Source organism: Flavobacterium sp. WG21 (assembly GCF_000335775.1).
In the GTDB taxonomy this organism is placed as follows: domain Bacteria; phylum Bacteroidota; class Bacteroidia; order Flavobacteriales; family Flavobacteriaceae; genus Flavobacterium; species Flavobacterium tructae.
This window is the reverse complement of record NZ_AMYW01000003.1, coordinates 230,685-272,492: the sequence shown is the minus strand read 5'-3', so window position 1 is coordinate 272,492 and position 41,808 is coordinate 230,685. Positions and strand designations below refer to the sequence as shown.

General features: G+C 38.8%; 24 protein-coding genes and 1 pseudogene (1 of these 25 cut by a window edge). 19 read left to right on the top strand and 6 right to left on the bottom strand.

Translation table 11 applies throughout. The features are described from left to right. Nucleotides 1-122: 122 nt before the first annotated feature. Together C245_RS0104305 and C245_RS0104300 are read right to left on the bottom strand one after the other, a co-directional pair. Nucleotides 123-1,490: an amidohydrolase gene (locus tag C245_RS0104305; RefSeq protein WP_017495350.1), complete on the bottom strand. Its 1,368-nt coding sequence runs from the start codon at nt 1,488-1,490 to the stop codon at nt 123-125. Between the two features lie 96 nt (nt 1,491-1,586). Next, on the bottom strand, nt 1,587-2,459 hold the full coding sequence (locus C245_RS0104300; RefSeq protein WP_157495775.1) for an AraC family transcriptional regulator: 873 nt from the start codon (nt 2,457-2,459) through the stop codon (nt 1,587-1,589). Nucleotides 2,460-2,864: 405 nt separating this feature from the next. Between C245_RS0104300 and C245_RS0104295 the strand changes: the two genes are divergently transcribed. The 15 genes from C245_RS0104295 to C245_RS0104220 all read left to right on the top strand — a co-directional run bounded on the left by C245_RS0104295 (nt 2,865) and on the right by C245_RS0104220 (nt 32,090). Further along, nucleotides 2,865-4,067: a glycoside hydrolase family 88 protein gene (locus tag C245_RS0104295; RefSeq protein WP_017495348.1), complete on the top strand. Its 1,203-nt coding sequence runs from the start codon at nt 2,865-2,867 to the stop codon at nt 4,065-4,067. A 266-nt stretch (nt 4,068-4,333) separates the two neighbouring features. Beyond that, nucleotides 4,334-7,117, top strand: coding sequence for a polysaccharide lyase family 8 super-sandwich domain-containing protein (locus C245_RS0104290; protein WP_017495347.1), 2,784 nt, complete (start codon nt 4,334-4,336; stop codon nt 7,115-7,117). A gap of 38 nt (nt 7,118-7,155) precedes the next feature. After that, entirely contained in the window at nt 7,156-9,138 is a 1,983-nt protein-coding gene (gene hepC, locus C245_RS0104285) for a heparin-sulfate lyase HepC (protein WP_017495346.1), read from the top strand. A gap of 1,131 nt (nt 9,139-10,269) precedes the next feature. Beyond that, complete coding sequence (locus C245_RS0104275) at nt 10,270-13,422, top strand: TonB-dependent receptor (protein WP_026109861.1); 3,153 nt, start codon at nt 10,270-10,272, stop codon at nt 13,420-13,422. A 16-nt stretch (nt 13,423-13,438) separates the two neighbouring features. Continuing rightward, nucleotides 13,439-15,325, top strand: coding sequence for a RagB/SusD family nutrient uptake outer membrane protein (locus C245_RS0104270; protein WP_017495343.1), 1,887 nt, complete (start codon nt 13,439-13,441; stop codon nt 15,323-15,325). 188 nt (nt 15,326-15,513) lie between these two features. Further along, entirely contained in the window at nt 15,514-16,479 is a 966-nt protein-coding gene (locus tag C245_RS0104265) for an ROK family protein (protein WP_017495342.1), read from the top strand. Between the two features lie 341 nt (nt 16,480-16,820). Next, nucleotides 16,821-18,200 carry a sulfatase gene (locus C245_RS0104260; protein WP_017495341.1) on the top strand — a complete coding sequence of 460 codons (1,380 nt, stop codon included), beginning with the start codon at nt 16,821-16,823 and terminating at the stop codon, nt 18,198-18,200. A gap of 22 nt (nt 18,201-18,222) precedes the next feature. Then, on the top strand, nt 18,223-20,907 hold the full coding sequence (locus C245_RS0104255) for a DUF4962 domain-containing protein (RefSeq protein WP_035746161.1): 2,685 nt from the start codon (nt 18,223-18,225) through the stop codon (nt 20,905-20,907). Between the two features lie 92 nt (nt 20,908-20,999). Further along, nucleotides 21,000-25,043 carry a two-component regulator propeller domain-containing protein gene (locus C245_RS0104250; RefSeq protein WP_017495339.1) on the top strand — a complete coding sequence of 1,348 codons (4,044 nt, stop codon included), beginning with the start codon at nt 21,000-21,002 and terminating at the stop codon, nt 25,041-25,043. 253 nt (nt 25,044-25,296) lie between these two features. Then, entirely contained in the window at nt 25,297-26,427 is a 1,131-nt protein-coding gene (locus tag C245_RS0104245) for a DUF4861 family protein (protein ID WP_198288038.1), read from the top strand. Nucleotides 26,428-26,657: 230 nt separating this feature from the next. Beyond that, the gene (locus C245_RS0104240; protein WP_017495337.1) at nt 26,658-27,452 is read left to right on the top strand and encodes a gluconate 5-dehydrogenase; all 795 of its coding nucleotides are present in this window, start codon (nt 26,658-26,660) and stop codon (nt 27,450-27,452) included. A gap of 46 nt (nt 27,453-27,498) precedes the next feature. Beyond that, complete coding sequence (nagB, locus tag C245_RS0104235; protein ID WP_017495336.1) at nt 27,499-29,427, top strand: glucosamine-6-phosphate deaminase; 1,929 nt, start codon at nt 27,499-27,501, stop codon at nt 29,425-29,427. A 385-nt stretch (nt 29,428-29,812) separates the two neighbouring features. Next, nucleotides 29,813-30,691, top strand: coding sequence for an AraC family transcriptional regulator (locus C245_RS0104230; protein ID WP_017495335.1), 879 nt, complete (start codon nt 29,813-29,815; stop codon nt 30,689-30,691). Nucleotides 30,692-30,762: 71 nt separating this feature from the next. Continuing rightward, nucleotides 30,763-31,590, top strand: a complete 828-nt coding sequence (locus tag C245_RS0104225) for an SDR family oxidoreductase (RefSeq protein WP_017495334.1) — start codon at nt 30,763-30,765, stop codon at nt 31,588-31,590. A 116-nt stretch (nt 31,591-31,706) separates the two neighbouring features. Then, nucleotides 31,707-32,090 carry a DUF5367 family protein gene (locus C245_RS0104220; RefSeq protein WP_157495774.1) on the top strand — a complete coding sequence of 128 codons (384 nt, stop codon included), beginning with the start codon at nt 31,707-31,709 and terminating at the stop codon, nt 32,088-32,090. An 80-nt stretch (nt 32,091-32,170) separates the two neighbouring features. On the opposite strand, the pseudogene C245_RS22670 reads toward C245_RS0104220, so the two are convergent. From C245_RS22670 to C245_RS0104205, 3 genes and pseudogenes are all read right to left on the bottom strand, one after another. Continuing rightward, a pseudogene (locus C245_RS22670) lies at nt 32,171-33,342 on the bottom strand (MFS transporter). A 119-nt stretch (nt 33,343-33,461) separates the two neighbouring features. Next, on the bottom strand, nt 33,462-33,689 hold the full coding sequence (locus C245_RS0104210) for a hypothetical protein (protein WP_017495332.1): 228 nt from the start codon (nt 33,687-33,689) through the stop codon (nt 33,462-33,464). Nucleotides 33,690-33,695: 6 nt separating this feature from the next. Continuing rightward, nucleotides 33,696-34,292, bottom strand: a complete 597-nt coding sequence (locus C245_RS0104205; RefSeq protein ID WP_017495331.1) for a TetR/AcrR family transcriptional regulator — start codon at nt 34,290-34,292, stop codon at nt 33,696-33,698. Nucleotides 34,293-34,668: 376 nt separating this feature from the next. On the opposite strand from C245_RS0104205, the gene nagA reads away from it, so the two are divergent. The 3 genes from nagA to C245_RS0104190 all read left to right on the top strand — a co-directional run bounded on the left by nagA (nt 34,669) and on the right by C245_RS0104190 (nt 38,357). Then, a complete protein-coding gene (nagA, locus tag C245_RS0104200) occupies nt 34,669-35,808 on the top strand; it encodes an N-acetylglucosamine-6-phosphate deacetylase (RefSeq protein ID WP_017495330.1) in 1,140 nt (379 codons plus the stop codon). Nucleotides 35,809-36,093: 285 nt separating this feature from the next. Next, nucleotides 36,094-37,332: a hypothetical protein gene (locus C245_RS0104195; protein WP_017495329.1), complete on the top strand. Its 1,239-nt coding sequence runs from the start codon at nt 36,094-36,096 to the stop codon at nt 37,330-37,332. A 14-nt stretch (nt 37,333-37,346) separates the two neighbouring features. After that, nucleotides 37,347-38,357 (top strand): hypothetical protein, encoded by a 1,011-nt coding sequence (locus tag C245_RS0104190; protein ID WP_232424322.1) that lies wholly within the window; start codon nt 37,347-37,349, stop codon nt 38,355-38,357. A gap of 324 nt (nt 38,358-38,681) precedes the next feature. Here C245_RS0104190 and C245_RS0104185 read toward each other — a convergent pair whose 3' ends face one another. Next, nucleotides 38,682-40,136 carry a glycosyltransferase family 2 protein gene (locus C245_RS0104185; protein WP_017495327.1) on the bottom strand — a complete coding sequence of 485 codons (1,455 nt, stop codon included), beginning with the start codon at nt 40,134-40,136 and terminating at the stop codon, nt 38,682-38,684. Nucleotides 40,137-40,803: 667 nt separating this feature from the next. On the opposite strand from C245_RS0104185, the gene C245_RS0104180 reads away from it, so the two are divergent. Beyond that, nucleotides 40,804-41,808 carry the 5' portion of a virulence RhuM family protein gene (locus C245_RS0104180; protein ID WP_017495326.1) on the top strand. Its footprint extends 3 nt past the window's final position, so 1,005 of the gene's 1,008 nt are visible here — the first part of the coding sequence; the start codon lies at nt 40,804-40,806; its stop codon lies beyond the right edge, outside the window.

Sequence of the window (41,808 nt, the reverse complement as noted above, 5' to 3'; positions counted from 1 at the left end):
GTACTGATTGTTTTTTGTTTGTAATTCAGATTAAATATAAAATCCAAACCATTATTCTTTTGCAGGCAACTGTATCTCTTCTGGTCAGCTTATTGACGGTAAGAAATACGTTTTCATTTTTTTTACAAGCCGGTCATTTGCCCTGCTATCATTTTACCTTTAAAAAACACGCCTTCTCTTTTTGGCAAACGAGCTACCGCTTCGGCAGAACAGCTTGCTTTTACCAAAATAAAATGCGCATCATCCCCCGCTGCCGGCCATACGCGTACACCTGCATCGTTAAGCGGCAACACCTCGTTTGTGGTGGCGATATGCAAAGCACGGCTCAAATTGTACTCGTCTGTCCAGCCATAAAGCTGTGCACATAATTTTGCTTTTTCCAACATATCGCAGGTTCCAAAAGGCATCCAGTGGTCGACAATACTGTCGGTACCCGTCATTAGTTTCACACCATACTTCTTTAAAGTAGGAATGGGCATGATGGTTTTTCCGATCGGCACTGTCGAAATAACTCCTATTCCAAGTGCTCCCATTTTTTCGGCAATTCCCTCTAAATCTTTCGGATCCATTCTGGCCAATGCAAAACCATGGCTGATATAAGTTTTTCCCTGTAATTGTTTGTTCTCTTCGTTTTTTTTAATGATGTATTCTATAGCCGATTTTCCTGAAGGTGGCGATTCGTGCAAATGAATATCGATTCCTTTATTGTGGTCTATTGCAATCTGGAACATACTGTCAAGTGATTTCTCCATATTTCCATCAACCGTTGTAGGGTCAAGACCGCCAATAAAATCTACTCCCATTTTTGCAGCTTCTCTCAGTAAAGGTTCTGATTGTGAATATAAGATTCCGTGCTGCGGAAAAGCCACAATCTCCCATCCAAAACTGTCTTTATTATTCTCTAAAGCCTTCAACAAATGCTCCAGACTTTTTAATCCGCTCACGGGGTCAATATTACATTGACAACGGGCAAAATAACTCCCCTGACTTTTCATCAACTGAATAGCCTGCTCTGCTTTGTATTGAGAATCTACAAGCAAATCCGGAATAATTTTCTGTTCCAGTGTAATCATGTCTTTTACCGTAAATCCTTTTCTGGGAGCAGCATTCCATTTTCCGCCGTAAAAAGTTTTATCAATATGGATGTGCATGTCACGCAATCCCGGAAGCATCAAAAGACCTTTGGCATCTACTTTTTTTAGTTTCCCATCAGGCTTGTCAGTTGTAATATTTTTAATCTTCCCATCTGAAATATGTACATTGTACAAATTGGTTTTGGTGGCAATTACTTCTTTTTTTTCATTGTACTCAAAACCGTCTTCCAGTCTTACATTGGTTAAAATATATTCTTTAGCAGAGGCTATACTATTTTCGGGCTCTTCCGGAGAATGTGCCATTGCAGTACTGCCTATTCCGGAAAACAATGCGGCTCCAGTTGCTGCGGCTCCCATTCTTAGAAATTGCTTTCGGTTTATTTTGTTGTCGCTCATCGGTTAATAGTGTGAAATATTTTTGAGAAACTGATTCTCAGGAAATAATGGTGAACTGCAAAATTCACTTAATTTTTTAAAACCGGAGCAGGAATATTAATGATAAGAATGGTACAGATTATAATTTTCCTTAAAATCTGTCGGTGTTATTCCGATATACTTTTTAAACACTTTGGCAAAATAGCCATTATCGCTAAATCCCAACTGATAAGCAATCTCTTTTACGGATAAGTCAGTACTAATCAACAATCGTTTGGCTTCCAGAATGGTTCTTTCTTTTATAACATCGCCAGCCGATTTGTTCAGGAATTTTTGGGAGAGAATATTCAGATAATTAGAGGTCACATTCAACTCTCCGGCATAAAAATTCACGGAGAATTGGGTTGTAAAGTGATCTTCAATCAGTGTCTTGAACTTTTTTATAATTTTTTCTGATTTGGCCGCAACATCATGATCCGGAAATTGCGAAACGTATTCTTTTTGCAACAATTTAAACAGCAAGTGCAATCTCAACAGCACTATTTCTTTGGTCAATAGATCGTCTTTAACTAAATCTGATTCTATTTCCTCCAACTGGCTTTTAACATTCTGAAATCCATTCTTATCCAGGGAAAGGCAGAAGGGTGAACTCTGTCCGAAAAAAGGCAGCTGCGACAAATTAGAAAAAACGGTCATGATCGCGGGTGAAATCATCAGCTGGAAACCATTCGTATTGACATCAAGTGACCAATTATGCACCTGTCCGGCTCCCACAAAATGAATCTGATAATCTTCTACTCTCGTTTGTTTAAAATCTACACTATGAAATCCGGAACCGTTCTCTACGAAAAAAACAAGGTAGAAATCGTGTTTATGAGGCTGCTCGAATTCGTTACGCCCTTTTACACTATGCCGAAACAGGGTGATACCAAACGTTTGCTCGCCAAGTATATTTAAAACAGACAAAGTGGGTATCGCATTTTTGCTCAAAGGAATTGATCGTGTTGGTTTACTATTTTCAAAATTATGCAATTAATCGATAGGTAAACTGTTGTGTTTATTTTTTTTCACGCAGATTCAGGAGATTGGTCAACCCGTTTGCTATCCCTCGGGTTAGCAGATTTTTGCTAATCATTTTAATCCATTAATCTGTGGCTAATACTTCAACACCTACTAAACCTATTTTTTATGGCTTTGATAAAATTCAAAATCACATTTTACTCAGCCCCCTAAACCGAGCAGCTCAAAACCTTCATTAATTCTGTAAAAAACAGACTCTTTACACAAATTTGAAAGTTTTATGATAAAAACTGAAAGACGATTTTGAATCTCAAATCTAACTTCGCTCTATCAAAGCATTAGAACAAACAGATTATAAATCTAAAAGAGTAAACAATGAAAAAAAACCTAGGCTTATTAGTAGCAGTCTTTGCTATTACCATAAACTCCTTTGCCAATCTCAAACCTGAAGATCCTTCCTTGATTTGGTTTAAAAAAACAACCGAAACCATTCGCTTCCAGCTAAACAAAGCGGCACAGACTTACAAACCGGGGAAAAATCCGCGTTCTGTAAATCCTGACGGAACGGTAAGATTGGCCGGTTTAACAGACTGGACTACCGGTTTTTTTCCGGGAAGTTTGTGGTATGGCTATGAACTCACCGGGGATAAAGCTCTGGCGGAAGAGGCTAAAAAGTTTACGCTTGCTTTAGATTCTATACGAAATATAAAAAACACTCATGATGTAGGTTTTATGCTGTACTGTTCTTATGGAAATGCTTACAGAATTACGGGAGACAAAACTTATCTTCCGGCACTGGCTGACGGAGCAGCAAATCTTTATGCCCGATTTAGTCCAACAGTTGGAGCTATTCGTTCCTGGGATTTTGAGTGGTTGCATTATCCGGTGATTATCGATAATATGATGAACCTTGAATATTTGTATTGGAGTGCCAGCGCCTTTAACAAACCTGAATATGCCACCGCTGCCAATACGCACGCGCTGACCACTATAAAAAACCATTTTAGAAAAGATTTCAGTTCCTACCATTTGGTTGATTATGATCCGAAAACAGGCAAAGTATTACGTAAAGGAACGCATCAGGGAGTTACTGACGATTCGGCCTGGGCACGAGGTCAGGCTTGGGGATTGTATGGATATACGATGTGTTATGCTAATACCAAAAACCCGAAATTTTTACAACAGGCCGAAAATATTGCTGCCTTCCTAATGAATCATCCTCGTATGCCAAAAGACAAAATACCGGTTTGGGATTTTGATGTGCACAACGCCATGGACACTGCTGAACTTGCTCCCAGAGATGCTTCGGCAGCAGCTGTAATCGCTTCAGCATTGCTTGATTTGAGTACTCAGGTTAAGGATGGAAAAAAATATGCCAACTATGCCGAAGCCATTTTAAAATCTTTATCGTCTGATGCTTATCTCGCAAAACCGGGTGAAAACAATTATTTTTTACTGAAACACAGCGTGGGCGCCTTTTTATACAATTCAGAAATTGATACACCACTTGACTATGCCGATTATTATTATCTCGAAGCTTTGAAAAGATACGCATCGCTTAAAAAAATAGAAATTTAAAAGTAGACCGTTCGTGCAAAAATCTGTCTGCGAAAGGAAATAAAACAGGAAGTTCTTTACTTTAGAAATTACAAAAAAATACTCCACCGAACAATTAACAGTTTGCCGAAAAACAGTTCTGGCGGTATTTCCTTAAAATAATTTCTGATAAAAATAACTTCATTACAAGCCCGCAAAACCTCCGATTCTAACCGTTGGAAGTCTTGCGGGTTAGTTGCTAAGAATACAATAAATTACTAACCACTAATCTATTAATAACCACTCTTATGCACAAAAAATTACTTTTATCCGTCGGGCTAATAGCCTTTGTTTTTAACTTTTCGTACGCTCAGCTGAGTGTTGTAAACGAGATTGCCGTCAAATATCGAAACTGGCTCACAGGGGAGAATCTTGATTATTCTAAAACAGAAGTCAACGAAAGATACAGCCGTTTTCTGAGCAATGGTATAGCCGCCAAAAACCTCTCGGCATACGACTTTGCCAATCCTGGTCCGGCATGGAATTTTACCATCAGTGCCGATCAGACTGCGTATCAGGTTCTGGTCGAGCAAAAACTAATCCGCTTAGTCTTTTTGTACCAATTAAAAGGGTCAGCTGCCAGTCCTAATCCCGATTATCACAGTCCTGCACTGCGAGATTCTATTTTGACCCTTTTCAACTATATGAAAGCTAAAGGCATCAGCAGTACTACTAATTTTGCTTATCTCTCCATTCCTGCCACCGAAGAAGTGATTACCAGTGGTCATGGGATATGTTTGCGCTCCTCAGGATATGCAACTTCCGTTTTTTTGATGAAAGACGAATTAGTTGCTGCCGGAGAATTTACACATCATCTCGGAGCACTGAAAAGCTTAACGGCTTTTATTTCTTCGGATTATCCTAATTTCAATTTCACCAATCCCGGTTTCAATTCTGACGTTATCCGTTCTTCCATTCAGCAGCGATTTTGTTATGTACTCGCTCAGGACGATGCTTCAACTACAAAAGTGACCGATATGGATTTCCTGAAACAATTTATCGACAATGCTCTCAAAATAAGCAACGGCTGGAACGATTGTATTAAGCCTGATTTTATTACCTATCATCACAGAGGTGCTTATTCGAATTCCTACGGAGTAGAAGCGCTGCAACAATCTTCGATTATGAATATGATGTTGAAAAACACCTCCTATGAATTAAATGCCGAAGCACAAAGCAACTTAAAAAATGCCATTTTAAACTACAGCAAATTCAGTAAAGGTTTTGAAATGCCTTTAGGACTCGCCGGAAGATTCTTCACCAACACTGATGCGCTAAACGACTTACGACCTGCACTGGCATTTTTATATGTAGCCGATCCTGTAGCCAATCTGGAAGCGGGGCGAGAATTTGTCCGCCTTTGGAACCTTTCTGCAACCGCTAATACAAATTTACTGAGACAAAATGCCTTATCGATCACACTAGTTCATACACCTGGTAGTTTAATGGATCTACTGCAAACTTTAAATGCAGGACTTAGTCCGCTTCCTGAAATAACCCAAGGACAATTTAATTTTCCTTTTGCCGGATTGAGCGTTCACAAATACAATGGCTTTCAGGCAAGCATAAAAGGAACCAGTAAACACATCTGGCATTTCGAGGATTCAGCCACAGAAAATGTTTTTGGCAGATACACCTCTGCAGGTGCTATGGATTTACTGACCACCGGTACTCCTGTAACCCGGGTTTCAAACGGTTATTCCGAAAATGGCTGGGATTGGTCGCATCTTCCCGGAACAACAGTTGCTTATCTTCCTCTAAACATCCTTGAAACGGGGACTATGAGGGAGATGAACGGAAAATCATTTCTGGCAGTTGGTTCTTTAGACCATAATGGTGTTTTTGGTATGGACTATAAAGATTATAATTCGGCTACCGGAATGACGGCTTTGAAGTCTAATTTTTTCTTCAAAAATATGATTCTTTGTCTGGGTTCTAATATCCGGGATACCAACGGAACCTACCCTATTCATACCACTTTGTTTCAAACAGCACTGGCCAATACAACAACAGCAACTTATGTGAACGGTACGGCCACTACAGGCAATACTTATACACTTACCCAAACTGGAGCCTTCTGGGCGACAGATGCTTTAGGCAATGGCTACGTGGTTCCCGGAAATTCAAGTAATACTGATGCAATAACCGTTAACCGATTGGAACAAAACTCCCGCAACAACAGCAATACCGCTACTACTTCGGGTAATTTTACTAGTGCCTATATCAATCATGGTACTGCCCCGGTTTCAGCCAAATTTCAATATGCGGTCGTATTGCAAGGCGGACAGACCGCTACACAACAACTGGCTGCTAATTTTACTTCTTACTTTAAAATTTACCATCAAAACAGTCAGGCGCACATTGTACAATACCTGCCGGATGCCCTATTTGGTTATGTTATTTTTACTCCAAATACTGTATTTACTTATGATGTAGTGGTAAGTGTAAACAAACCGGCGGCTGTGATGACGCAAAAAACAGACAACGGAAACCGATTAAAAGTCAGTCTCACCAATCCAAACTTAGGGCTTTTGGCTTCCAATGAAACCTACACTTGGAGCCAGATTAGCAGTCAAAACTCCATTTTAAACAGAGTGGCACAAACAGATCCTGTAAAATTAACGTTGGCGGGTCAGTGGGAATTGGCCGCACCAGCTTCAAATATAACCACCTCTATCAATGGCGCTAATACAGAAGTTACTTTTGCTACCATTAACGGACTTACAATTCAAACCGAACTCGTAAAATCATCCACATTGGGTATTCATGATCCGACGGGGCAAGCTTCTAAAGATTTAGCAGTAATTGTTGCTCCCAACCCTTCCCAAACTGATTTTAAAATCAATGTTACAGGTGAAGCCGGAGAGACTATTTTTGTAAATGTGTTCGACACTTTAGGAAAACGTGTCAACACCCTAAAATCAGACTATGGGCAAACTATCGTTCTGGGCAGTGACTGGACTCCCGGAATATACTTTGCCGAAATACGTCAAGGCAAACAAAAGAAAACCGTCAAATTAATAAAACAATAAACAATCAACTAAATTTTAAAAAACAATAACTACTACTAATGAAAAACCTTAAAAAAACAATAACCTTACTCCTCCTATTTACCACCGCTTATTTTACTCATGCGCAGGAAAAACAACTGACAAAAGAAAGTTTTGATGTTGTCAACCTTAACTATCCGGGTTTAGAGAATGTAAATCAGCTGTTTACTTCCGGTAAATATGACGAAGCTGCCAGAGCGTTGCTCAATTATTACCGCGAGCGAAGAAAAATCAAAAACCCTGATTTTAATGTGGGCGATGAAACCCGATTTAGAGGAAAAGATATCGGAAAAACCAATCAGTTAAAAGCTGACAATGCTTTGTTGCATCAGTTTCAGCCTCATAAAGGCTATGGTTATTTTGATTACGGAACCGATATTAACTGGGATTATTGGCCTGTAAAAGACAATGAAGTACGCTGGCAGCTGCATCGTGTAACCTGGTGGCAACCTATGGGAATGGCCTACAGAAGCAGCGGCGATGAAAAATATGCCAAAGAATGGGTTTCCCAGTTTCGTGATTGGGAGAGAAAAAATGTTTTAGGGCGTTCGAAAGAAAATGACCAATTTGCCTGGCGTCCGTTAGAAGTATCAGAGCGTATACAGAGCCTTCCGGGAACCTTCAACCTGTTTGTAGTTTCATCGAATTTTACACCCGCTTTTTTGATGGAATTCTTAAACAGTTTTTCGAAACAGACGGCTTATATTCCTAAGAATTATAGTAAAGAAGGCAATCATTTATTGTTTGAAGCACAACGTATCCTGAGTGCAGGAGCCTTTTTCCCGGAACTCAAAGCAGCAGAAGAATGGCGTAAAAGCGGCATCGAAATACTCAATCGCGAAATAAAATTACAAGTACTCCCTGACGGTGTACAATGGGAGCTTTCACCAATTTATCATGTTGCCTGTATCGAAATCTTTTTAAAAGCCTACAACTCGGCTAAAATGGCGGGTGTAGCAAAAGAATTTCCGGAAACCTATTCCAAAACAATCGAAAAAATGATGGTCGCAACAGCCAATATCTCGTTTCCCGATTACAGTACACCGATGTTTGGCGACTCCTGGACTTTTGATAAAAATGGCAGAATAAAACAATTTCTAAACTGGTCAAAAATGTTTCCTGAAAACGGGCTCTTGAAATATTTAGGTACGGCTGGTGCCGAAGGACAATTGCCCAATTATGAATCCCATGGCTTATCAGACGGCGGTTTTTACGCTTTTAGAAACGGATGGAACGATAAATCAACCGTCATGATTGTTAAAGCGGGTCCTCCGGCCGAATTCCATGCACAGCCGGACAACGGTACGTTTGAACTTTGGGTAAAAGGACGCAATTTTACACCAGATACAGGTTGCTACATTTACAGTGGTGATGCTGAGGTAACCAAAATGAGAAATTGGTACCGTCAAACCAGAGTACACAGCACGTTGACACTTGACAATCAGAACATGATCATTACCAAAGCCAAAGAAAACAAATGGAGTACCTCTAAAAACTTAGATCAATTAACCTATACCAATCCTAGTTATACTGACTTAAACCACCAGCGTACCATTCTTTTTATAGATCAGAAGTACTTTTTAATTCTTGATAAAGCAATTGGGAAAGCTACCGGAAACTTAGGAGTTCACTTTCAATTAAAAGAAGACAGCAAACCCGTTTTCAATAAAATGAACAATAGCGTTACAACCACTTACGAAGACGGCAACAATCTTTTGATACAATCTTTAAATACCGATAAAGTGACATTAAATGAAGAAGACGGCAAAGTTTCCTATCAGTACGCCAAAGAAATTGCACGCCCTGCTTTTGTTTTTGAAAAGCCGAAAACTACTGCTGCAGCACAAAGTTTTATTACGGTAGTTTATCCATATGATGGAACTAAAGCTCCGGAGATCAGTATTAAGATGAATAAGGCTAATGATTTCGAAAAAGGAATTATTGATATGAGTTTACAAATTGATGGTAAAAAAAGTGAGGTAAAAACAAATCTGAATGATTAAGCTTTTCTAATTCCTTTCAAAATATTATGTATTGTAAAGGCGTCTAAATTTTAGGCGCCTTTTTTTTGGGACCTACTAATTACCGGATAATTCCTTCTTCCCCACTTTTTTATCTGTTTTTTCATTCCTATTTCATCCGTCATAATCTGCCACCCCGATGGGGTTCTAACCTATAAGACATTGTTTTTTTTATAAATATGAAATCCCTCTGGGACTTTATCTTAAATGCACCTCCATTAATCTAACCAGAAAAAAACAGTTCCACAGAAGTAAAATATTTATAACAATTTTATAATCGCACGATAGGTAAAGCTCCAGAGGAGCAAAATATTTATAACGTTTAATAACCACGCGACCATAAAGCTCCAGCGGAGCGGCATCTATTTCACAAACAAATAAAGCTTCCGATTAAATTCCCCATCAATTTCTAAATAACGATGAATCTATCGTCCAATTCCTATTCAAAAAATAAATGCTCACAATACTTTTATCAGTTTTATCTGAAAAAGAGAAAGCAAACTACTTTACTTCCCTCCTATATTCTGTAAAAATTACATCGTTTTCGTTAATCTGTTATTGCCTTTAATTTAACTTTTGCCCAACACAAATGATCAAGGAACAGTGCAGTAAAAACAACACTTTTATACTGAAAACAGAACCTCAAAAATGCCATAAAACCCTGATTACACAAGGATTTTAAAGAGTTTTAAAAGCACAATTAATCAAAATCAATAGCAATTTGGACATTTTCAAAACTGTCCTCTATAGTCGATTTATATATTTGTTTTTATTAAATCAAAAAAAACATGACCAATTCCAAAAAAATGAACCAGCAACTACAGAATCCATTTTTAATTGTCAGGCGGAAAATTCCTCTGCGAATTTCCTCAGTTAATAAATTGTTATAATTTTCGTCCATTAAGAATAATGAAGCGATTGGTTAAACAATAGTGTCAAACGGCAGTCGATCTCAAACTTATTACAACAGTAATTCGGAATTTCGGTCAAGCAATAAGAAGAAGATAAATGATTCAGAAGAGTGATTTCTCATTTTGCAGCAAGACCAGATATCAACTTATACAACATCAATTTAGGAAGTAAGGTTACCCTTATTCCGATTTAAAAAAAATTATGAAAAGGACTCTATTTTTATTTTTGCTGCTTACCGCCTGCAAAGTGATGTATGGGCAGGATATTATCACCGTCAAAGGTGTGGTAACCGATGCTCAGAATATGCCTATGCCGGGAGCAACTGTTTCTGAAAAAGGAACCAAAAATACCACTGTTACTGCTATGGACGGTGATTATCAAATTAAGGTAAAATCAAATGCTATTTTAGTTTTTTCGTTCATCGGAACTAAAACTAAAGAAGAACCTGTTAAAAACAGAACGCTTATCAATACTAAATTACTCGATGACGCCAATAATCTGGATGAGGTTGTTGTAGTAGGGTACGGAACCAAAGCGAGAAAAGATCTTACGGGAGCTATCTCTTCCGTTAAGGGACAGGAACTCGCTAAAATTCCGGTTCAAAATGTGGCACAGGCATTACAAGGCCGTATTGCCGGTATGCAGGTGACCATGTCTGACGGTACACCTGGATCTGAACCTTCCCTTAGAATTAGAGGCGGAACTTCGATTACCCAAAGTAACGAACCTTTGTATGTCGTTGACGGTGTAGCCCAAACCGGAGGATTAAGCTTTTTAGATCCGATGGATATTGAATCTATCGACGTTTTAAAAGATGCCTCTTCGACTTCTATCTATGGTGCACAAGGGGCCAACGGAGTAGTTTTAGTGACAACCAAAAAAGCAAAGGGAGGAAAACTCACTTTAAGTTATGATACTTATGCCGGGATTAAGACTATCGCCAAAACAATTCCGGTGATGAATCCTTACCAATACACCCAATTACTTTATGAATCAGCAACTGATGATGCCAGAATGCAGAAGTTTGTGAGTGCTTTTGGAACTTATGATCAGCTTGAAGGCCTTTACAAAGACAGACCAGGTATCAACTGGCAGGATGAGGTTTTTGGAAATGCTGTGGAAAGTCAATACCACAAGCTAAGCATCAGCGGTGGTGAAAATGATACCAAATACAATGCTTTCTACTCGGTGAATAACGATCAGGGAATTATGCTGGGAAGCGAATCGGTAAAAAATATCGCAAAACTAAACGTAACCAATTCCATCAGTAAAAAGGTTACGGTTACCGCAATTGTAAATTACTCCAGTCAAAAAGTAACCGGATTATCAACAAACGATGGTGGAAATGCACGTTTGAGCATGCTGCAAAATTTATTGCAATACCGACCTACCATCGGAAAAACAGGATCTGATGAAGATCTTAAAACCTTAACCGTAGATCCGTTGGACAATCAGGATTCTCCAACCTTCCAGAGTCCTTTGATTACCATCGACAGTCAAAAAAGAGAGGCCATTACCAGAGCCATCAACATGAGTTTACAGCTGCAATACTACATAACGCCAAGCTTAATCTATCGCGGATTAATCAGTTATACCGACAACAGCATGAAGAGCAAATATTTTAACGATTCCAGAGGTATACAAGCCATCAGAAGCGGTGGTGCCAATGGCGGGGTGACGCACAATATTGGCACCCGATTAAATTACAATAACGTTCTAACGTATAGTAAGACTTTTAATAAAAAACATAAATTTGATGCCTCTCTCGGACAAGAGTACATTTACAATTATGCAGAAGGAATTACGGCTTCGGCAACCGCTTTTCCTGACGTTAATCTGGGGTGGGATAAATTGCAACTGGGTACCATTGCCGGAATTCCGACAACCTACGCAGAAGATGACAAAATATTATCTTTTTTTGGAAGAGCCAACTACTCGTACAAAAACAAGTACTTGCTGACTGCCACTTTAAGAGCAGACGGGTCTTCTAAATTCGGGACAGAAAACCAATGGGGCTACTTCCCTTCTGTTTCGGCTGCCTGGAGAATTATCGAAGAACCTTTTATGGATAAATTACCTGCGTTTTCAGACTTAAAACTTCGTTTGAGTTATGGTGAAGCCGGAAATAACAGAATTGCCAATTATGCCGCTTTGGGTATTTTTAATTCAGGATCATATCCTTTGAACAATCAGATGAATATCACGGCATTTCAGAACAATCTTCCAAATCCCTTTTTAAAATGGGAGGCTACAAAATCGACGAATATTGGTTTTGACATTGGTTTTTTCAAACAAAGAATCGCGCTTACCACAGAATTATACGAAAACCGTTCTAAGGATTTACTGTACAACACCCGTGTACCTGCAAGTTCAGGTTTCAAAAAACAATTTCAAAACATCGGAGCTACCTCCAATCGCGGTATAGAATTTACACTGAACACGGTAAACGTAAAAACCAATAGTTTTAACTGGAGCACAACTTTCAACATTGCTTTTAACAAAACTAAAGTACTAAGTTTGAGTGAAGGCGAAAATTCGTTGATCACCAACAGTTATACCGATCGGAACGACTACATTTTGCAGGTTGGAAAACCGGTGGGCGTCATGTACGGTTATGTAAGAGACGGATTGTATCAGGTAAACGATTTTGATTATAATACCACAACTAGTACCTACACCCTTAAACCGGGGGTAGTAAGCGACAATATCGTTGCACAGCCTGGCTTTATCAAATTTAAAGACATCAGTGGTCCTAATGGTACACCGGATGGCGTAATTAATGATTTAGACCGAACTGCCATTGGAGATGCCAATCCTAAATATACAGGAGGTCTTAACAATACCTTTAGCTACAAAGGAATTGATTTGAGTGTATTCCTTGATTTTACGGTAGGAAATGATATCTATAATGCCAACGTTCTAAACAACTCAAGACTTAATCTCGACAATTTAAACACCGTAGCGATCTATGCTGACAGATGGACAACCATTAACGCAGCAGGGCAACGTGTTACCGATCCCGCCGAACTGACTGCCCTTAACGCTGGCAAAACGAATCCGGCCTTTAACGGAAACACTACCGGACGTTTGTACAGCGATATTATTGAGGACGGTTCGTTTTTAAGAATCAACAATATTAGTCTGGGGTACACCTTGCCAAAAGAATGGCTTAAAAAATCTAAAATCTCAAATTTGAGAATTTATTTTACGGCTTACAATCTGTACGTATTCACCAAATATTCAGGCTATGATCCTGAAGTAAGCGTACTCAACAATGCCATAACCCGCGGAGTCGATTTTAGTGCTTACCCTAGAAGTAAATCGTTTATCACAGGATTAAATATTTCGCTATAATTTAAAGTTTACAAAGATGAAAAACAATATATTTTCCCGCAAAACACTTATAGCAGCCGGTATTGCCTGCCTCTTATTACCGCTTAATTCCTGCGACAAAGAACTGGAAGTTACCCCCTATTCTTATTTCACCACTGCTAACTTTTTCTCTGATGCAAACGAAGCCAATATGGCCATCCTTGGCGTTTATGAATCCATGTCGTCAATGGACAGTTATGGCTGGAACATTTCCTTAGTTTTTGATGCCGATACCGATATTGAACAAATGACCGGAATTGGTGCCGACGACTGGAGAACCATAGCACACTATCAGGGAATTTCTCAAACGAATATGTTTTACACCACTTGGAGTAAATTGTACGAAGGAATAGACAGAGCCAATGTAGTGATCGAAAGAATTCCGCAAATGGAGCTCTTTTCAAACGGCAACACAGCCCAAAAAGAACAGCTGAACCGCTACCTTGGCGAAGCAAAATTCCTCCGCGGTTTTTATTATTCCGAACTTGTACGTTTATGGGGAGACGTGCCTTTTAAAACAAAAAGTTCTCAATCCGGCGATAATCTGAAAGGAGCACTTGTAGACCGTCAGGAAATTTATACCCAGATCATCAAAGACATGACCGAAGCCTCACTTCTCCTTCCGGAACAGCTGCCTACAGACGAACGTATCAACAAATGGGGAGCCAAAGCCATGCTGGCCAGAGTAGCCCTTTTTGCCGGAGGATACTCTTTAGGTGCAGACGGAACGATGAAACGTCCTTCAAACTACAAAGACTATTACAAACTGGCACAGCAACAGATTAACGATGTTATAGCTCAAAATCCGTATAAGCTAAACCCATCTTATGCTAAAGTATTTAAAAACCAGTGTCAGCATGTATTAGAACCTACCGAGAATATTTTTCAGGTTGCTTTCTACAATCCGTCAGGAAACATAGGAAATGCCTCCTGGGTAGGAAACTTCAACGGTCCGGCAACAGCAGCTGGTTTCTATCCATCCAACATTTCGAGATGTTTAGTTCCAAAACCATTTTACAATAGTTTTAATGCGGCCGATCAGCGCAGGGATTTTTCGATTGCCACCTACTCCATCAACAATTTGGGAAACAAACTTCCGCTTTTAACCACCAATCAGGACGAAAGATGGACGGTTGGTAAATGGAGCAGAGAATACCAGACCAATGCAACCGCAGAACGTGTTTACACACACATCAATTGGGTCATCATGCGTTATTCCGATTTGCTTTTGATGCGTGCTGAGGTAGAAAATGAACTAAACGAGGGCCCTAATACTATTGCTTACGACGCCATCAATCAGGTTCGTAAAAGAGCCTTTGGTGCTGACATACAGGGAAGCCGAATTGCGGTTGACATAAAAACAAAAGGAACCGGATATACCAATGCAGCCAATGTTTTAATACAAATCACAGGTGGCGGCGGTACTGATGCGGCGGCGGCAGTAATCACCCTTTCGGCCGGAGGAATCAATACCATTGGAATGCTGCGTTCCGGCGATGGTTATACCTCTGTTCCTACCGTAACCATTACCAGTACAGACGGGAAAGGTACCGGAGCAACCGCAACCGCAAGACTCTTGACCAAACCCACTACAGCCGAAATGAGTTTAGCAACCGGTCTGAACAAAGACAATTTCCTAAAAGCCGTTCAGCAGGAAAGAGCCTGGGAACTTTCGGGCGAAGGAATGCGAAGAGCCGACTTGATCCGATGGGGAATCTTAGGAGATAAACTGATCGAAACAAGTACCGCGGTCAAACAAATCCGATCGACTTATTTCTTCCCGGCAATTACCAATTTTGTGGCCGGAAAACATGAATTGTACCCTTATCCACAAAATGAAACAGACGTAAACAAAAACATCACACGTCAGAATCCAAAGTACTAGGCAAATAGTATTTAAAAATCATGCACACCCCACTAAATGATGAGGTTTATTTTGAAAAACTCAAATTATTAAAAATAAATGATGCAACATTATTTAGAAATGAATAAGTTTATAACCGTTAATGCAGGACTTTGTTCTGCATTAATTGTTTGTAACAGAAAAGAAAACTACTAAAAATAAAGAACAATATGGTTACCAAAAATGATACACAACTGTCAAAATCCTACGCAATTGGGATCGACATTGGTGGTACTTCACTGAAATGTGGTGTTGTGAATGAACTCGGAGAAATTTTATTTTCGTTTATAGTATCCTTAAAAGAAGCCCGTACCGAAAAAGAGATCATCCGCTTAATGGTCGATGCCATCACACAATGTACCGATCAGTTAAAAGAACCCATTGTGGGTATCGGAATTGGTTTTCCGGGTCTGATTGAAAATGATGTGATCATTGGCGGCGGTGTAAACTTACCCGGTTTTGACCAATTGCCCTTAGGAAAAATTCTAAAGGATCTAACTGGACATCATGTGGTAATTGATAATGATGCCAACTTAATGGGGCTTGCCGAATTGATTTACGGAGCAGCCAAAGACAGTACCGATGCTGTTTTTCTAACGATTGGTACAGGCATTGGCGGTGCCATTATGATTAATAAAGGCTTGTATAGCGGTTTCAAAAATCGCGGTGGCGAACTGGGCCATACCGTAATTCAGCAAAATGGTATCGCCTGTAATTGCGGTGGACGAGGCTGCCTGGAAACCTACGCTTCCGTAACCGCTTTAATCAAGTACTATCAGTCACAAAATCCTGCCGTAGATGAAAATATTGACGGCAAAACCATCATCGATAAATACCTTGCCGGAGAAAATCATGCGATAAAAACCATGGAGCATCATTTTGATTACCTGGCTGCCGGAATTGTTAATTTTGTCAACATCTTCAGTCCGGAAAAAGTAATTATTGGAGGTGGTATCAGCGAAGCTGGTCAGTTTTATATTGACGAACTAACCCAAAGAGTTAAAACCTTTGCTATTCCGGTTGCCTTTGCGCATACCAGCATCGTAGCAGCAGATTTAGGCAACAAAGCCGGATTACTGGGAGCCTGTGCCAATGCTTTCCAGAAATTTAAAGATTTGAAATACAGCACGAACTAAAAGAATATGCTCGCGAAGTCGCAAAATCGCAAAGATCTTAGTAGATTGTCTAAACGCACTGCATAAAAAACTTTGCGGCTTTGCGTCTCTGCGAGCAAATCCACACCAACAACTCATCACTTTAATCCATTTAATCCGTGGCAAAAAACTCTGCAGCTTCGCCTCTCTGCGAGCAAATATTTTTAAGAATCACCTCACTAATTGCCCATTATTAAAGGTTTTAACTAAAATTAATAGCATTTTGAACAAATTCAAAACCCAAATTAAAGCCTGATGATTAACTTCGTTTTTGCATTTAAGAATTTAAAAGGCAAAACGTAATCTATTAAAATCAGGCCGATATGATATTTCAAAAAGTCATAGGATTTGTTTGTTTGTTGGGAATACTGGCTATTCCTTTTTCCGGCAATGCCCAAACCGCTGCACGCCCCAATATCCTGATCATCATGACCGATCAGCAAACTGCCGATGCGATGAGTATTGCAGGAAACAAAGATCTTCATACCCCAGCAATGGACAAGCTCGCGCAAAATGGAATCCGTTTTACCAAAGCCTATTGTGCTCAGCCTTTATGTACTCCGTCACGCACCGCCCTCATGAGTGGAAAAATGCCTTTTGAAACCGGCTTCGTAGGCAACGCTCCCGAAAAAGACGGTCAATGGCCTGACGATTTACTAATGATGGGGAAAATTTTCCAAAACGGAGGATACAAAACCGGCTATGTTGGCAAATGGCACCTTCCGGTTCCCACTGCCAAGAAAAGTCAGCATGGTTTTGAGTATATCGAAAACACCAGTTTTCAGGATTACAACGATGCGGCGACACCTTCCTTTTGTGCTCGTTTCATTAAGGAAAATAAAAACACCCCATTTCTTTTGGTGGCCTCCTTTTTAAATCCCCATGACATTTGCGAGTGGGCTCGTCATGAAGATCTGAAAATGGATGTATTAGAAAAAGTACCACCGGTCGATCAGTGTCCGCAATTGCCCGCCAATTGGAAAATCCCCCAGTACGAACCTGAAATTGTCCGTGATCAGCAAAAAGTAAGTTTCAGAACCTACCCTTCTGTAAACTGGACTGCAGATCAATGGCGTCAATACCGCTGGGCCTACAATCGCTTAGTTGAAAAAGTAGACGGTTACATCGAAATGGTACTCGCCTCTTTGAAAAAATACAACATCGAAAAAAACACCATTATCATTTTTACAGCAGATCATGGTGACGGATATGCAGGCCACAGTTGGAACCAAAAACAGATACTATATGAAGAATCCGCCAAAATACCTTTTATCATTTCGAAAATAGGCGAATGGAAACCCCGTACCGACGATCTTCTGGTTTGCAATGGTACCGACATTATCCCGACCATTTGTGGCTTCACCGGAATACAAAAACCAACTTATTTGAAAGGAATTGACCTCAGTAAAAGAATAACCAATCCATCAGAAAACCTGCGGGATACTCTGGTTATCGAAACCGATTTTGCCGATAACGAAGAACTTTTAAACATTAGCGGACGCGCTGTAATTACTCAAAATCTCAAATACATCGTTTACAACAAAGGCGATTTAAAAGAACAGCTTTTCGATCTCAGCACAGATCCGGGAGAAATCACCAATCTGGCAGTAAACAAGGCCTATAAAAAAGAACTAATTGCCATGCGCCGTTATTTAAAAAAATGGTGCAGCGCAAATGGAGATTCTTTTCAATCCGGATTATAAACTTGCCTAAAGAAAAAATAATATGATTCAGAAAAAAATAGTCACATTAGCGACATCCCTTATCATGTTGCCTGTTTTCAGTCAACAATCCCAGGCAACTATAAAACTCACCGCCGAAAAATTACATTCAAGAGTACGTGAATGGCCTTATCCTGTAAACGGAATAACGGTACCTACCAATGCTCCTGCCCTGCTTTGGCCGGGGACCAATGGAAAAAGAATGGTAACCCCAATGGAAAGCGGAAGTGATATTCCGGAAGATCCAAATATTGGCAATGTACGCTACAAAGTGATGCTCGCAAGCGATAAAAACTTCACCAAAAACCCGTTCACCAGTACCGAACAACGTTGGGCGGTCTATCCGTTACATCAGGCCTTAAAAGCCGGAAAATGGTATTGGAAATACGGTTATGCCTTAAAAGGCAGCAATCAATGGACCTGGTCGCCTGTTTACGATTTTGTGATTGATGCCAAATATGCTGCGCAAAAGGTAGCTCCTCCCATTAGCGAAGTCCTTAAACGAAATGAAGGTGCACATCCTCTTTTATGGGATATGAACCGCATAGGCGAGGCTTTTTACCGCAACAATCTGAACAATCCGGAAGCCAAAAAATTTATTGCTTTCGCAGAAAAACTAATGCTGGCACCTCTTCCAACAGAAAAACCGCAAAGAGTCATTGATACCACAGGCAAAAATCCGTTAGAAAAGAAAATTATTATCGAACGAATGTATCATGGTTTTGGAGATGCTGTTGGAAACCCGGTTCGCAATTTATGCATCGCCTATCAGCTCACCAAAGACAAACGTTTTATTTTGGATGCCAAACGCAGAGCTTTAAACCTTGCCAACATGAATCCTGACGGCCTGGCAACAGGAGATGATTTTACAAGTGGTGCCGTACTAGAAGCCCTGGGCTGGTTCTACGATAGCGGTTATGATTTTTTAACGCCGCAGGAAAAAGAAACCTTAAAAAACATCATCACGATCAGAGCCAAAAGAGTTTACGACCATTTGCCCAATCGTTTTGAGCTGCATGTAAGCGACAATCACGTTTGGCAAATCACCTTGCGTAACCTTGCCATCGCAACTGTAGCGGTAATAAACGATGTACCCGAAGCCAAAGAATGGCTCACCTATATGTACGAAGTCTGGTCGGCACGTTTTCCGGTCTTGGGCACTACTGATGGTGGCTGGCATGAAGGAAACGGCTATTTCAGAGTCAACTTTAAATCGATTATTTACCTGTCTCAAATGTTTGGTGACTTTAGCGGGGTCGATTATTTTAAATTACCATGGATGCAAAATCTTCCGTACTACATGCTATACACCCATCCAAACGGTGCGGCAAGTACTGCCATTGGCGACATGTGGGAAAACATTCCGTACATCGTAAAAGGCGAAGCCTGGTTTGCCGATGCTTTGACCTACCGTATGAATGATCCTTATCTGAACTGGTATGTTGGTGAAATCAAAAGAGACTATCCGGCCTATTATCACGGTACCGATGATTTTTTATTCTTTAGATTATTAAACTACAAACCCGATAGAAACTTACCTGTAACCTCGCCCGAAAAACTCCCTAAAACTCGAAAATTTGCCGATGTGGGCGTTGTAGCCATGCACGAAGATCTGACCAAAGCCAATACAACCCTGAGCAGTTATTTGTTCAGCAGTCCGTTTGGTTCTTCGGGACACGGTCACGCTTCGCAAAATGCTTTTACGATTAATTATAAAGGGAAAGTTCTCTTTGGCGGAACAGGATATTACAGTAATTTCAGCGACAAACACAATCTTTTAGATTACAGATCTTCTAAAGCATACAACACCATTTTAGCCGACAGTCTGAACCAAAAAATTGGAGAAGAAGGTTACGGATGGATTCCGAGAGCGATTTCCGGTCAACGCATCCAATACGCTTTAGGAGATGCCAGCAATGCTTATGGCGACATTAAAAGTGATTTCTGGCTCAACAGATTCAAACAAATTAATGTAGTACCGAATAAAGCAAACGGTTACGGAGAATCTGGTGTGACCTTGTACCGCAGACATATGCTGCAGCTTGAAGGCGGGTATATTGTTTTATACGACGAACTGGAAGCTAAAACTCCGGTAAAATGGACTACTCAGTTTCATTGTCCGTATTATACCATTGAAGGGCAAAATTCGGCGAATGCCAAACAGCAAAACTTCATCGTAAAAACCGATTTAGGAAATGTAAACACCAGTGTTTTTGCTAATAGTCCACTAAAAATGGCTGTACACCATCAATTTTACGAAGCGGCTGTCAACTGGAATAAAGTAACCAACGACGAAGGTCAAATCAAAGATTTTAAAGACCAATGGCATGCCGGAATCACTTCTGAAGCCAGACAAAAATTCAGATATTTAACCATCATACAAATAAAAGACGGCAAAACAGAAATTATAAAAACGCTATCAAACAATAGCTTCTTGTCGCATTTTCAGATTGGCGACTGGGACATACAAGTACAATTAGACGGCGAAAAACCGGCTGCTTTACAAGTTACCGGAAAAACTGCAAAATCATTATTTAGTTATGGAAGTTTACCCATTACATTTGAAGGTAAAACTTTTTCACCAAAAATTGCGGGAAGTTCTGTATTGCTTGAAATGAACGGTACTGAGCTAAACAAACAGGAAGCTGTTGACGAATTACCGGATGTAGCCAAGTACGACAAAAATTAAAAACAAAAGGACGTTTGCTTTTTCTTTAAATTTAGAGTTAAATTACCGATAACCTATTAAACACAAACCAAACCATTAAAATTGAAACTTTCATGAAGAAAACGATTGCCCTAGCTGTGCTTTTCTATCTTATCCTTTTTGCCGTTAAAAGTCAGGCTCAGGTACAGGATCGATACTTCCGTACGATTTCGGTTGATAAAGGCTTGTCGCAAAGTTCCGTTTTTGCTATTGAACAGGATACTCTGGGGTTTATCTGGATAGGAACTCAGGACGGACTAAATCGTTATGACAGTAAAGGTTTTAAAGTGTATCGTCCCGTAAAGAATGTCAAAAACAGTTTGCAATCGTACTACATCCGAAGTCTGTTTACCGATCATAAAGGGCAATTATGGGTGGGCGGTAATCAGGGAATTAGTGTTTACAATTACAGTACCGACAGCTTCACCAATTACAAGCTTCCGCGAACTATTGGCGAATGGTACATCTCGTCGATCACGGAAGACCCTGCACATAGAATTTGGGCGACCTCGATTACCGGAGAAGTTTTTGTGCTGAACCCTGAAGAACAGAATTTTTCATCCATCCGATTTAATGCTTCTTCGCACGAAATCAAAAAAATTGCCTACATCGGCGTTTGGCAAAAACAAATAATTCTGGGAACAGATGTTGGTCTGTTTAAACTAAATCCCAACTCACATCAGCTTACAAAAATTAATTTAGGCACTAAAAAGCCGTATATCAATGCGGTTTATATCGATGGTAAAAAGCTGTGGGTGGCCACCGAAGGAGCAGGTCTAATTTGCTACAATGACGAAAATGGTCAGACCTCTTCTCTGCTCCACACCGCCGGAACCAAGAGTATTGCAGATAATAACATCAGATGTATTGGAAAAGATACCGAAGGAAATATCTGGCTCGGCACTTTTAAAGGACTCACCATTTTTAATCCTAAAACCAACTCTTTCAGTAATTATTACCATCAAATAGCACAGCCTTACACCATCAGTCAAAACTCTGTTCGCTGTTTCTTTAAAGACAAGCAAAACGGAATCTGGCTGGGAACGTATTACGGAGGCATAAATTACTATCATAAAAACGATATTAAATTCAACTTATTAAGCCAAAACTCCGGAAAACCTTCTTTGAATGATGAGGTAATTGGCGCAATCAAACAAGATTCAAAAGGCAACTTCTGGATTGGAAGCAATGACAAAGGCTTGAATTATTGGAACAAAAATGCCAATACTATCAGCTATTTTTCGAACAGTGAGAACAACGCCAACAGCTTAAGTTCGAACAATATCAAAGCCATAGAATTTGATGCTAACGGGAATGTATTAATTGGTACCCACAACGGCGGATTAAATGTACTCAACCCGAATACCGGTTTTGCACAACGTTTTCGCCATGACGAAAACAATCCCAACTCGATCGCAGGAGATTTGGTTTACAGCTTATTGAAAGACTCTAAGGGGCGTATCTGGGTAGGTACACGATCGGGATTGGACCAGTTTCATCCGGAAACCAAATCGTTTACACACCTTCATTTAGACAAAGCCGGAAAACGTCTGGCATCAGATGATATTACTTTTCTTTTTGAAGACAGCAAACACCGAATCTGGATTGGAACGACTAATGGTGTCACGCTTTTTTATCCGGACACTAATCTGTTTGCCACTATCGGTCGAGGCAAATTAAGCGATGATATCATAAATTGCATAACCGAAGATCCAAAACACCGAATCTGGATTGGTACCCGTGAAGGATTACGGTTGTACGATGAAACTCAGGAATCCTTCAAAAATAGTAAAGCCCGAAAAGATTTTGTTAAAGAAAACATTTACGGTATCCTTCCGGACGACGAAGGAAATTTATGGATTTCGACCAACAGCGGCTTAATCAAATTTAATCCCGACAAAGGTTCTGTACAGACTTTTGACGAAAGCGATGGTCTGCAGAACAAACAATTTAACGATTATGCCTTTTGCAAAGCCAAAGATGGTATGCTGCTTTTCGGCGGAATCAAAGGACTTTCCTATTTCTATCCTACGATTGTAAAGCAGCAGCCGCTTCCTTTAAAATTAAGTTTTACCGCTTTAGAAGTATTAAACAAAACGGTTGCTGCCGGAGATGATACCGACATACTCGAAGGACATATTGACCAAACCGATGAATTAGAAATTGGACCTGAATACAAACAGTTCAGCATCTTCTTTAATACGTTTAATTATATTTCTTCCAATCGAACTTATTACTACTACAAACTGGAAGGAATCGACAAAGACTGGCAGCGAACAGATGAGCTTAAAGTAAGTTACAGCAACTTATCTGCAGGAAACTACAACTTCCAGATCAAAGCCGTTGGACCAAACGGAGAAATGAGTGCTGTTCGAAACTTAAAAGTTATTATACTTCCGCCCTGGTATAAAACCATCTGGTTTTCTTTGCTATTGCTCACCATCATTGGTACGGCAGCCTATATTGGTTTTAAAATTATAAAAGAAAGAATAAAAGCCGTTCAGCAATTAAAATTGGAACGCATCGATAAAGAACGTGTAAACTATATCAATCAGGTTAAAATGGATTTCTTTACCAATGTTTCTCATGAACTAAGAACTCCTTTAACCCTGATCTTAGCACCCCTCGAAGAACTTTTAAAAATGCCGTTTACCGATAAAGTTTCCAAAAAGAAACATGAATTAATGTTTATCAATGCCAAAAGACTCTATAATTTGGTCGATCAACTTTTTGAGTTTCGAAAAACCGAAATGGGCACGCGACAATTAAAAGTAGGCAAAGGCGATATTGTAAGTTTCACGCAGGAGATTTTTGAGTCTTTCAAACCGCTTTCAGAGAAAAACAGCATTCACTATACCTATCATTCTGAAGAGCCACAATTGTCATTTTATTTTGACAAAGATGCTATGGAAAAAATCCTCTTCAATCTTTTATCCAATGCTTTTAAATATACTAAAACCGGGCAAAGTATTGCTGTCACACTAGTACAGAAAAAAGATACGGTACAAATAAAAGTCGCTGACACGGGAGTCGGAATTAGTACGGAAGATTTATCAAAAGTTTTCGACCGTTTCTATCAGGTAAACAATCGCGAAATGAATTTGGGTTCCGGTGTTGGTTTGGCCTTTACCAAACGTCTGGTCGAATTGCATCATGGTGATATTACTGCCGAAAGTAAAATGCAGGAAGGAAGCAGTTTTACTGTTACCATTCCTATTTCGGATGCGATTTACCAAAACGATCAGCATGTGGAAGAATCTGCTTATGACCTCGCAATCCTGTCCGACAACGATCTTGAAAATGAAGATGCTTTACTGCCGGAAGAAAATGAAATCATCGAAAAAAATCAACCTGTTAAGCTTTTAATCGTCGACGACAACAAAGAGATTTTAGATTATCTACAGGATTATTTCAGTAAAATATACGAAGTCACCGTAGCTCATAACGGACAAATGGCATTGGAACTTCTGGAAATCCAGCCTTATGATCTGATCATCAGCGACGTGATGATGCCCGAACTGGATGGTTTACACTTTTGCAAACGCGTCAAACAAAACATTAATACTTCGCACATTCCGTTGATGCTTTTAACAGCAAGAACCGAAACCAGCCAGCAGATAAAAGGACTCGAAATGGGTGCCGATGATTATATTACCAAACCATTTTCGACACCTTTACTGGCAGCGAAAATCACCAATCTGTTGCGCTCCCGCAAAAGACTGAAAGAATATTATGCAGTCGGAAAAGAAATGGTTCCGGAAAATATTGCTTTTAATACACTGGATGAGGAGTTTCTAAAACAGGCCATTCGCATCGTTGAAGATCATTTGGCCAATTCTGAATTTTCAGTAGATCAGTTTAGCAGAGAAATTGGCATGAGCCGATCGAATCTGTATTTAAAATTAAAAGCCATTACCGGAGAATCGGCTATGGATTTTATCAAACGAATCCGATTTAAAAAAGCGGTCGAATTGATGCAGAGCAAACGCTATACGATTGCACAAATCACTTATATGTGCGGATTCAACTCTCCTTCTTATTTTTCTACAGCCTTTAAGCAGCATTATGGCTGTATGCCAAGTGAGTATTTAGCAAAAATCGACGATACAAAAGAATAATTCAAACTACACAAACTACTATACCATGCAAAAAACAATCTTTATAAAATTCTGATACTATTGTGTTAGACATCAGCTAAAACAAGGTTTTTAAAAAAGCCTCAAAACAATCCCGGATTTCAGTTTTGAAAATCAGAATCCTGTCCAGATGAAACAGTCATTTTGGAACAGGAAGGCTCGAACTATGCCTTAACGGAACTGTTTTATTGAAAAAAATAACATCCATATAACGTTTAAAATTAAAATGCCCTTTATGAAAATAATGAAACTCCTTTTTATACTGACTTTCATTTTGCCGATCACTACAATTGCGCAAACAAAAGCAACAGTAACCGTTCACAATAATTCGATCATAGATCGTAAAGAAACGGTTGTAGCCATCCCCTGGAAATCGGTACTTTCCTCCTGTCCGCAAATTGACACAGCTAACTTTGTCGTATTGAACACCCTCACCAAAAAGCAAATTCCGTTTCAGTTAGAACATCGCGGAAATATTGCCGTTCAAAATCTACTGGTACAAATTGATGTAAAAGCAAAAGCAATTCTGAATCTTTCCATTCAAAAAGGAAAACCAGAACCTTTTGCTGTCAAAACCTATGCTCGTTATGTACCGGAACGTCTGGACGATTTTGCCTGGGAAAATGATAAAATTGCCTTCCGAGCCTATGGAAAGGCTCTTGAAAAAACTGAAGGTGACGCTTACGGTTATGATGTTTGGGTAAAACGAACCGATAAACTCGTCCTAAACGATCGCTACAAACGCAACGACTATCATATCGATCATGGCGACGGATTGGATTATTATCACGTAGGACACACTTTAGGTGCAGGAAATATGGCTCCGTACGTAAAAGATACCATTCGATATTCGGGCAATTACCACCAATGGAAAATTTTAGACAATGGACCTCTCCGCACCACTTTTCAACTGACATATGACCTCTGGAATGCCGGTGGAATACCCGTCAAAGCCACAAAAATCATTTCTATAGATGCCGGTTCACAGCTCAACCGAATGGAGAATATTTACACATTTGATGATAAAAATCCACTGCCAGTAGTTGTTGGAATTATTAGACGGGAAAAAGCCGGTGTTCTTTCTTTAAACGAACAGCAAGGCATAATGGGGTATTGGGAACCCGCTTTTGATAAAGATGGTACTACGGGAGTTGGTTCCATATTAACAACTCCGGCAAATGCCATGTGGGTAAACAAAGAACAATTACTCACCAAAACCACTGTCAGAAATAATGAACCTCTTGTCTACTATACTGGCGCAGCCTGGGACAAGGCTGGAAAAATTACTTCGGCCAGACAATGGTTCAATTACCTCGATCATTTTAATGAAGAGCTTAAAAATCCATTAACAGTCAGTGTAAAATAGCAGTAAAACGAAATCATAATTCATAGCGCGCATCTTTTATAGCCACAGATTCGAATGATTTTATGGATTAACTCCTCTAATCGGCAAATCTGTGGCAGAATCAAAATATTAAATCCCTTTAATCGGTGTAATCTGTGGCAGATATTTTAAAGTGATGAATGTGTTAAAAATAAAGGCCTTCAACGAAATAAAAACAAATTAAAATTACTAATAACCAAAAACAAACAAAAATGTCAATTAACTTATTTGATTTAACCGGAAAAACAGCACTCATTACAGGAGGCGTTCATGGTTTAGGAATGGCAATGGCCAAAGGACTGGGACATGCAGGAGCAAAAATTGTAGTAAACGATCATTCCTCACAACAAGCAGTTGATAATGCGATTGCTGAATACAAATCAGAAGGAATTGAGGCCTTCGGATACTTGTTTGATGTAACAGACGAAGCTGCCGTAATTGCGGCCATCAGCAAAATTGAGGCCAAAGTAGGCCCTATCGATATTTTAATCAACAATGCCGGAATTATCAAAAGAACTCCAATCATAGAAATGGAAGTTGCAGACTTTGAAGCGGTAGTAAAAGTAGATCTGACCGGTCCTTTTATTGTTTCAAAAAATGTGGCAAAAGGTATGATCACACGCGGAGGAGGAAAAATCATCAACATGTGTTCAATGATGAGCGAACTGGGAAGAGACTCTGTAAGCGCTTACGCTTCTGCAAAAGGCGGACTAAAAATGCTGACCAAAAATATGGCCACCGAATGGGCTAAATTTAATATTCAGACCAACGGAATTGGTCCTGGCTATTTTGCCACAAGTCAAACAGCACCTATCAGAGTAAACGGACATCCATTTAATGAATTTATTATGGGAAGAACTCCCGCAGGTCGTTGGGGAGATCCGGACGATTTACAGGGAGCCGCCATCTTTTTAAGTTCAAAAGCAAGTGACTTTGTAAACGGTCATATCGTGTATGTTGACGGTGGAATATTGGCAACAATAGGAAAACCTTCAAACGAAGACTAATACTTTCCTTTTGGATACTATCTTAAAAGGTCAAAACTAAACTAAAATGATAAAAAGTAACATTGATAAAGCAACGGGTTTCGAAAAGCGATTTGAAAACATCGATACAGTTGTTTTCGAAAATTCAACCGAAGCCTCTAAAGCAGTCGCTCAGCAAATTGCAGCACTTATTCAATCCAAACAAAAAAACAACGAATCTTGTGTATTAGGCTTGGCAACCGGCTCTTCTCCAAAAGGATTGTATACCGAACTGGTTCGTTTGCACAAAGAAGAAGGCTTAAGTTTCAAAAACGTAATTACTTTCAATCTCGACGAATACTATCCGATGGAACCGGATTCTGTTAACAGTTATGTTCGATTTATGAAAGAATTGTTATTGGATCAAATAGACATCTTACCCGAAAACTACCACATTCCCAACGGACAACTATCCAAAGAAGAAATCGCGGATTACTGTCACGAGTATGAAGCTAAAATCGAAGCTTTGGGCGGAATCGATCTGCAAATTCTTGGAATCGGCGGAAACGGTCATATTGGATTTAACGAATCGGGATCGCTACAAAACTCAAAAACGCGTTTAGTGGCTTTAGATCACATTACCAGAGTAGCAGCCAGCGGAGATTTTTCCGGTCTTAGCAATACACCAAGGACCGCCATTACACTTGGAGTTAAAAAAATAATGGAAGCTAAGCAGGTCATTCTAATGGCCTGGGGAGAAGGAAAATCCAATATCATAAAAAAATCGGTTGAAGGAGAAGTGACCAATCAAATTCCCGCTTCGTTTTTACAGGAACACAACCAGGTTGTTTTTGTACTGGACAAAGAAGCATCCTCAAAACTAACGCGTATCAACAGACCCTGGCTGGTTGAAAAAATCATCTGGACCGATAAACTGATTCGAAAAGCGGTTTTAGGACTGGCACTCGATTTAAAGAAACCAATTTTGATGCTTACCGATGCCGACTATATTGAAAACGGGATGAGCGATTTACTGGCCGATTCAGGTCCGGCATACGACATTAACATCAGGATTTTCAATAAACTTCAAAATACTATCACGGGTTGGCCCGGAGGTAAACCAAATGCTGACGATACAAATCGCCCGGAAAGAGCAGAACCAGTCCGAAAAAAAGTATTGCTTTTTAGTCCGCATCCTGACGATGATATTATCAGTATGGGCGGAACTTTTATGCGTTTGCAGGAACAGGGACACGAGGTACATGTGGCCTATCAAACTTCCGGAAATATTGCCGTTGCCGACGATGAAGCCCTGAGATTTGCCAAATTTGTCTGTGATTACAATGACAAATTTAAAATACAAAGTATCGAAGCTGAAACCATCTGCAAAAAAGCGGAACACTTTTTAAAAAACAAAAAAGCCAGTGAAATTGATATTCCGGAAGTTCGCTATTTAAAAGGATTGATCCGAAAAGGAGAAGCACGTGCTACCAGTCAATTTGTAGGTTTACCGGAAGAACAGATTCATTTTATGGAACTTCCTTTTTACGAAACTGGAGCCATTGAAAAAAAGCCTTTGGGCAGTGAGGATATCCAACTGACCATGGATTTAATCGAAAAAATCAAACCGCATCAAATCTATGCAGCAGGAGATTTAGCCGATCCGCACGGAACGCACAAAGTATGTCTGGATGCGATCTTTGAAGCTGTAAAAACACTAAAGCCAAAACCTTTTATGAACGATTGCTGGGTGTGGCTCTACCGAGGTGCCTGGCAGGAATGGGGAATCGATGAGGTTGAAATGGCCGTACCAATGAGTCCCGATCAGGTATTGGCAAAACGTCACGGAATTTTCAAACATCAGTCGCAAAAAGACGGTGTTGTTTTTCAGGGTACCGATACCAGAGAATTTTGGCAAAGAGCCGAAGACCGAAACAGCGAAACAGCCCAATTGTACAATCAGTTAGGTTTGTCACGTTACGCCGCAATGGAAGCCTTTGTACGCTGGGAATTTTAGCTTACTAATTCAAATCATACCTTTATTTTGTTCAAAAATGGATCGATTATAAAATCGTCCATTTAAAAAGAAGCCTTCTCAGATTATTTTGAGAAGGTTTTTTGATTTTTCAGAAATACGGATCCTTTTAATAGGTACCATTCCTACGGAATTCAAACATTCGGAACCAATTTATTATTTGGATGGATTAAAATCCATCCCTACAATATTGGTCGAGCCAATGGCTCTCGCCCTAAAGTTCCGGAGGAACGAACGATATTGTAACAACGGATTTTAATCCGTTGAATAAAATGATATCACAACAATTGAATTCCGTAGGAATGGCACATATTAAAAATAATTGGTAACTTTTCAGACAATTTCGAGTCAAACCTATTAAAAACCAATGACAACAGACATTATAGAATTAAATGATTTTATTGTTTTAATTGAACAATCGAATACCTCTAAGACTTTCATACAGCAATGTGAAATCGACGGAGATGCTGTTGGCTTTGCCTTTTATGGTTCCGGAAATGTTGAACTGGAAATCAAACACAACAATCAGACTAAATATCTGACCAATACAACCGGACTCGCCATTTGTTTTTTTGGCAATCAAAAGGTAGAGTTCTCTCATAAAATAGAACCAGATAAACCGCTACAGTCCATCAGCATCTTCACCAAACCAAAACATTTACATTCTCTGCCTCAGGCCGAGAAAGAAATTTTTGAAAATTACCTTCCTGAATTATTAAATCCGCAGGAACATTTTGTGCAAGGACCTTCCTTTTATATGACTTTAGAGATGCAGGTCGCGGTTCAAAAGATTTTCAATACCACCTACACCGGCAATACGAGATTACTGTTTTTAAGAAGCCAGGTCAACGAACTTTTGGCTCACTTTTATGCGTTGCTCGCAACAGGTACCAAAATTGATCTTTCGGAAATTGATAAAAACAAACTTTTCAAAGCAAAAGAAATTGTAACCAACAGCTATTCAAAACCACCATCGATCACACAATTATCGCAAATGGTAGGCTTGAACAGTAACAAACTAAAAAAGAATTTTAAAGAACTTTTTGGCATTCCTGTTTTCAAATTCGTTCAGGAAGAAAGACTGCACAAGGCTTACGAATTGTTGCGTGACAACGAAAAAACAGTTCAGGAATCGGCCTGGGAGGTGGGTTATGACAGTCTGAGTTCGTTTTCGAATACCTTTCATAAAAAATTTGGTATGCGTCCAAATGAAGTTCGGCAGCAATTCTTTTCAAACAAATCATAATTCTTTTACGACAAATGAATCCGTTTTAATCTAAACACCTTTGTATCAGTAATCCTTTAAAAAATACTGATATGAAAAATACAAAAATTTTAGTTCTGGGTTCCAATGGAAAAACAGGACGCAGAGTAGCCGAAAGATTAGAACAAATTGAAGGTATTGAAGTTCGTTTGGGTTCCCGAAATGAAAAACTACCTTTCGATTGGGAAAAACAGGAAACCTGGCCCACTGTTCTACAGGGAATCGATACAGTTTATATTACTTTTCAACCCGACCTGGCCATTCCTTCAGCGGTAAAAACGATTCAGAATTTTACTGGTCTTGCCACAAAATTGGGAGTACAGAAGATGGTTTTACTTTCGGGAAGAGGCGAAAAAGAAGCACAGCTTTGCGAGGAAATCGTTAAATCGGCTGCCAAAAACTGGACCATTATTCGTGCCAGCTGGTTCAATCAGAACTTTAGCGAAAGTTTCTTTTTAGATCCGATATTAGCCGGAATAGTGGCCTTACCAAGAGCAGAAGCACTGGAACCTTTTACCGATGCTGATGATATTGCCGACGTGGTTACTGCCGCTCTTTTAGAAGACAAACACAACGGACAAACTTATGAATTAACCGGTCCAAGGTTATTGACGTTCCAACAAGCCGTAAATGAAATTGCCGAAGCCAGTGGTCGAAATATTACCTTTAAGGGACTATCGTTAGAAGAATACAATCAGCTTTTGCAGGAATATCAGGTTCCGGAAGATCATATTTGGCTCATCAACTATCTTTTTGAACAGGTTTTAGACGGTAGAAATTCCAGTATTACCTCGGATATAGAAAACATTTTGGGCAGAAAAGCAAAGGATTTTTCCGTCTACGCGAAAGAGACTGCCAAGACCGAAATCTGGAACTCCTAAAACTAATACCGATTGTATATTCAATATAGTCCAATTGCATTGTACTATTTTCATATTACATCGGTATTATATCGGAAAACATTGGACTAAAATATAAATAAAATTGATATAAGATTATGAAATATAGCAGAGGAATACTTTCCGGTTGTATCGTTTGGTTGTGCGTCAGTATTTCCTTTTATCTTTTGGGGAATATTGCTCTTCTAAAAAATTTCTTTTGGATACAAGCATTAATCGTTATGGTACTTATTGTTTTTTATGCCATCGTTGCCGCAAAATTCTATTATCAGAAAAAATACAACATCAATGGTTTTGCACTTGGCGTATTAATGTCGGGAACAGCATTATTTTTGGACGTTTTGATAACCGTTCCTTTTGTTGAAATTCCCGAAGGACGAAGTTATGAGAGCTTTTTCACCAGTCCAATTTTATGGACACTGGCTGTTATAAACACTTTTTCCGTTTACTGGTATTGGCATAGAAAGATAAAAACCTCCTAATCAACAATTTTCATAAAAAGATAAAAAAAGAAAGCTTGTCGTTAACAGACAAGCTTTCTTATGATTTGAAATCTAAAAAATTAAACTTCTACCATTTCCGGAACCGGAGTAAGAGCAGCTGTATCTTTTGATTTCACCAGTTTATTGACTCTCCAAATCAAAAATATGGTCGAAAGTGTAATTACCGCAATTACATATCCTAAAATATCATAGTTTTCAAGAGGTGATGTTTTTGTTTTCTGATGAACAATAAACCCGGCACAAACCGCGGCAATTCCACCTGCAATTTGCTGCAAAGAAGAAGAGATCGACATATAAGCACCACGATCTTCCAATCCGGGAATAGCTGTGTTTAATGTTGTAGCGGGGATCATTCGACTCATAATACCCATAAACATAATCATAGTAAGCACTACGATTTGCCAAAGAGGTACCGGACCAAGGTTGGTGTAAATGATAATCATAATAACCGAAAGTATAGATCCGGCCGCAAACAGTTTGAACTTACTGACTTTATCACTCAACTTACCCACCAAAGGCATGATGAAAAGTACCGAAAGTCCGGTAAAGAAAAAGACCATTGGCAATTCGAGCTGACTGATGTGAATATTGTTGACTAAAAAGGCACTTCCAAAGGGCTGTAGCATAAAACCTCCAACCGAAAGAAAAGCAATAGACATAAAACCAACCTGATATTGTTTGTTACTCAGGGTATGCCACAGATGTAAAAAAGGACTTTTGTCTGATTGTACTTCTAAATGTTTGGTGATCGGTTTCATCTGAGTGATAATGGCAATAAGTATCAATACGGCCAGAACTGCAATCATAATAAAAGCCGAATGCCATCCCCAGTGATTGGCAAAATACAAGCCTACCGGAATTCCTAAAATCTGACTGGAAGCAAATGCCATTTGAATAAATCCCATCACACGTCCGCGTTGGTGAATCACGAACAAATCCGTTACAATCGCCAGGGAAACAGATCCTATTACCCCTCCAAAAAGTCCGGTCACAATCCTTGCCAAAAGCAGCATTACATAACTGGTTGAAAGTGCGCAGAAAACGGTACCTATAATAAATCCGATGTAAAAAAAATTAAAAGTTTTTTTCGGTCAAACTTATCTGCAAAACCTGCAGCGAGCAATCCTGAAGCTCCAGCACTAAAGGCGTAGGCAGAAACGGTAAAACCAAAATTTGCCGGTGTCATGTTCAGGGTTTTCATTAAAATATCTCCTAAGGGAGAAATAACCATAAAATCGAGTATCACGGTGAACTGCAAAAGCGCTAATATCGCAATAATGATTTTTTGATGTGTCGAGAAAGCCGGGCTTTCTGTAGTGTTTTTTTTCATTCTTTATAAAATGTATTAGTTTAGTCTAACTCTTGACATTCATGGCCAAAGGATGTGACCATATCAATAATAATTTCAGGATGTAATGTTTCTGAAACAACTCTGAGAACGCAATCAACATCTTCGCAGTCAATGCTCCATTGCTGAATGTCTGAATGAGTGTCAAGTTTTTGACGGATGGGACAATTAGGGTCTTTGTCACCAATGTTTGTTTTAAAAATATGTATTGTACTTAAATTTGTTTCCATAACTTTTCATGGTTTTAGTCCTTTTACAGTGGCCTGAAAGGCTTCTTTCATAATTTCCTTAGTAAGTGTAAAGGGCTTTCCTCCCATACTCTTACCTTCAGTATGTAAGTTCAATAAAGTGTACAAAGGCCCGTAGGCAACACTCCAAAAAGCCTCAAATGTCATAGGAATCAACTCGTTATTGCGCAAGCCGTTTTCTATAAACGTTTTCATAATCCTTCTAAAATCTGCAAACTCCTGAATAGAATCCAGAATGATCTCTGAATGAGGGGAATGTTTGACAATTTCAAAAAATGCAACTTCCTTGGGATATTTCATGGTAAAGTTGGCGCGGTTTTCCCACTGTTTCCATAAACCTTCCTCAAATGACATTTCGGGCGAAAAATTCTTCACGGTGCTGGTAAAAAACTTCAGCGCGATAATGGCACCTATTTTTTGAATTAAATCATCTTTGTCTTTGTAATAGATGTAAAGCGTGCCAACAGAAATAGAACAGGCCTTCGCCAGCTTGTTCATACTAAAACCCTGAAATCCTTCCTGAACAATCTGATCAATTGCCATTTCGATTACTAATTTTTCTTTGTCGACATCTCTTGCTCTCATACTGATTATTTTAGCACAAATATAGTATAATAAATGAATGAACATTCTTTTATTTAAAATTATTTTTGTGAACTGAAAAAATAATGACCTCACAAACAAAATTATACGGATTTCTACAGGACAAAACAATAGCATTTTAGCTCCCCGAAGCTTTAGTTTGTTCAAGTTTACCAGTCCTACTCTACGGTACTATTGGAATTTATTATGAAAAATGCAGAAAGTTCAATTTATCAAATGTACTTTGTACGTTTTAGCTTAAATTGGTTGACCAATAGCGCCCAGTACATTTACATCTGCAAACACAGAGGTCATTATCTTTTAAATGCAAATAACACTTATTCTGTTATTTCCACTAAACTAATAAATACACTAAAAAATGAAACAAGCCATTATCAATGCCACTGTACACACGGGTGACGAAATTATTACCAACGGAGTAATCATCATTGAAAACGGAATCATCCTTTCTGTTCAAAAAGAAACTCCAAATGATATCGAAACGATTGATTTAAAAGGCAAACATATTGCTCCCGGATTTATTGATATTCAAATCAACGGAGGCGAAAAATTGTATTTCAGTCAAACCCCTACCGAGGAAACCATTCAGGACATTTATGATACAAGTCTTCAATACGGTACGACTCATATACTTCCGTGTTTGATTTCTTCTTCAAGAGAAACTATCATAAACGGAATTGAAGCGGTACGAAGTTACATGAAAAAATACCCCAACGGTGTAATAGGAATGCATCTGGAAGGCCCTTTTCTGAATCCGCTAAAACGTGGCGCACATCCTATTGATCAGGTTCGTAAGCCTACTAATGAGGAACTTGAAGAAATTATCCGATTAGGAAAAGATGTGATTAAAGTAATCACCATTGCCCCGGAATGTTTTACCGAGCAACAACTCAACATGTTGATTGAAAGCGGCATTGTAATTTCAATCGGACATTCGACTGTAACGTACCAACAAGCACAGGTTTATTTTTCAAAAGGCATTAAACTTGTTACTCATTTATTCAATGCAATGACACAATTCGGACATCGCGAACCCGGTTTGGTTGGTGCCTCTTTAGAAAATGAAAATGTATATGCCCCAGTTATTTTAGACGGTGCACATTGTGATTATGCTGCTGCGAAATTAGCCTACAGATTAAAACAGGATAAGTTCTTTTTGATTAGTGATGCCACTTTCCTGGGGCGAAAAATTGCCAGTTTTAAATGGAATCATTTCGATGCATACCTTGAAGACGGCTTTTACCGAAACAGTGAAGGTAGTCTGGCCGGAGCGACAATCTCGATGCTGGAAGCCGTTCAGAATGCTTACAATCATCTGGGAGTTTCAGCAGACGAAGCCATTCAAATGGCCACTTCGCGCGTAGCTGCTGCAATAGGTCTGGAAAATCAAATTGGAAAAATAAAGCCGGGGTTTCCTGCAAGTTTTGTTCAGTTCAATGATAATTTATCTGAAATAAAAACCTTAAATTTTTCGAAAACACCGTTATTTATTTCATAGAATAAGGAAAGAAAAATAGATTTTACAGTAATTTTTTGACTTTCCTTAAACTCGATTTCTTATGGAGTATAGTAGCGTTTTTAACTTGTATTATTATGAAACAACCCGGAAAAAATAAATCAGAATAATCAATCATTCCCTAAACAGCACCAATTGTTACCCTCCTGAAACTAAATGTGAATAAGTTTTTTAACTTTGCCCAAAATTGCCCCAAAAACAAAACTTAAAAATTGATTTAAACAACAACAATTTTTTATATAAACCCAAATTTAACCTACTAATCCTATGAGAAAACCCATTTCTTATTTTTTACCTTTTGTCTTTTTCGCAGGCATATTATTCGGATGCAGCGATGATGATTCAAAAGGTGACAGCTACAAAGCCAATTATTTGCCCGCCATTGATGCGACAGCTTTACCTCAAGAAAACCGACCAATGACGATGTTTGAAGACAATGAAAATTCTTCAAAAATGTATGACAACAAAAACCGCTGGTTTCGCGTTAATCAGCCCATGCAAATTATTCAAAAAGGCAAAGATTCTGTACAAATTTCTCTTTATTCTCCAGTTGGACTTAAAGATGTAAAAGTGTATGCAAAATTACCTAACTATGACAAGCGATTTTTGCTTTTTGAATTTACATCAGTCCCTGCTTTTCACCGTTCGGCACATCAAATTCCATTAGTAAATGGAACTCATGACTATCAACTTGAAGGTGGTAAGGCTGTTACTATTGATAAAATTGATGGTTTCTCTTCGGGAGCAATCGAATTTTCGGTAGAATCAACTGATCCTTTATTTGCGATGTTCAAAAGAATCAAATCAAATCGACTCGTACAATTCAGCACCCAATATCACCTTAATAATCCTGCTGATGATCCTAATAAATTTTTACCAATGAATCCTGTTTTGGCTAAAGAAGCGATCACTATGATTATTAACTATTCCTATGCTATAAGTCATCCTTTGTATTATGATACTTTTATGAATTTTGACCGTTATAAAAAAGAACAGGCAACAGCAGCCGGAGCAGGTATAAACGGTGCTTTAAACTGGCACGGAAATGCTGAAGACAAAGATGGGGTTTACGATTATCTTAGCAAAGCCCAAATTGAACAAGCCTATAACACTTATATCGATAGCCGGACTCTGAATATGGCGATGGTAGGAGGTGGTTCTGCCTGGGGAGGTGGAGCTTTAGCCTCACAATGGGAATCTGGTTATGTGACCGGACATTGGGTTGGTGATATGTCAGTTTGGACCCACGAATACTCTCACCACTCCGGCTACAGTCACAGTAGTAACTTATGCAACAGTGGCGAAGGCGGTGGTCAACAAGGAATGTTTACTGATTTCTATAAATACCTCATCTCTTTGAATGATCTTCCTTTTACAGATCCTGATGTATTAAAAGGATATACAAAAACAAGCTATCTAAGTCAATCTTATAAAAAGCCTGTTTTCAAAATTGATCCTAAAAACCCATTTTTAGTAAAATATAAAGGAGAAGGAAAATGGAAATAACCTACAAAACTATCATGAACAAAATATCTTTTTTATTCATCCTACTCTGTCTTTTTACAGCTTGTAGCGATGATTCTTCAAACGGCAGTGAACCAACAAAATACGATTATTACTTTCCAACGGAAGAAGCTTCCATCACAGCGGCTCAAATTGGTGCAGGAACGGGAACTTTAGATCCTAAAGGAATTACGGTTGCCAACAATAAATTATACGTTTGTAATGGCGATGTACTGGAAGTTTTTGATGCTGTTTCGATGGCTTATATCAAAACGATCTCGGCTTATACTAAAGGAGCCACTACAATTCCGTTTACCAAACTTACTTCAGTTTGTGTAGATAGCGGACGTCTTTATATCGGGAGTGTCGATTCCAGACTATTTGTACTGGATGAGATTACAAATGCCGGAATCAATACAGTTGGAAACGGTCAGTGGTGGAATACTTTTGTGCACGTTTTTGGTGTTGTGGTTAAAGATGGTTTAATCTTCGTAAAAGAAAAAGAAACCTCAATCAAAGTTTTTCAAACTACCCAAATTACTGATAGCAGTGATTGGAATTTAAAGCCAATTGCTAAATTAAACACTTTAAACGGTTGGGATGAGGTGTATGCTATGGATATAGATGCAGGCAATTTAGTAGTAGCCGGAAGAGATGCCAAAAGTTACCTGTATTACAACATTGAGTCTATTAAAACTAATGCTGCTGCCTCTTTAACTGAACCCATAAAACCTGTAACAGCAGTTTTTGCTGCCGCGGAGCCTACGGCCATAAGTTTTTCTAAAGACTGGACCATTACATCCGAAAATATAGGGAGCAACAACTACTTGCGTCTGTATCCAAAAGGAGAATTCAAGGATCGAATCTATACTCCAAGAGTAAATGCTCTTGATATTATGGGACAAAATCCATTTGGAAGTATTGTTGGTGTAGCACAATTAAACGATCGTTTGTATTTATCTGATAATACCAACAAGAAAATCAGAGTTATAAAGCTTAATAAAGCAACAATTACGGAACAGCGATAATCGTTCACGCTTTTAAAATATTGAAACCTCTAAACTTAAAACTTTAGAGGTTTTTTTATTGAAACAAAGTATAGTAATCAGAATCGCTTCTCCCATTCTCCATAATACAGATAAGTCAATTTTATCACAACTATCCAGCGATCTTCGCGTAAACCTTTGCGCACCTTGTAGTTAAAAAACAGCACAAGAATCATACGACTTCAGATTCTTTCTTTTTTAAATCCCAATTCCTAATTCTTCCAAAAATAAAAAACTCCTGCTCAGATGAGAAGGAGTCCTAAAAAAACAAATCAATTTCTATTTTTTTAATTACAATATTTTTTTCTAGGCCAATCCACGGGTCAGCCAGCCTTTTTTATTGGCTGTAACGATAGCATACGGTGTAATCCAAAACAAACTGAATGTATAAAAAACACTGTACGAATAAGCCCAAAGTGAATCGGCAAAATTATATCTTTTGGTGTAAAACAATACCGGAAAACTCGATACGATTAAAATCGCTAAAAGTGTAGAACTTAAAAACAATATCGGATGTACCGCGATGAAAAAGAACATAAAAAACATAAACGGATACGCCATAATCATCTTCATAGATTGACTCACAAATAAAAGACGTGCTCCAAATTTAGATTCACTTCTGAAATCTGTAAAAACATACTTTGCCATAGCGATGTTCTCACGCACATTACTTCTGCTCCATCTGATAAACATCTTATACAATCCGGTATATTCTTCCGGCACGTTGGTCAATACATAAGCATTCCTCTGAAACAACACATGCTGCCCTTGTCTCAAAATCATATTGGTCATGGCACGGTCTTCACCAATGTCTGATGGCTGTCCCATAAAAGTCTGATTGATCCATTCGTCCAAACAAGCAAAAACCGAGGTTTTTCTGTAAGCTGCCGCTGCTCCCGGAGTACAAAGCACAGACCCTAACTGACTTTCGGCAGAACGCATAAACTCAAAACTCATCACAAAACTCACATTCAGCATTTTTGGTAAAATTGCTTTTTTGCTGTTCAGTACATGAACATTTCCGGCTACTGCACCACATTTTTCATCTACAACAAACGGACTCACTAAGTTTCTTAAAGTATCTTTTTTTACAATTGAATCACTGTCTACCGTAACAAAGATTTCTCCCGTTCCCAATTCGAATCCACGGTGTAAGGCATGACGTTTTCCTCTATTTTCAGGTTGCTGAAAAATCGTCAAACGATCCCCTAATTTTATTTTTGCTTGCTGCATCCAGTACCAGGTATCGTCTTTACTTCCGTCGTCAACCGCTAATATTTGCATTTTTTGCTCCGGGAAATCACTGTCAGCCAAACTCATCAAAGTATCCCAAACCAGTTTCCCTTCATTATACGCCGGAACAATCACAGTACAGGTTGGCAACATTTCGTCCGAAACGGATTCGATTGGTTTATAAGTAAAATACAAGTATAAATTGTACAGGAAAACTCCGGCCTGAAATACAAACAATACACCTGCGAGTATCAGGAAAGGAAATCCCCAGCTTGAATTTATTCGCTCCAACTGAAACTGATCGAAATCGGCTTGCAGCTGATAAGCAGTATAAGCCCCAATAAACATTAGGATAAATGTACTTACCAGTACAAACAACCCCGTCTTACTTTTGGTACGCTCGCTTACTTTCTTTGAAGTTGCATTGACGTTAGTAATACGAAAAATGGAACTGTTTAAGGCTTGTTCGGTATTAAGATCTGGATTTGAAGTATAAAACTGTTCTGATGTTAAGGTTTCACTTTTCATATGACATTACTTTTGATTGCTTTCTAATGGCTCTTATTTAATTCTTTCCCTCCGATGCTACATTTTGATTAATGGAGAAAATTTTATACTAATGCCATTTTGCAAGCGTTATGCCATAATTATTCTTTTACTGATTTCTAATGAATTAGCGGTTTTGCGTCATTTTTAAGTGTGTAATTATTACACGTTTTCGTATACAGTATACAGTTTTTACTGGGGTTTTGAGAGGTTTTACGTTGAGGTTTTAAGTTGAGGTTTTGTGGCCTTTGAGCATGACGAAGTTTAGAAATAACGTTTTCTGGTGTTTATTATTGTTATCCTGAGCGAAGTCGAAGGATTTTTGGAATTTGAAGTTTCAGGTTTGGAGTTTTTTTTGGAGCTATTTCCCGCTGTCCGTTTCAATCTTTTGTATCCGCCGCCGCGGGCACAAAAGGATTTTCACTTCCATCGGGGCTAGGGATAAAATTACATAAGAATATTCTTAAATGTGTTAAAAATAAAATTTATTCATAAAACAGACATCTACTCCTATACTTTACAGTTTTTATCTACTAATCTTACGCTTTTATTCAATACTTTAGCAATCAGATTATTTTTTGCAGTAGCGCATCAACAGTCCGGAAGTAAAGAATATAGGAACAAATTTTATGAAAGAATAGTATAAATTATGAACACGGGAGAAATACTTATATATCAAAATCAGGAGGGCAATATTAAAATCGATGTACGACTTGAAGAAGAAACAGTTTGGTTAACTCAGGCACAAATTGCGTTGCTTTTTGGCAAAGGAAGATCTACTATTACGGAGCACATTACTAATGTTTTTAAAGAAGGCGAACTAGACGAAAAAGTGGTATGTCGGGATTTCCGACTAACCTCTTTACATGGAGCCATTGAGGGAAAAACACAAGAAAACAATGTTAAACATTACAATCTTGATGTCATAATTTCTGTAGGTTACAGAGTAAAATCACTTCAGGGAACGCAATTTCGTATTTGGGCAACCCAAAGACTAAAAGAATACATAGTAAAAGGTTTCGCCTTGAATGATGACCGTTTTAAATCAGGTAATACCATGAATTACTTTAACGAATTGCAACAACGCATTCGTGAGATTCGAATATCTGAAAAATTCTTCTACCAAAAAATAAAAGACATTTACACCACAAGTATTGATTATGATGCCAAAGACGAAAAAACAATTTCATTTTTCAAAATTGTGCAAAATAAACTCCTGTGGGCAATTTCTCAAAATACTGCAGCTGAATTAGTCTACCGAAGAGTAGATGCTTCTTTACCATTATTAGGAATGCAGTCTTTTGATAAAAGAGATGCTCAAACAGTTCAGAAAACAGATGTTAACATCGCCAAAAATTACCTTACTGAAGATGAAATAAAACTTCTAGGGTTATTAGTAGAGCAATATTTAGCATTTGCCGAAACCATGGCACAACAACAAACTCCCATGTACATGAAAGATTGGGCAGAACGTCTCGACAGTATTTTACAACTCAACGGAAGAGAGTTATTATCGCACGCTGGTAAAATTAGTCATCAAATGGCTCTGGATAAATCTACCCAAGAATTTGAAAAATTTAAAGAAAGTAGAAAATCAATAGAGATCGAACAAAGCTTAAAAGAAATTGAAGCCGATATTAAAAAATTGAAGAAA

Coding starts and splice junctions, on each gene's coding strand:
- C245_RS0104305 (WP_017495350.1), bottom strand. CDS start 1,490: ATGAGCGACAACAAAATAAACCGAAAGCAATTTCTAAGAATGGGAGCC.
- C245_RS0104295 (WP_017495348.1), top strand. CDS start 2,865: ATGAAAAAAAACCTAGGCTTATTAGTAGCAGTCTTTGCTATTACCATA.
- C245_RS0104290 (WP_017495347.1), top strand. CDS start 4,334: ATGCACAAAAAATTACTTTTATCCGTCGGGCTAATAGCCTTTGTTTTT.
- hepC (WP_017495346.1), top strand. CDS start 7,156: ATGAAAAACCTTAAAAAAACAATAACCTTACTCCTCCTATTTACCACC.
- C245_RS0104275 (WP_026109861.1), top strand. CDS start 10,270: ATGAAAAGGACTCTATTTTTATTTTTGCTGCTTACCGCCTGCAAAGTG.
- C245_RS0104270 (WP_017495343.1), top strand. CDS start 13,439: ATGAAAAACAATATATTTTCCCGCAAAACACTTATAGCAGCCGGTATT.
- C245_RS0104265 (WP_017495342.1), top strand. CDS start 15,514: ATGGTTACCAAAAATGATACACAACTGTCAAAATCCTACGCAATTGGG.
- C245_RS0104260 (WP_017495341.1), top strand. CDS start 16,821: ATGATATTTCAAAAAGTCATAGGATTTGTTTGTTTGTTGGGAATACTG.
- C245_RS0104255 (WP_035746161.1), top strand. CDS start 18,223: ATGATTCAGAAAAAAATAGTCACATTAGCGACATCCCTTATCATGTTG.
- C245_RS0104250 (WP_017495339.1), top strand. CDS start 21,000: ATGAAGAAAACGATTGCCCTAGCTGTGCTTTTCTATCTTATCCTTTTT.
- C245_RS0104245 (WP_198288038.1), top strand. CDS start 25,297: ATGAAAATAATGAAACTCCTTTTTATACTGACTTTCATTTTGCCGATC.
- C245_RS0104240 (WP_017495337.1), top strand. CDS start 26,658: ATGTCAATTAACTTATTTGATTTAACCGGAAAAACAGCACTCATTACA.
- nagB (WP_017495336.1), top strand. CDS start 27,499: ATGATAAAAAGTAACATTGATAAAGCAACGGGTTTCGAAAAGCGATTT.
- C245_RS0104230 (WP_017495335.1), top strand. CDS start 29,813: ATGACAACAGACATTATAGAATTAAATGATTTTATTGTTTTAATTGAA.
- C245_RS0104225 (WP_017495334.1), top strand. CDS start 30,763: ATGAAAAATACAAAAATTTTAGTTCTGGGTTCCAATGGAAAAACAGGA.
- C245_RS0104220 (WP_157495774.1), top strand. CDS start 31,707: ATGAAATATAGCAGAGGAATACTTTCCGGTTGTATCGTTTGGTTGTGC.
- C245_RS0104210 (WP_017495332.1), bottom strand. CDS start 33,689: ATGGAAACAAATTTAAGTACAATACATATTTTTAAAACAAACATTGGT.
- C245_RS0104205 (WP_017495331.1), bottom strand. CDS start 34,292: ATGAGAGCAAGAGATGTCGACAAAGAAAAATTAGTAATCGAAATGGCA.
- nagA (WP_017495330.1), top strand. CDS start 34,669: ATGAAACAAGCCATTATCAATGCCACTGTACACACGGGTGACGAAATT.
- C245_RS0104195 (WP_017495329.1), top strand. CDS start 36,094: ATGAGAAAACCCATTTCTTATTTTTTACCTTTTGTCTTTTTCGCAGGC.
- C245_RS0104190 (WP_232424322.1), top strand. CDS start 37,347: ATGAACAAAATATCTTTTTTATTCATCCTACTCTGTCTTTTTACAGCT.
- C245_RS0104185 (WP_017495327.1), bottom strand. CDS start 40,136: ATGAAAAGTGAAACCTTAACATCAGAACAGTTTTATACTTCAAATCCA.